Source organism: Lysinibacillus mangiferihumi (assembly GCF_003049665.1).
Lineage (GTDB): Bacteria > Bacillota > Bacilli > Bacillales_A > Planococcaceae > Lysinibacillus > Lysinibacillus mangiferihumi.
Genome location: NZ_PYWM01000021.1, coordinates 57,240 through 97,776, shown reverse-complemented (window position 1 = coordinate 97,776; position 40,537 = coordinate 57,240). Strand labels below are relative to the sequence as shown.

At 35.6% G+C, this 40,537-nt stretch carries 39 protein-coding genes and 1 pseudogene (1 of these 40 running past the window's edge); 3 read left to right on the top strand and 37 right to left on the bottom strand.

What is annotated here, in order from left to right; translation table 11 throughout:
* Together C9J37_RS18580 and C9J37_RS18575 are read right to left on the bottom strand one after the other, a co-directional pair.
* Positions 1-550 (bottom strand): annotated as a pseudogene (locus C9J37_RS18580) (hypothetical protein); the annotation flags it as partial.
* A gap of 75 nt (positions 551-625) precedes the next feature.
* Complete coding sequence (locus C9J37_RS18575) at positions 626-817, bottom strand: hypothetical protein (protein ID WP_107896553.1); 192 nt, start codon at positions 815-817, stop codon at positions 626-628.
* A gap of 345 nt (positions 818-1,162) precedes the next feature.
* On the opposite strand from C9J37_RS18575, the gene C9J37_RS29730 reads away from it, so the two are divergent.
* Entirely contained in the window at positions 1,163-1,381 is a 219-nt protein-coding gene (locus C9J37_RS29730) for a MerR family transcriptional regulator (protein WP_107896552.1), read from the top strand.
* A gap of 524 nt (positions 1,382-1,905) precedes the next feature.
* Here the strand turns inward: C9J37_RS29730 and C9J37_RS18565 are convergent.
* The 3 genes from C9J37_RS18565 to C9J37_RS18555 all read right to left on the bottom strand — a co-directional run bounded on the left by C9J37_RS18565 (position 1,906) and on the right by C9J37_RS18555 (position 5,309).
* Positions 1,906-2,265 carry a hypothetical protein gene (locus C9J37_RS18565; protein WP_107896551.1) on the bottom strand — a complete coding sequence of 120 codons (360 nt, stop codon included), beginning with the start codon at positions 2,263-2,265 and terminating at the stop codon, positions 1,906-1,908.
* A gap of 9 nt (positions 2,266-2,274) precedes the next feature.
* A complete protein-coding gene (locus tag C9J37_RS18560; RefSeq protein ID WP_107896550.1) occupies positions 2,275-3,501 on the bottom strand; it encodes an Alp7A family actin-like protein in 1,227 nt (408 codons plus the stop codon).
* A 257-nt stretch (positions 3,502-3,758) separates the two neighbouring features.
* Positions 3,759-5,309: a primase C-terminal domain-containing protein gene (locus C9J37_RS18555; protein ID WP_107896549.1), complete on the bottom strand. Its 1,551-nt coding sequence runs from the start codon at positions 5,307-5,309 to the stop codon at positions 3,759-3,761.
* Between the two features lie 851 nt (positions 5,310-6,160).
* Between C9J37_RS18555 and C9J37_RS18545 the strand changes: the two genes are divergently transcribed.
* Together C9J37_RS18545 and C9J37_RS18540 are read left to right on the top strand one after the other, a co-directional pair.
* Positions 6,161-7,900, top strand: coding sequence for a hypothetical protein (locus C9J37_RS18545; RefSeq protein WP_107896547.1), 1,740 nt, complete (start codon positions 6,161-6,163; stop codon positions 7,898-7,900).
* 405 nt (positions 7,901-8,305) lie between these two features.
* On the top strand, positions 8,306-8,932 hold the full coding sequence (locus C9J37_RS18540) for a hypothetical protein (protein ID WP_107896546.1): 627 nt from the start codon (positions 8,306-8,308) through the stop codon (positions 8,930-8,932).
* A 132-nt stretch (positions 8,933-9,064) separates the two neighbouring features.
* On the opposite strand, the gene C9J37_RS18535 is transcribed toward C9J37_RS18540, so the two are convergent.
* From C9J37_RS18535 to C9J37_RS18385, 32 genes are all read right to left on the bottom strand, one after another.
* The gene (locus C9J37_RS18535) at positions 9,065-9,682 is read right to left on the bottom strand and encodes a restriction endonuclease (protein WP_107896545.1); all 618 of its coding nucleotides are present in this window, start codon (positions 9,680-9,682) and stop codon (positions 9,065-9,067) included.
* Between the two features lie 119 nt (positions 9,683-9,801).
* The gene (locus tag C9J37_RS18530; protein ID WP_167397361.1) at positions 9,802-12,441 is read right to left on the bottom strand and encodes a type IA DNA topoisomerase; all 2,640 of its coding nucleotides are present in this window, start codon (positions 12,439-12,441) and stop codon (positions 9,802-9,804) included.
* Positions 12,442-12,528: 87 nt separating this feature from the next.
* Positions 12,529-13,134, bottom strand: a complete 606-nt coding sequence (locus C9J37_RS18525; RefSeq protein ID WP_107896543.1) for a hypothetical protein — start codon at positions 13,132-13,134, stop codon at positions 12,529-12,531.
* A gap of 211 nt (positions 13,135-13,345) precedes the next feature.
* Positions 13,346-14,320, bottom strand: a complete 975-nt coding sequence (locus C9J37_RS18520) for a DNA cytosine methyltransferase (protein WP_107896560.1) — start codon at positions 14,318-14,320, stop codon at positions 13,346-13,348.
* Between the two features lie 37 nt (positions 14,321-14,357).
* Entirely contained in the window at positions 14,358-15,617 is a 1,260-nt protein-coding gene (gene dcm / locus C9J37_RS18515; protein ID WP_107896542.1) for a DNA (cytosine-5-)-methyltransferase, read from the bottom strand.
* Positions 15,618-15,798: 181 nt separating this feature from the next.
* Positions 15,799-18,603 (bottom strand): LPD25 domain-containing protein, encoded by a 2,805-nt coding sequence (locus C9J37_RS18510; protein ID WP_107896541.1) that lies wholly within the window; start codon positions 18,601-18,603, stop codon positions 15,799-15,801.
* 22 nt (positions 18,604-18,625) lie between these two features.
* Positions 18,626-18,898 carry a hypothetical protein gene (locus tag C9J37_RS18505; RefSeq protein ID WP_107896540.1) on the bottom strand — a complete coding sequence of 91 codons (273 nt, stop codon included), beginning with the start codon at positions 18,896-18,898 and terminating at the stop codon, positions 18,626-18,628.
* Between the two features lie 2 nt (positions 18,899-18,900).
* Positions 18,901-19,296 carry a hypothetical protein gene (locus C9J37_RS18500; RefSeq protein ID WP_107896539.1) on the bottom strand — a complete coding sequence of 132 codons (396 nt, stop codon included), beginning with the start codon at positions 19,294-19,296 and terminating at the stop codon, positions 18,901-18,903.
* Between the two features lie 57 nt (positions 19,297-19,353).
* Positions 19,354-20,595 (bottom strand): MobP2 family relaxase, encoded by a 1,242-nt coding sequence (gene mobP2 / locus C9J37_RS18495; RefSeq protein ID WP_235617169.1) that lies wholly within the window; start codon positions 20,593-20,595, stop codon positions 19,354-19,356.
* Positions 20,596-20,694: 99 nt separating this feature from the next.
* Entirely contained in the window at positions 20,695-21,165 is a 471-nt protein-coding gene (locus tag C9J37_RS18490) for a hypothetical protein (protein WP_107896538.1), read from the bottom strand.
* Entirely contained in the window at positions 21,158-21,493 is a 336-nt protein-coding gene (locus C9J37_RS18485; RefSeq protein WP_107896537.1) for a hypothetical protein, read from the bottom strand. The genes C9J37_RS18490 and C9J37_RS18485 overlap by 8 nt, the downstream gene beginning before the upstream one ends.
* Positions 21,493-21,786: a hypothetical protein gene (locus C9J37_RS18480; protein WP_107896536.1), complete on the bottom strand. Its 294-nt coding sequence runs from the start codon at positions 21,784-21,786 to the stop codon at positions 21,493-21,495. The genes C9J37_RS18485 and C9J37_RS18480 overlap by 1 nt, the downstream gene beginning before the upstream one ends.
* Before the next feature lie 255 nt (positions 21,787-22,041).
* Entirely contained in the window at positions 22,042-22,965 is a 924-nt protein-coding gene (locus C9J37_RS18475) for a hypothetical protein (RefSeq protein ID WP_107896535.1), read from the bottom strand.
* Positions 22,966-22,981: 16 nt separating this feature from the next.
* Positions 22,982-24,031 (bottom strand): C40 family peptidase, encoded by a 1,050-nt coding sequence (locus C9J37_RS18470; RefSeq protein ID WP_107896534.1) that lies wholly within the window; start codon positions 24,029-24,031, stop codon positions 22,982-22,984.
* Positions 24,028-24,633 (bottom strand): hypothetical protein, encoded by a 606-nt coding sequence (locus C9J37_RS18465; RefSeq protein WP_107896533.1) that lies wholly within the window; start codon positions 24,631-24,633, stop codon positions 24,028-24,030. The genes C9J37_RS18470 and C9J37_RS18465 overlap by 4 nt, the downstream gene beginning before the upstream one ends.
* Position 24,634: 1 nt before the next feature.
* On the bottom strand, positions 24,635-26,590 hold the full coding sequence (locus tag C9J37_RS18460) for a VirB4 family type IV secretion system protein (protein WP_107896532.1): 1,956 nt from the start codon (positions 26,588-26,590) through the stop codon (positions 24,635-24,637).
* A 21-nt stretch (positions 26,591-26,611) separates the two neighbouring features.
* Positions 26,612-27,250, bottom strand: coding sequence for a TraC-like domain-containing protein (locus C9J37_RS18455; protein WP_107896531.1), 639 nt, complete (start codon positions 27,248-27,250; stop codon positions 26,612-26,614).
* A gap of 1 nt (position 27,251) precedes the next feature.
* Positions 27,252-27,566 (bottom strand): DUF5592 family protein, encoded by a 315-nt coding sequence (locus C9J37_RS18450; protein ID WP_107896530.1) that lies wholly within the window; start codon positions 27,564-27,566, stop codon positions 27,252-27,254.
* A complete protein-coding gene (locus tag C9J37_RS18445; RefSeq protein WP_107896529.1) occupies positions 27,566-30,253 on the bottom strand; it encodes a pLS20_p028 family conjugation system transmembrane protein in 2,688 nt (895 codons plus the stop codon). Before C9J37_RS18445 ends, C9J37_RS18450 begins: the two co-directional genes overlap by 1 nt.
* Positions 30,254-30,351: 98 nt before the next feature.
* Entirely contained in the window at positions 30,352-32,436 is a 2,085-nt protein-coding gene (locus tag C9J37_RS18440) for a hypothetical protein (protein WP_107896528.1), read from the bottom strand.
* A gap of 84 nt (positions 32,437-32,520) precedes the next feature.
* Positions 32,521-33,594, bottom strand: a complete 1,074-nt coding sequence (locus C9J37_RS18435; protein WP_107896527.1) for an S-layer homology domain-containing protein — start codon at positions 33,592-33,594, stop codon at positions 32,521-32,523.
* A gap of 167 nt (positions 33,595-33,761) precedes the next feature.
* Complete coding sequence (locus C9J37_RS18430) at positions 33,762-33,983, bottom strand: hypothetical protein (protein ID WP_107896526.1); 222 nt, start codon at positions 33,981-33,983, stop codon at positions 33,762-33,764.
* Positions 33,984-33,997: 14 nt separating this feature from the next.
* Positions 33,998-34,408 (bottom strand): putative type II toxin-antitoxin system PemK/MazF family toxin, encoded by a 411-nt coding sequence (locus C9J37_RS18425; RefSeq protein ID WP_107896525.1) that lies wholly within the window; start codon positions 34,406-34,408, stop codon positions 33,998-34,000.
* A gap of 6 nt (positions 34,409-34,414) precedes the next feature.
* On the bottom strand, positions 34,415-34,609 hold the full coding sequence (locus C9J37_RS18420) for a hypothetical protein (protein ID WP_107896524.1): 195 nt from the start codon (positions 34,607-34,609) through the stop codon (positions 34,415-34,417).
* A 201-nt stretch (positions 34,610-34,810) separates the two neighbouring features.
* On the bottom strand, positions 34,811-35,551 hold the full coding sequence (locus tag C9J37_RS18415; RefSeq protein WP_107896523.1) for a hypothetical protein: 741 nt from the start codon (positions 35,549-35,551) through the stop codon (positions 34,811-34,813).
* A complete protein-coding gene (locus C9J37_RS18410) occupies positions 35,548-35,769 on the bottom strand; it encodes a hypothetical protein (RefSeq protein WP_107896522.1) in 222 nt (73 codons plus the stop codon). The genes C9J37_RS18415 and C9J37_RS18410 overlap by 4 nt, the downstream gene beginning before the upstream one ends.
* 21 nt (positions 35,770-35,790) lie before the next feature.
* A complete protein-coding gene (locus C9J37_RS18405) occupies positions 35,791-36,894 on the bottom strand; it encodes an ATPase, T2SS/T4P/T4SS family (protein ID WP_107896521.1) in 1,104 nt (367 codons plus the stop codon).
* The gene (locus C9J37_RS28395; protein WP_167397360.1) at positions 36,891-37,058 is read right to left on the bottom strand and encodes a hypothetical protein; all 168 of its coding nucleotides are present in this window, start codon (positions 37,056-37,058) and stop codon (positions 36,891-36,893) included. The genes C9J37_RS18405 and C9J37_RS28395 overlap by 4 nt, the downstream gene beginning before the upstream one ends.
* A 21-nt stretch (positions 37,059-37,079) precedes the next feature.
* Positions 37,080-37,325, bottom strand: a complete 246-nt coding sequence (locus tag C9J37_RS18400; RefSeq protein ID WP_107896520.1) for a YdbC family protein — start codon at positions 37,323-37,325, stop codon at positions 37,080-37,082.
* Between the two features lie 31 nt (positions 37,326-37,356).
* Positions 37,357-38,064 carry a flagellar assembly protein FlaJ gene (locus C9J37_RS18395; protein WP_107896519.1) on the bottom strand — a complete coding sequence of 236 codons (708 nt, stop codon included), beginning with the start codon at positions 38,062-38,064 and terminating at the stop codon, positions 37,357-37,359.
* Between the two features lie 41 nt (positions 38,065-38,105).
* On the bottom strand, positions 38,106-39,017 hold the full coding sequence (locus C9J37_RS18390; RefSeq protein ID WP_107896518.1) for a type IV secretory system conjugative DNA transfer family protein: 912 nt from the start codon (positions 39,015-39,017) through the stop codon (positions 38,106-38,108).
* 5 nt (positions 39,018-39,022) lie between these two features.
* Positions 39,023-40,537 carry the 3' portion of a VirD4-like conjugal transfer protein, CD1115 family gene (locus C9J37_RS18385; RefSeq protein WP_107896517.1) on the bottom strand. The gene runs 696 nt beyond the window's last position, so 1,515 of the gene's 2,211 nt are visible here — the last part of the coding sequence; its start codon lies beyond the right edge, outside the window; its stop codon occupies positions 39,023-39,025.

Below are 40,537 nucleotides of genomic sequence, written 5' to 3'. Positions count from 1 at the left end.
TATTGCTGTTGAATAACTGCAAACCAAACCTTATCATCACTCGCTCACTATGCGAAAGCACTTCCATGTCCTTGAACAACCCATCCATATCCACTTTCTTATCTTCACCGATGTTTTTGATAAGACAATCAGCTTTATAAGTCGCTCCTACTACATACGCTAAACAGCCATAATACAAGTCACTTGAAATACTCAGTTGGTTGAATACATTTAATATCTTCAACGATTGTTCTTTATGCAGATCGCTTTTAAAATACAATTCTCCTGCTGGGGGTTCCTCATTGTCCAATGCTTTAACAATCGTTTGGCGTAAAAAAAGCGAACGATTCCCTTTTGCTTTCTCATCTAATGCTGTCCAATCATCTTCCGTCAGTGTGAGAGAGACCTTTTTAGTAATACCAATACTTGGACGACCCACAGGCTTTTTTTTAGTAAATAAAGCCCCTCTACAGTTTTTACAGTACGTCACAGGTACATCATTCACATAAATTAAGGCTACATCAATAGAACTCCCACAACGTTCACATACAAATAACTCTTTTTCACTCATAAGAACGCCCCTTTATTTTAAGTTACCTTTATAATACCACAAAAGGTTACCTAAAATAAATTAATAAAGTAACTTTTATTTTATTGACCACTTTCCATCACAGTCAGGACATTGCCAATACAAAATTCTATCGGCTGCTACTGTTGTCATAACGATTTTTCTTGTGAAGTGTGTGGCATTATAAGATTTTTGCTGTTCTTCCGGTATGGCATCTCCCTGTAAATTGGTATGACAGTGCGGGCAATACTCTAAGCTATCATTCAACAAATCCTGCTCTCCTCCTTCATGACTCTTATGGTCAGCTTAGCCGATCTCCCCTATGAGCGGGCTAAAGCCCTTCAAAAAACAAGTCCGTGTTGCAGTTGATCCATGCAAAAAACACGCACGGAACAACCGCAGCACTCATGACTTCGATGTTAATAGAAACAAGAAATTTTATCAGTTGGGGGTCCTACCAACAAAAAGCGCAAAACATACGCTAAGCAAATTCCGACATTAAAAAAGCCGAGTTTTCCTACGCTAAGGAAATTCGGTTTTCTTTTTGTACAAGCTAAGCTTTTTTAATTTGACATTAACGTTGCGTAATACTTTAACCTTGGAATATGGAGGTGAATTACGCTGTTTAAAACGGGGGAAGTTTATAAAAGGACGGGACTTACTGAACGTTCTATACGATACTATTCTAATTTAGATTTATTGAACGCAAAGAAGAATGACAATGGTCAGTTGGTTTTATGCAAGTCAGACTTAGAAAAAATTGTGCAAATCCTCGCTGCAAGTAAACCGCCCTTTCCCTCCAAGTTGAGTAGTGGTTTACTTTTTTTACGCTAATCGTCTTTAAAACACTTTTAATATATCAAAAACGAACATACGCGCTACTATTTTTCCTGATTTTGTATGTTTCCTACCATTGGTCGACTAAAACTATCTCTCCAATGCATATAAAAAAGCGTTTGGCTACGCCGAGAGGTTTCCCCAACAAAAGGGGGCGGGCTAAAGCCCTTCAAGCCCCCCAAAACATAAATAATCATTTCTTTTCTTCTTTATAAACGTTGAAATAAACATGTACAAAAATGCTTGTTTAACCAAGTACATTTTTGATTTCCTTTGTATATTACAACTTTACAGAGAGAGGCGAGCATGATAGCCTTGACCGATTAACCAGCCCTCGATATAGCTGGGTTCTAGGCTATCGAATCGTGCGAGTAGAGGCTCCGTGTCAAGTTGTAATTATTCACGCGCTTGTATAGAAAGGTAGTTAATCAGCAAAAATGTACATGCTTAGACTAGCAAACAAGACCGTAGTATAAGCTGCTCTTTTTGAGGGGCTTATTTTTTTATTTCACAAATACGCATTAAAAGTCCCTCTCCTCTATTTCTTCTTCAATACCGCCTTCAATTCGATTCGAAATTTCCAACTTGCCTTCACGTATATCATCTACAGGATTGACTAAGTTTTCTTTTGATTCTAAAACTGTTTGAATGGTTGTATTATTTAATTTCTGATTGATGTCAATAACAATTTTTTCGACAGTATCTAACTTGCTAGTCAAAATAGATAAAGTGCTAATCAGACTATCCATTTGTTGCTCTTTTTCGACCAAATTGCAAATGTAAGGTGTAAGTGTTCTTTCGATACCTAATTTTTCGAGTTTTGCGTAAACGTGATCAGGCATTTTATTACCTGTTAACGTCAATCGCTTTTTATCTGACATACTTTATCCCTACTTTTTAGTTTTGTCATTCAAGCTCAAAATTTCTAATGCTGTTAAATTGATTGTTCGAGCCGTTGGAGGGAAAACTTCATCCTTTGTATCTTCTAACAAATCACTTAAAAAGTAATGATTATTTTCCATAATCCCTTCATTAGTAATTTGTGTAATGGAATGTTTTATATAAGGCTCTAAAATAGGTGCCTCTCCACCAAAATAAATAAACTTTAAAGCTTCTCTTGTAGTCGTTTTAGACGACTCCATAACCTTATAAACTAATATATCAGAGTACTCTTGTAGCATTTGTACAATAGGCTCTGTTAATGTCACGCTAGAACCAGTATTCGGATTTTTATAAACATAACGCTGCGTCATATAATTATCGACTATAAATTGTTCCAAACTACGCAAATCCAAGAAGTGTTCAATAAGCTTTTCTCTAAATAACTTATCTAATCTACCCAAGTACGGCTCAACTTGTACCACTTGGAAGCTATCTGCATTAACAGGCGTATTTAATCCTTTAGCTAAAAGAACAGAATCAACAGAACCCCCACCAATATCAACTAGAACAACCTCATAAGCATCAAATTTACTAGCTTCAGGTCTTTTTTCAATAACGGTTACTTCATTATCTTCTTTTTTAACGATTTTATATTTTAACGCCCAACGACTAACTTCACTCTCTATATGACATTTTGCATTTTTAATATTTATCGTTAAATCTGTTTCCATACCTGGTGTCAATAATTTAACTGTATGTTCACCAATAAAACGATTTACCATTTTATTCTGTGCAATTGAAAATTTATTTTCTTTTTTCAAAAGCCACACTGGTAACATCATCTTCATATTATCTATTTCAATAGTTGATGTATCATTCTTATTATCACTATCATTTTCATTGATTTTATAGACATAAGTCATAGCTGCTAAAAACATTGCATAAGGAATATTACTATTTATTTTATCATGCATCTTTCCAACATGACTGTTAGCATAAGGACTAGCTTCTGCTAATTTACCAACCATAAAGAAATGCTCTTCACCGTTAATGATAGTAGAAATCACTAAACGTTTAAGTAAGTCTGCAGTATCCTCAACTTGATTAGTAAATAATCCTTCTGCTTGATCTTTAGAAATCTCTACTACACATGTAGGAATTTCAAAGTAGTAACTATCACATGAGAAGTTACCTGTTGAATTACCAAAGTCTGCATTTAATCTTTCGAAATTCATTTTATCCCACTCCTTCAATTAGTACACATCAGTGTGTACTTATAATCTAATTATAGCTAATTTTAGTAAAAGTGCAAGAGCTTTTCTACGTTAAGTACACATATAGTACACATTAAATGTTAAATAAATAAATTAAACCAAGAAAGAGTGCTGCACTTTCTGCCCCCATAATTTTAAAAGATACGGTCTTGCTACAAGCTGCCTAAACAAAACACAAACGTAAATGGAAATATGTAAAGGCACACTGGAGTATTAAATTAACCAGATTCAACAAAGGCAAATGTTTGATCGTTAGTAGGGCTATTGAATATAAGTTGTTGAAGGGAATGCATTAACTTTCCGTAACTAGCAAATTGTTCGATAACTTCAGTCCATTCCTGAACCACTTGAATAAGCTGCTTACGATATTGAGCTTTTGTTGCTTGTAGTAGCCCCATTGCATGCTGAATAAACAGGTCAACGGTTGTCCATCCAGTTTTTGAATAACGTCCTTTACCTGAAACAGTCTTTAGTATTTTTCTAGAAGATTTGATTACCTGGTTCAATGTGCTTTGTGAAATTCCAATGGCATCACAAATTTCTTTTTGTGTACGCCAAATAAACGGTTCAGAAGGGTTATTTTCTGCCGTGATATATGTAACTAAGTCTTGTTCCCACTCATTATAATGACTTCTTATACGATCTTTTCGGTCCTTTTTAAATTTGTACCAACCATTCCTTCCTGTATTCACTTTAATTGAATGGCCATTATATACATAAAGTTCTAATAATGCTTCAATGTACTCTTTACTTGCTCCCTTATATTTACCTGAATAAGCCGAGTTAATGATGCTGTTAATTGTTGAACCATTTAATGGATTAAGTAGGCGGTAATTATGCTCGTCAAGAAAGTCATAAGTACGTGATTTGTCCCATCCTTCGCTATAACAAACAAGAGCCAGTGTAAATAGCGCGTTATTACGTCCTATTTGCCCTTTTTGGCCTCTTATATCAACAGCTTTAATTAAAGCCTGGAACCATTCTGAATCTATCACAGAGGCTTTTGATAGCTTTGTAGGCACAACAAACAAAGGTCGTTCGTTGTTGTCATCGTAACGAGTAGACCAATTGATGAGTTCGGCCATGCTGTATGTATTAGTTAAAAGTGCAAATACAATATTAGAGACTTTTGGCAAACGAAAGAAACCAAAGTCGTTACAAAACACATCTGCATCTACATCTCTCAAACTTCTTTTTAGATTATCAGAGATCCGTTTGGCTACAGTTAAACCACGAAAATCGTTTTTATTTGAAATAAATAGTGGTTGCTTTAATACAAAGTACACTTGGTATCCTCGATCTGAAGCTACAATTAACGTTGGTAGTCCAATAGAGAAATCCATACATGTAAGTAAAATATCTTGTACCGTATGCTTTTTTGTATCAATATCAACTACAAATGTGTTAATTTGCAATAGGTTACGCTCTTCAAAACCATGAATCATACGTCTTGAATCATCAGAATATCCAAACTTGCGATACACGTTTGGTGTAAAATGTGTTAAATCTGTTGCATCTTCAAGTAATGTTTCTTTTGATGTGACAATATAACCCTTCACTTTGTTGGTTTGAAAGTCTTCTTTTGAACGCACGACAAAGACAGCACCTTTTTTTGATAGAGCATCAATTTTTGCTGCCTCTACTCGTTTAGGAAGTGGTGCATTTGAGTGTTTAGTTTTATATGTTGTTAACCCATTATGTAAGATCACATCATAGACCTCTTCAAGATTTACTGATACTGGTTCATATGTAACTGCTGCCTGTGCCATTGTTATACACCTCTTGCCCTTTAAAGTTCTATAGGACAAGTATAATAAATGCAGATTGCCAAAAATGGCCTTCTCTAAGAGGAAAACGCACCACTTTTTGGTACCCTCTGAACCTTACAGCCACAAGGGATTGCGAGTTTCATGAAAATTTGAATACTGTGACTGTTGGACGAGAAAACGCACCACTTTTTTGAAAACGCACCACTAGTTTATAAATTAATTAAGTGTCTTAAAAGCTGTTATACCAACGATTCTAGTTATATGAACAGTATTTTTTTGTATAGCTATTGGACGAACTACACATAGAAAAAAACAAATTTTACTATAGCTGTTGGACGGAATTTTCTACAAAACGCACCACTTTTGACTCCTTTTTTTCCCCAATACCAGTAAAATCAACGTTTATTGTATAGCTATTGGACGGAAAAAAATTTTACTATAGCTGTTGGACGGAAAACGCACCACTATTTTTTTTGTTTGTATAGCTGTTGGACAGAAAACGCACCACTATTTTGTTATTTAAATAGGTTATTGGACGGAATTCTATATAAAACGAACCGTTTGTATGATTAGTGGACATAATACGGTCATATCGATTAGTATATTTCCATTTCATTACAAAATTAATTAATAACGCACCACTTTGTATAGCTGTTGGACGGAAAACCACTAAAACGAACCAAAGTGGTTCGTTTTCTTTATTCAAACTTGGAGTTGGATTACACCACCAGGCATCAGCATCATAATAACAATGCAAAAACCAATTTAGTAGTTAAGTGGTTCGTTATTATTTGAAATACCGAACCATTTTGTTATAATAACTTAAAATGGATACAAAAGAGGTGTAATTTTTGAACCTAAAACAACTACCTGAACGCATGGTAATAAAAAAGGAATGGTTACCACTTGCACTTTATCAAGAAGCACAGTCTACATTTGCTCACTATGAAGCCGCCGGAAAATGGCAAAATGATGTTGAGATGATGGCTAAGGATATAAACTATGTGCCTTCTGATAGCTTCCAAGCTTTATATCAATGTGTGTATGAAACATTACTTCAAGGTAGACCTGCAACAAAGGTACTTTTACATGATGCCTTTATTAATTATATAGATTCTATTATGTATGAAGTTCAACCGTATCTTGAAAAGGAAAGACAAGAAGCTGAAGAAGAAAAATACCCGGAAAATACAAATGAGCCTTTAGTAGACGAACAAATGTCTTTTGACGTGATTGAAGATGCTATTGAGAATGACCGGATCTTTGCATCCCTAAATACAGACTACTTATTTATGCGTAATACCATTTCACAAAAGAAAAAGTTTGTTGAAACATCTGAAGGTACATATACTTCTGAAATTGTCGATACAAAAGGCGATTTAAGAGGGTTAGCCGAGCTAAGAGAAGATACAATTGAAATACCCGACCCTGAACAAGCTGAATTGTGGTTAAACCTTGTAGAATCAACTTTAAATGCTTTTGACGAGTTGACAGCAGATTTACTCGATATTATTTCGCATATGTGGTTGCTGCAATATAAGGATGAAGATGGTTATATTGAGTTTCATAGTGATGAAGTATTAAAGTTACGTCATGATGGGACTGAAGATAAACCATTAATTATTCGTGAACGTGATCGTTTCAAGATTATGAAACGAGTGGCAGCTCTTTCATCTATTTGGATTTCCATGCGTGATAATAATGTACGTGTTGTAAATAAAGAGAAAATTTCTGCCGAAGATGAATATGACTTTACTACATTCCATCGAATGTTTGAGATTAATAGCGTGAAAGTTGCCTACGATAAGATAACTGGTGAACCAAAAGGAATATATGCACTTAAAATAAAACCAGCCCCAATTTTACGTAAATACTTTGATAGCTCGCTCCAAACTTTCGTCTCACTTGATTTAAAGGTTATTCGATATAGCTATCACAATCAAAAAGAATTAAAACGACTAGGACGGTATTTAAGCTATCAGTGGAAAATACGTACACTCAGCAGAAATTTAAAACAGCCCTTTAAGGTAAAAACGCTCGTGGAAACGCTTGACTTCCCCACAAGTTACAATGGTGTCATTGTTCGAGAAAAATTAGAAAAGGTACTTGATGACTTAAAGGCAGACGGTATTGTTGATGAATGGTATTATTCCGAACCTGTTGATGAATCTAAGGTAGGGAAACGCGATTGGGTGAAAAAATATTGGGGGGAATTGAGCCTCATTATAATGCCACCCCAGGAGACAATTAATGAAAATCGCAAAAAAATTGGGCAGATGAACCTGATGATAGAAAAACAGCAACGTTTATCGAACGAAATGAAGTTACAAGCGAACCAATTACCTACACCACCTACAGAAAGAGCAGAAATGCCTAAAGGACCACTGTCACCACAGGCAATATCTGAAATCATAGAAGTGGAGAAATTAAGTGTACGAGCTGCAGCAGCTGAAATAGGCATAGCACATAGTACATTACTTCGTTATTTAAACAGCGAAATGAAACGCTATAATAAAAATAGTATGGCCAGGATGACGACTTGGTATGAAGCACATATAAATAAAACAAAGGGCAAATCTCCTATTGAGTAGATTTTGCCCTTTTTCTATGGATCGTTTGGAAAAATCGTATTTAAGGGTTTTAAATCATATGTTAGATTTTCTGAAAAATACAGATAGAGATTTCATATATTCAAACTATAAACAACAAAAGGGCTAAGAGTGTACATGTACCTCTCTTAACCCTTTTTAATAGTTTTCTTTTTCTTAGGAATAGTAGGGAATCCTGAACGTTCAGACGCTTTTTTAACACCTTCAAGAACCTTCTTCTTTTTATCTTCTGCACTCATTTTATAACCACCTTTCATTGTTAGTATGTCCAGCATTATAAAAATTTAAACAAACATATACAGATACCATTAACCATAAAATGAAATATGTCCTCAGTACAAAAAGACATTGTACTTAATCAATTTCGCTATTTGGGGGTGCGGGGGAGTGGAAAAAGAGAGTAGAGGGGAACGTATGTATCAAAAAAAACGGCCAGTTAAGCCGATTCTCAGTTCTGATTTAAAACATGTAATTTACAGTTTAAATTACATCACGGGTGTTCCAGTTCAGGATATTTGCCCGGAACTTTGTATGTTAGTCATGAAAGATCGAGAATCAATAGAAAGCTTGTCCAAGTATTTTAAGAGAGATTTTATATATGGCAACACTTTATTTCGAGGCAATTTAGAGAATGAGAGTATAGAAAAAAAAGTGAAAGGAAGCAAGGAAAGAGTATCAACTAAATTTACTCATGATGAGTATAAACCCATAGCATTACTTACATTTGCGCTAGAATGCAGTATATCTCGTACAGTGGCCGTTCTATTAGAAATAAGTATGAGTCATGTACGCTTCGTGAATAGGTATATAAAAAAATATTTACAAAATGAATTAGAAGAATGGCAAATTAGAGAATTCAAAGAGATATTGAGATATGTAAATAAGTATGGAGAATCACATTATTCCTGGGCTTCATTGCTAGAACATGTTGTGGAGCAAATTGGAACGCCATCAACTGCTTATAGGCTGAAAGAAATTTTCCGCGATTTTATCGACTTAAATTGGAGGGAATGAATAATCTAATCCTGGGTAATTTGTAGAGTAAAAAACACGCTCCTGGCATTTGATCAAACTACCTAAAATGAGCCTTATTCAACTAAACGCTCTTTATTGAATAAGGCTACTTGGTTTCAATAAGCATGTATCTTAATCTTTATTGATGTTTTCTGTATAAGTGCATTTTGGATAATTGGAGCAACCAAAAAATTTCCTTTCTCTTTTTTGGACAGAACGTACAAACATAGGACTCCCACATTTTTTGCATTCTCTGGGTGCAGGATTAACTGTTTCGTAGATTTCTCTAGGTGTTTGTGATGGATTAATTTTTAAAATCATTTGGCTTAACGCATTTCGATTAATCAATTTGACGCAGCAGGCACTTCCTAGAATTCCTGCTTGCTTGGTAAATTCTGAATTTGTAACAACCCAGGCTTCATCAGCTCCATAATAAGCACGTGCAGCATATATTTCTTGAACCGCCCCTAAACTAACGCGATTTCCATAACCATATCGTTTAGCTTGGACAACAATCTTTTTCGTTCCTTTAGTCAACACAAGATCAGCACCATAGTCACCACTTTTCGGTGTAACAGTTACGTGGTAACCACTTCTGGAAAACAACACTTTTAAATAGGCTTCAAATTGAAAACCATCCATCAAATCAATATCTCGAATACCTGAACGAGCTATATTTTGTTCAAGTTGCTTGCGTTTCAAAATAGTAAATAGAGGTTTACTACCAACCATTATCAAAATAACTATCATCAAAAAGAGGCTAGATTGAACCGACAATTATCTCATATCCTTTCTCAGCAATCCCTTAAATAAAAAAGGACTCACCAACATTGGCGAATCCTTTAAATGCTAATTAAACTAAATAGAACTTAACTAAAATCAAATTCAATCTTAAAATCTTTATTTAATATTAATTTAGCATCAAATTCTTTTCCTGATTTACCTCTAAACCCTTTTATTTTGCTAGTTTTTCCTTTTATAACTAAATCAGTTAAGTGCTTTTCTGTTAGTTCTTTGTTGCTGATTGTTTTAAAAATTGAGAAGTTGCAACCAGTTTTAGAATATTGAGTACAACCTACCACTTTTCCTTTATCAACAACCTCTCCCTTTTTACATTTTGGACACGTTGCATTTTGAGGGAATATAAAGCCGATTGAACCGTCAACATTTAGCTTTAATATAGCTGCAAATTCTTTGCCCTCTTTTGATTTAAAACCTTTAATAACACCTGTCTGCCCTTTTTCAATTAAATCAAGTATTTGTTTGTCAGAAAGGGCTTTATGAGCAATCGTTTTAAAAATAGAAAAATCGCAACCGGTATCATTAAATTGAGTACAACCAACTAATTTCCCTTTATCAACAACCTCTCCTTTCTTACATTTTGGACAAGTTGGGTTTTTGGGGAATATAAAGCCTACAGTACCGTCTGCATTCAGTTTTAATATAGCTGCGAACTCTTTGTCCTCTTTTGATTTAAAACCTTTAATAACGCTTGTTTGCCCTTTTACAATTAGATCAAGTACCTGTTTGTCAGTTATCGATTTCTTAGCAATTGTTTTAAAAATAGAGAAATTGCAACCTTCTTCTTTATATAGAGTACAACCATATACGGATCCTTTATTTATAACCTTGCCTTTTTTACACTTTGGACAGGTAGGGGCATCTGCATCCTTTGCTTTAAATTCAGTTGTTTTAAGGTTTTCAGTGATTTTTTCATTAATGTTTGTTACTTCTTTTTCGATGGTCATTATAAATTCCTCACCTTTCAAAGTCCCATTTTCAATGTCCTTTAAAGATTTTTCCCAATCCGCTGTAATCACAGGGCTTACAAGGCTTGTGCCCTCTACCAACTTGCAAATCGAAATTCCTATATCTGTTACAAACACAATATTTTTATCCGTTAAATCCAAGTAACCATTTTTGAAAAGCTTTTTAATTGTTTCATCACGAGTCGCTGCTGTTCCAATACCTTTTATTTCAGATAATATATCCCGTTCCTCACTATATTCTTCATTATCCAGAGTGCGTCCAGGATACTCCATTAACTCGATTAAATCACCTTTGTTGTATGCTTTTGGCGGTTTTGTACGTCCTTCAGTAGTTAAAGGAACACCATATACGTTTTGTCCTTCAGAAACATTGGGTAAAATTATATCTTTAGAATCTCCGTCTTGTAAGATCTCCTTCCAGCCACTTACTTTTTCGATACGGCCAGTTGTATAGAAGGACACTTCATTGATATTCGTTACAATTTTTGTTTCTTCATACTTGTAAGGAGCCATAAAAATAGCTGTGGCACTTTTAACAACCTCTAAATAAACATTACGCTCCTCCGTTGACAATTCGACTAAATCTGCGATTTTTCGGGTAGGCAGAAGTGCATAATGGTCTGTTAATTTACTAGCATCAACATGTTTTTTTAACGGTTTAAAAATTGGCTCAAATTCAATATTAAGTAGGGTTTTTAAATCACCGACTAAATCTTTTAAATACTCATATTCATTTTCACTTATATATTTTGAATCGGTACGTGGATATGATAAGACACGCTTCTCGTAGAGAGATTGCGCTATATTTTTTGTCATATCAGGATCGTACTTAAACTTTTTAAATGCTAGTTTTTGAAGTGATGATAAACTCAATAATGCAGGCGCATTTTGTGTCTTAGTTTCTTTTATGACACTAGAAACAATGGCCTCCAATTTTTTATCTGAAGCAAGCTCATTTTTTTCTAAGAAGCTTTTTAATTCTGCTTTAGTAGCAAATTTTAATCTAGATTTCCCTTTGTAATCGCCTTGCTCTAAAACAAAATTAGCATCCAACTCATAAAATGGCTTAGAAATAAAATTTTCAATTTCCGTTTGACGTTGATAAACCATTGATAAGACTACTTGCATATTTCGTCCAATTGCGATTTTTGGTAAATTGGGTGTTTTTTCATTTGCTTTTAAAGTGGCAAAGCGACTCGTATTCATACCTAAATACCAATCACTAATTGCTCTGGCTTTTCCACGCTCAAACCTTAGTAAATCTTTCTCTATTGGCTCTAAATTCCGGAAACCATGTAATACTTCACTTTTTTCTTCTGACGAAATCCACAGGCGTTTAAGCGTCTTATTTGATGTATCAATTTTTGCTGTTTCAAGAATTGCAAAGAAAATATGAGTACCCTCGATTCCAGCGTCTGTTGCGTTAATTATTATTTTCGCTGAAGCCAAATGTTCCTTCATAGTGTTAAAAAGATTCCTTTTGCCCTCGTCTACTTTGTACTCGTATTTCTCCGGCTTTATTGGTAAGTCATCCAATTTCCATATTTTATACTTAGGATCATAATCATCTGGCTCTTTTAAAGTTACTGAATGGCCAACTGACCAAACAAGAGTAGCACCATTAGGCAGTAATTCAGATTTTTTAATATCAAAGTAATGTTCATGTTGACGCTCTATTCCTAACGTGCTACCAATATTTCTCGCTTGTGACGGCTTTTCACATAAAATAACAACATTCATTTTAACAATCATCCTTTACTAATTAATTATGAGAAATAAAAAAAGAATCACCTGTTTGTGACTCCTTACAACGATTCTTCATTTTTTCTAAAATAAGTGCCAAATAGCAAAACTTATCCCACATCCTTCACATTTATGTGATGTTCGTCCCAACGTTTGCTTTTGTGCATATATTTTTTGTTCCCTTTCACACCATGGACACTCTACACTTATTGCTTCATATTCGTATGCAACAATATCCATTAAAAATAAGGCATAATTACTTCCCCAACCTATCTTTTCAAGACAACTAGAGAATTTCTTAGACTTGAACCAACCTTCTTTGTGGTTTGGCTTTAATGACTTATTTTCACACCAGCTGTAATATAATCTTTTAATCGCTTCATTTCGAACATATGGCAAATCATATGTCCAGTCGTTAGTATTATTTTTTTTATCGTAAAAAAGACAATAAATTATGTCTGTCCACGCTTCACCAACTATTAAGCCTGATTCTTTATCCTCAAAATAAATCTTTTTAGGATCAAAAATTATACCCTGATTTAAACAATCTGACTCGCTATCTTCTATTTTTTGTTCTTCACTTATGAAATATTTTTCTAGGAATAACACCCATTTTTCACCGTTCAAAATCTTTTCCCAATCTGATGACTCAATAGTAATAATATTCACTTGTTTAACAGCATTCTCCATTATTCCACCTCGTATTTTTTCAAATTGAATTGTCCTCAATAACTCCTTAATCATCCTAAAAGAACAGGGATTCTTTTATATACTTTTTAAGAGGCTTGGTAGGACAAGCCTCTCTTATTTTTTGCAATAAAAATAACGCTAGTCTTTTGACTGCGTTTACTGTGCTTTAATTAGCGTTCATATTCTTTAATGATGTTTAACATGCAAAACTTTATTTTTGTAGATTGAAATAATGGCCACTTAAAAGTAATTCAAAAATTGCTTCTAATACTTGAACTACTATACTATTTCCTGCTTGGTGATAAAGAGTACCATTTCGACAACCTTCTTTTGACGGATGCTCTTTCAAAGCTGCTTCGTAATCAGCATCATCAAATCCCATCAATCTCCAACACTCTCGTTCTGTTAAATACCTCCAACGACCATCTTTCGTTCTTACAACACCACTATTTGGATATCTCACTTGCTTAGTAGTAATTGTGTAAACAAATTCCTTTACTTCTTTCAACATTCCACCATAAGTGCCAGGAACAATAGGTTGGTTAGGAAGCTTTTTAAGCATACTAGGCTGTGTAACAATATACTTTTCATCGACATCATCTTCTAGGAATTCTTTGATAGATTGCATTGGTGTTTTCTTGAGCTTTGCAAAATCGAAATGTGCCCCATTTAAAATTGATATAGTGAAAAGCCTTTCCCTAGCTTGAGGTATGCCGAAATCACGAGCATCTAAAACTTGATATGAATTGGTATAACCTAAATTCTCCATATCCATTAGATATTGATTAAAAGATTGCACCATATTTTTCGAAAGTACATTTTTTACATTTTCCCAGATTACTACTTTCGGTTTCAACACTCCTAAACTTTTAATAATTTTAATAGTTTCAAACATAAGTGAACTTCTAGTGCCATCTTCCACGTTTCCACCGTACTGTTTACCAGCTATTGAAAAGTCTTGGCATGGACTACCATGTACTAAAATATCTGGTTTCAATGTATATCCAACAACATTTTCGGGTTTGTATCGATTGTCAAACATAGCGTTGTAAGTTAGCACTGCTTTTTCATCCCACTCAACATAATCAAGGGACTTGTGTTCTACACCTAAATTGATAAGTGCTTTTCTCGGTGCTCCTATACCACCAAATAATTCTAGAATTTTTAATTTTTCTTCATTTATCATTTTAATTATCCCTCGTCCTTCTCCATGCAATATATGTTCAGCAAAATTTTTTCGCAATTGCCTGTATTACATTAATGGTTACACTATTTCCTGCTTGCTTGTATAGTTGCGAGTCTGAGTTAACAGCTGCAGCTTTCTCAAATGCTTCATCTGGAAAGCCTTGTAATCTCCAACACTCTTTCGGTGTCAGCCTTCTAATTCGAAATTCTTCTGTTAACACTCCTTGTTGGCAAGTAGTATCTAATGTATTCGCAATCCCTTTTCCTACACGCCCTCTACGAGTTTTCGAGTTAGGTACACTGAAATTTACACTATCACCTGGATTAGCTATATCATATCCCTTTGTAGTAGCTTCCTTAATAGCTACCCCATGACGATCTTGTGCAGTGATTGTAAACATAGGTTCGTCTGGTCCTTTGATACGTCTACCATTTTGCCTTTTCTCTACCCGATCTGGTGTAAGGATAGGTAAACATATTTTTTGTACAGGTGGTTTGGTATTGATTGGACTAAACCCTTTAACGTGATACACACGATTGTTTTGCTCCTGTTTACCAGGTAGCTTACCTACTGTACGAATTACAATTTGTTTTGGGTTCTTTGCATCCGATGCTAATAAAGAACCTATTATTCCTTTAGAATCATATACTAATTCTCGTTGACTTTGAGATGCTTGATGATTCTTTTGTGTACTACCAAAGATTATTATTTTTGATTTGCTATCAGAGCCTTCACTTTCTCGTCCGATAGGAAATACTTTTCGGGTACTTGTTCCTCTAAGATGTGCGACAATGAAAATTCGTTCTCGATTTTGTGGCGTTGGGCGTTCTTTTGTTGAGAAGTCTTTAGTGTTAAGCACTTGCCATTCAACGTCATACCCAAGTTCATCCAACGTATCGAGGATAATTCCGAACGTTTTCCCTTTGTCGTGAGATAATAGCCCTTTAACGTTTTCAAGGAATAAATACCGTGGTTGGATTTGTTGAGCTGCCCTTGCAACTTCAAAGAACAATGTTCCTCGAGTATCTTTAAATCCTTGTCGCTTTCCAGCAACGCTGAATGCTTGGCATGGAAATCCTCCACAGATAATATCGACTTTTCCTCTAAATTTGCTGAATTCTTCATCTGAAACTGTTGTAATGTCATGTGCAGTCCACTCTCCTTCTGTGTTGTGTATAGCTTCGTAAGATTTTCGTGCAAACTTATCCCATTCGACATAACCGACACATTCATGTCCAACGGCTTCCATTCCTAGTCGGAAACCACCAATCCCCGAAAAAAAATCTAAAAATCGCATATCTTTTTCACTCCCGATGTACTATAATGAACAACGGGCAGGAACTCACGTTCTTATCCAGTGATTAAGAGGCTCGCTATTACGCAAGCCTCTTTTTTCGTTTGAGGTAAATTCCCAAACGCTTGGTATTTTAGACATAAAAAATAACGCTAGTCTTTTGACTGCGCTAACTATGCCTTTTTTAGCGTTCATATTCACTAGATATTTTACTTCTTCGACCTTTACCTTGTTCATAACAATGGCTAAAGGAAAGTAATTCATTTATCTCCATATCGCTAATGTTTTCATTTTGATAATGTTCAGCATGATGCAAAACTTTATTTTGTAGCTTGAAAGGAATGTTTAGTTGGTCAGCTTGTTCTAATTGGTATCGAATACTTTGATTGCTCTTTTCTACTTCAGCATGATCTTCTTCACGCTCTGCTACAAGTTGATTTCTTCGCCAGTAATGTAAACTTTTAAGCGTACTTAACTGCTCATTGATTAATTTTTCACACTCATTAGAATACAATGCTAGGTCCTTTAAAAGCTCTTGATGTTGTTGTTCAGTTAATTTGTTCTCTGCTAGTAATTGCTGGTAAGGACTACTATAATAACCATCCCCAATATCTAATCGATCTGGGTTAACTAAGTCAATCTTATCTCCATTCGGAATCAATACATGGTACCTTGTTTTGAGATAACCGTAGGCTTTTTCTTTATCATGAAACACATTCTCTTCAAGTTGGGCCATGCGATTATTCCCTTCAGCAAACCCCATTAATTCATTAGATTTCAATTCGCTTTCTGACCATTGAATCAAAATTTGTGGTGTTTTAGCCATTTGCTCATTTACAAGCGTGAATTGTGTTTGGAATGTATCATTGAACAATTGCACAAACTCTTCATTCACCTGCGAGAAAGCAAGCAATTTTTCATGTTCAATTTGGCCTCTTGTCAACATAGCAACTTCATTTAGCAAATCATCTTCAGGAATAATACGCAACTTGGCATTAGACAACGAGCCGTATTCGACCAGCAACCAGTTTGACCCAGATGTAGCTTCTTGTTCTTTGTGTTGCAATTTTTTCTCATCAGTCGGTTGTAAACATGCCATACTTTGCGCCACACGAACAGCATTATCCGTCAATTGCCGTTGCCAAGCACTGGCTTTAGGTGACCAGCGGAAGCCATGACTTTTCAGCTCGTTGCGTATTTGTTCACTGGGTCTTTCATCAAAGAAAATACGTAATCGATTTTCTTCTTTATTCGCTTCTACCTTCCCACCTTCAAATACCCATTCACCATAATCCTTTTCCTTGCTTGTTATCAATGTTTGGATCCGTTTCTTTAATCGACGAATCTCCGCATTATTGTTGGTAAGCTGGTATGATTCAAACGGTTTCGGCTCACTTCTCCAACTACTCGACATGTTCACTTTTAACTTTTCAACTTCTGATTTTGATAAATGAGGACAGTCATCTAAGGTCTTATATTTGCGATAAAAAGCATTGGTCGCTTTCATTTTTTCTTGCCACGCTTCCAATTTCACAATTTTCGCTTCTAGTTTTTGAACTACTTCAGGATCATCCGAACTGATTCCACCTCTACCTGTACTTTGAATTTTGTCGAGCAAACCTTGAATCGCTCGCCATTCTTCCATATTCTTATCCCTTGCAATATTCTGTTTTTCTTTTTTCTTGGTTGGAAAGTTTCCTCCCCCTGTAATCATCATAGAAGGGACACGTGCATTAATTTCAAAACTTTTATTCAGATTTTCTGCAAGTTTTCGTGCATACGTGTCAAGTAAACCATCAATCTTATCGTGAAAAGATGCATCAACTTGTAACTTTTGTCGTTCTGCGATTTTTATCGCTGCATCAATTGACTGCCGATAATTTTTGGTCGCACTTCCAGGCAGATAGTCAGAAAAACTGTTGGCTTCTTTTGCACGACGTGCTGCTTCTTCATCGATAGAATAATAGATACTTTCAGTTGGTTTTTCTTGTAATTCCTGTTCTTGCGCTGACTGCGTGGGTTCGTTTACCTCTTTGGAATGCTCTATTTCTTGAAAATGTGCATCAATAATTTCTATAAATTCACATGCTGCTGTTCTAACACCATTAAGTAGCATTTCTTTATCTTTTAATTCTTTACCTTGTTGTGTCCATCTGGCCAAATAGGAAAGGCTAAAATTCTCAGTATCGATGCCGTATCGACTAGCCACGACATAGGACACCATTTCTGCTTGAAATTCACGTTCTGCTTTAGTAAAACTATCTCGAACATCAGGTGTATGTAATCTTGCATGTGCTAATTCATGAAGTAACGTAGTGACATTCTCATATACTGTATTTCTTGGATTAAGAGCAATCTTTTTTTCATTTGGATATGCAACACCTTTCGCTGTTCCTAATTCACGTGGAGGTTCAGACAATATTTCAAATCCTAAGTTTTTAGAAACTTTATGCATAGCTGCTAACAACTCATCCTGATTCTCTATTACTCCATCCTGATAGTACTGTCCAAAAATTTCAGAGACGGGCATCCCTTTCTCCCTTGCATCCGTTTGAGTATATTCAAACACGTGCCCAATTTTGAAAAATAACTTTTGTTGAGTTTCTAGCGCTCCATTTTTAATTTGTATTTTTTCCCTTGGATCGGCGTATTGAACTTGTATCCACTCCCCACCTCGATTAAAGTAAGTCACAGGAGTGGGAACAAATATTTGAATCCCTTTTTCACCTTTTTTAACTGATGCGCCCTTGTCCTGCCAAAATTTAAACGAACCAACTGCACTGGCACCTCTGAATTGATTTTGAATCAAAGCCATGTTACGCAAGGAATAATTATAAAAAATAGACATAAAAACTAGATGCTCTTTTAGTGCATCCTCCGATACAAAATAGGAGCTTAGTTGATTGGTCATTTTATTTGATAATTCTTCAATCTCTTTTTGCTTTTCTTCTGCTGTTTTTGCTGTATATTTTTTTTGTTTAATAGCCATTCGATTTTTCTCCTATCATCATTTATTGCCAGTCTGCAGGTGTGATGTGTGCATCTTTGAATTCATCTAATTGTGTTTCTGGAAATTGCTTCAGAAGTTGAGCTTCGGTTATATTGGATACAATTTCTTGACGCTCCAAATCAAACAAAACAATAAAGGTTCCATGATCAACGGCCAGGTAAATTTGTTGGGCTTCTTCAGCTGTCAATTCAACTTCTACATCCGTTCCATTTACATGTAATAACAACATGTTTTCCTTTAGTTCCTTGATAAATGCCTGTGTAAAATTCTCCATTCCTAATTACCATCCTTTTTATTATTGGTGTCACTAAAAGATTTCCAAATGCTCTTAATTATTGATTTAGCCTCTTCCCTGGAAGACACACGAGCAATTGTTGAAAGATACTTTTGGGATTTATAAACGAAAATACGATCCTCTTCATATTTATCAATCTCACTTATGGCCAATTCGCGATGTATCAGAAATTGTAGTCCATTCAAATTTTCAATGAGATAGTTATGAGGAATGGTCCATTTATTTTCCATAGTAAAGAATCCAATTTCTTTAGGTGCAGTGACTACCTCTATATCTAGATTATTTTCAATGCATGCCATACATTCTACTTCTATATTCGGCTCTGTCACTTGATCAAGTAACTTATTGCATGTTTTACATTTAACTTGATAGATCATACATAACCTTCTTCTTTTTAAACGTTAAATTAAATTATTAGAATCAATTATTATTTACTATTCATATCCATCTAACATGCGGTCAAACTCTTCCATGTTACGTTCTTTTCTAAAGTCATGGTACGTTTTTCGTAACCGATAACTTAAATTATTTAGTGCTCGATTTAATTCTCTAGAAGCCTGTAAATTTTGACGATACATAGGAGCCTGGTACTTCCTTTTGGATTTAGATAATTCATATAAACGTTGATCGGCTTCTTTTTGATACTCACGCATTTCTGTTAAGACCGCATTACCCATGCGTTTTTTTAAATCATCTAATTTTGTCTGCTTGTAGTTTTGATACTTGCTGCCTTCACCGTACTTTTCCTTCATAACTTCGACTTCTTCATCAAGTAGTATATGAAGCTCTTTCATTTCACTTTTATAGTAACGATTTAAATAAATCTCTACGATTTGATCGATATATGGCCTAGCTTCATCAATAGATTGATAACCATATCGCCACTGTGACCGATCTGGCGGTAAACGTTGAAGTGCCTTTTGAAATAGCCTTTTAGATTGACGAAGTGTAGACAAATCAATGCCTTTTTCTTTTTTCATTTGCACACTACCTCGAATCAAATCAGTAATAAGATTTCGTTCGATTGTGCGATCCATAATAAGATTGGCTACTTTTGACTTCATTTTATCCAATGAACTTTGTTTACGTTTCGCTCGGACTTGTTCTTCCCACTTACCAGTTTCCTGATTCATTAGCCACTTTTTAGCCCTTGAAGGTATAGGTTCTACGGTAGCAATATGGACATGAATATTGTCAGTATTATAATGAATCGCTGCTGACCATACTGCACTATCCATCATGTTCTCTGCTTTTAACATTTCGTTCACTGCAGCACGTACGACATTTTTCATTTTAACTTCGTTGACTTGACCACTTTTTTCATCCATTAGTCCATACTTTTGTAGAAAGCTATTATCAAAACTAATGACATCTTGCCAAAGTGGTGATCCATTTTCTTGCGCTTGTTGAAACAAATCCTTTAATGAACTTTTTTGTTCCACATTGACAATATCTTCAGTACACGTAAACAAAGCGCCTTGTTTATTTTCGTCTCCCATATAGTCCATATACTGATAAAAAACAGAAAAAGAATCATTTTCATCAACAATAATGTTCTCTGTCACTTTCGCATCGTCACGATCAATATAATTAATAAAATCCTTATATTCATCGCTTGACGGCATAACAAATCGGCTTTTCAAAACTACTCCTGGAGAACCAACCAATTTCATCATGCTCCTTCTAAAGAAAAAAACTCACCTGTAAATAGAGAATCTTTTCTAATATTTTTGCTCAATAATCTTTGTGAGTTGATTAACTAAAATGTATCACCCCTATTTATCCTGATTATCTGAAGGTTTTCTTTTTGCTTCCCAATCTAATTTCTTTTGGCGATTATGTGCAATACGTTCTTTCACTAATGCCTCTGCCTCTTCAAAAGGTATAGTTTTATAACGTTGAGTTGAACCTAATTTTTTTGCATCTGTCATAATAAAATAGTGATTCCAAAATTCAAGCAACATTTGAGTATTACGATCAATAACATTACCTGTTACTCGTACTCGCTTTAAATCCTCTGTTAGTGGCTCAAAGACACGCTGCAAGTGTTGGAACACTATTGCATCTATTTCAGTTAGTAATGCTTGATTTTGAGAAGATTCATTTGCAAAATAAGAATCAACAAGATACTCAATAACAGCCCCGTGTGAGGATAATTTTCTATCAATCTTTAACTGTTCAATTTTTTTAATAGTGGACTCAGTTAAGAAGAGATTTTTTTGTTGTTTCTTATTTTCATTACTCATTTTGCTTCAATTCCCTTCCGACCACTTCAATTAATTGCTGCTGTATTTCTTCCTCATCACTGTCTAATAGTAAGTACAACATCGATTCAATTCGTGATACACGCTCATATAGTTCACTTTGTTGTAGTAGGTATTGTTCCATTTGTTTTTGAGAAGCCATTACAACCTTTTCAAAGCGATCTCGTTCTTCAATGAACACATCATAGTAGGCTATTCGTTCCAGCAATGATTTTAAATAAACCTGGCGTGACACCTTTGCTTTTTTTGCAGCCTTTTCAATTTTATCTATTGCTAATTCATCGACTTCTCGAACTAATATATCCCCCATTATTCGTTCACCTCTTGCTCAATAACTTTTTGAACTTCGCGATTTAAAACACCCTCGATTGAAATAAGCGTCTTCAGTAACTTATCATTCGATTTTGCAAATGTCGCAAACACCTCTATATGCATCCCCAGCATTTCTTCAAAGCGATTTTTTTCTTCTTGAAATAAATTTGGAGTCGTTATCCGTTCCAAATGAAGATTGATAAAAGCATTTTGTGTCATCTTCTTTTTTTTGGCCATGCTTGCTATTTTTTTCTTGATTGCTGGATCGACACGTGCTTTTATTTCAGCCAATGTAAGCACCTCCTTTACTGTAAAATCACCAGAGCAAAGAGCGTTTCGTCTCTAAAAGAGGCGAAACTGAAAATAGCCTGCAAACCGCAGGCTATTGTGAGAAAGAGCATAAGGGAAATCTGCTATCACTTGGGGTGATAGACTAGGCAGAGCCTAGTATTTCGGTGTCCCCATAAAAAAGTGCATTTCTATATATTTTCTATACAAACATTTATTCGTTTCTATATGTTTTCTACATACTATTCAACGAATAATCTATGCAGATTTGTCTTCAATTGCATTCTTTTTCTTGGCTCCAGAGCGAATTATTTCAATTTTTTCTATCAACTTCTCATGCTTATTTTGCAATTCCTGAATGCGTTCTTTGTAATGCTGTTGCTTCTCTTTTATTTTTTCAATAGAGGTTTCTTTTTGTGCAATTTGACGACGAACATCTTGCTTTTCGGCTTCCGTTTTGTAAACAAGCTCACTCTCTAATTGCTGTATCTCTCCTCGAATGTTTTTGATGATTTCATCTTGGAGTGGTAATTGGTCCTTCTCTAATGTCATAATTTGTTTCGCAATTTGCTTCATTTCCAGTTCGACAAATGCTATTTGATAATCTACATTGGATTGTTTTTTTAATGAGGGATTAACAGAGATTTTGCGATAATCACCCACTAAAATTTTCTCTTTCGGCTTAGGTATATCTAATTTATCTGTTGCAGTTTGACTTCCTTTTTCAGCAATCAACTTGTCCCTGGCTTCACTTTCAAGTAACTTTTGATCACGTATTTCTTTAACAAACAGACCAATAACCTTATATTTTTCCGGTACATTCTGAATATGCACGACATACTGATTATCCTGCTCGTAAACAATTTTCACCGGATAACTTTCTAACGACTTAGATGCTTTTGCTGCAAATGCAAATGTTGGTTTTACCGTATCTGTACCTGTATGATTTGTCTCAAACATCACTTCCATTAACTTCGTTTTTGGATTGTAACTCCATTTATTTAGGATGAGTGTTGTTTGATCTAAGCCGGTTATCTCTTTAAAAAATGGAGTTTGTTTTAATGGATTGTCATCATACATCCACCATTTAGATGTGAAGAAAAACAAAAAGCTGACGATCAAAAAGAGCATCAAGCTAAAATAAAATTTGTTTTCCATACCTTTATTTATTTTTAATTTCACCTGAATTGATACCCCCTTATTTGCTAGTATCAGAGAAATCTGCTACTCTCCCATAACCAACAATGACTGAACCCCAATAGCCAGTTAACGCATCGTCATAACGTACTCCTGCATTTTGTGAGTTAAACATTTTTCCGTTTCCTACATATATACCAACGTGAGTCACTGGTGCGTAATCGGCACTTTTAAAGAAAATTAAATCGCCTGGTTGTAATTGATCACGAGTAATTGGTTGAGCAAATTTATATTGTGTGTACGCTGTACGTGGCAATTTGATACCTGCTTTTGCGTATCCCCATTGCATTAATCCTGAACAATCAAAGCCCATATTTGGATTGTAACCACCCCAAACGTATGGCCAACCTTCGTACTTTAACATCTCATTTAATATCGTTTTGAATACTTCATTCCCTACAACTTGTGAGCCTACCGGAGAGCAATTCATTGTTAATCCACCAAGTTCACTTGCAAATTTCGTAACGGTAGGAACCCAATGTGCGTTCAAACCATTTGGGTCATTTGCAGCCCCTATAGGCGCATAGACTGCGCCCAAATCTTCAATTGTAGATAATCCATCATCAATGATTCGACGCTTTAAATTAGCCATTGTGTACGCCAAACCTTCTTCTAGCGTGGCGAAATGCATTAATCTTGACCATCCTGTACTTGGGTCCATAATGCCTCCAGGATTGTTTTTATTAACGACTGCATTTGAAGTTCCTCGACCAGTTTCATGAAATGCAATAGCAGCTGCAAGCACAGGATCGATGCCATTTTGTTGTGCAAGTTCAATAAATAAATCGCCTTTGCCAGTAAAAGCCCCTGCATTAGCAAAGGCTGCATTCCAACTAGCTTCATCAATTTCTCCTGTCACCGAACAAGCAGATAAACCATTTCCACCTATCGATGAATGATTCACTGAACCGCCAATGGCACCAATTATCATAATAATTGCCACCAAAATAACACCTACAACTACAAAGAAAGAAAGCCCTAATGAGCCTGTTATCCATACTAAAATTTTTTTACCAACCTGCTTGCCAAAATAATTTATTAGTTGCTTCATGCTCGATTCAACTCTTTTATTAACCACTTTCCAGATTCCGAAAGAGTTAATGTTAATTCGTACATGTTGGATTGTTCTTTTACTTTATTGCCATCCGATAGCAAATCCCACGTTACAAAAATCATCAATTTTATGTCACTATTACTTGAAGGTTTTGTTGCGGATACTTCCTGTGAATTCACCTTTCTTGTCAATTGATCCATTGGGGCAAGCAACTCATTTTTCGCTACAATAAAAAATGGAGCTGTAGAAATTTCCTCCCACATCTCCATGTCTGTATTATTTTCTAGCCAAGCACGCATCACTTTTTCAGCTAATTGCCTTGCTTCATTTATCTTTTGTTCTCCAAATTTTGTGGTGTATTCGGCCTCGTAATCTACTTCTGTATTCCCAACCGGTACATTCTGCTCTTTGTTCGTTTCTGCCTCCGATTGTGGCTTATCACCCTCTACAGGGCTTGTATAAATATAGTCTTTATCTCCTTCAAAACCAGGATCATCTTTATCCTTATCATCATGTAAGAACATTTTAATGATGAATGCTAACATGACCAAACCAACTAGTAGTAATAAAACAAATTTCGATTTTGTAGAACGCTGCATGCTACCTTCCTCCTCTAAACATGGCCACTTCTTCATCTGATGCTTCGACAGTAAACATTAAGTTGCCAACGCCATTAATAGATAATAAACAATCTCCTTGTTCAAATTGCGGAATCTCTGCCAATTCGCTTTCACTAATTTGTCCTTCAAAAATTGTTCTTAAAGCATCTAATGTATTAGCATCCTGTTGCATAATGAACTTGTATTGTGTCAACTCAAATAAAGTTCGAATTTTTGCAACTGTTTCTGTATCAGCATGCTCTGGAACATAATCTCGTATAGACTGACTTGCAAGTACAATACCACCAAAATATTTTCGTGCTTCACGTTCATACCTTGTAATAAAATCTACAGCTAATAAATTTTCAGAATTAATAAATGTATGAGATTCATCTAATACTAGGAAGAAATTTGATACATCATCTTCATCGAAATTCGGGTCTTCATAAATTGCTTTCATCTGTGGTGTTCCAATTTGAATTAAATTATCCCAAATTAATGTTAATGCACTATACATCTGAGCATTAAAAATATTCTTTTCTAGGCCAATGAGGTTACGTACAGAGAAAAAGATAACCTGCTCATCTGAGAATGATGGAATGGATGTATGACCATTAAAAAGATAGGCATAGCTGTTAACTAAGTTATCAATCACTAATTCAATTTTTTCTAAACGATTGGCCCTAGTCATGGAAAGTTCTGACCGAATAATACGTTTTTGAATATTTTCATACAATTCTTCTCGAATAAAATGTAAAAAATCACTGAAGATTGGATACTCCTCATTTGACAATTGTGTAACACCTGTCGTTTCCATTTTTTCTTCAAATCCTAATGATACATAAAATGAACGTAATACTTTTTTAAATTCTTCAAGGTCTTCACTAGATGGATAACCAGCTAAATATTGATAAAATATTGATACTTTTGAAAGATGTTGCATAAAACTTAGCTCTTCACTTTTTTGATCATCCCCATCCTTCACACGATAAATTTGCAATGGATTAATAATTCCTTGACTGCCATCCAAGCTAATGTAATGACCACTTAAAGCCTCATCCACTAATACTTTAAATTCACCAGTTACATCAAAGCCTCGAATATAATTAGCTCGACAAGCATTATCCATTGTGAGCTTTTTAAGTAATGTTGACTTCCCAGCCCCCATCGTTCCAGCAACTACTGCATTGTAAAAACGACGCTTTTTATCATGATGAAAAATGTCAAAAATCACATTTCCACCACTAAAAGTTGTCCCTAAATAACTACCTCTCGGATCATTTAGCTCAGAAAAATGAAACGGAAGGCCAGCTGCTAACGTCAGCGCTGGTATGCCTTTCCCTTCTCGCTTATTAGGAAACGTTTGTTGCTCCTCATAAGAAACAAAAAGGGATTGCCACTCCCAACTTGATTCGTTTAGGAAAAGGCCCCCTTTAAATCCATACGATATTAAATCTGTTTGAACTGTTTGTACTTTTTGATCCAGCTCATGAATGGTTTTTGCATGTACAAACAAACGAATGTCAACAAGCTTTACAACCTCGCCCATTTGTGAGATTTCTTGATAGAGTCTCTCTAACTCTTGATAACTATTTTTCGCATCCATTTTCTGTGATTGATGCTTACTACTTGAAAAACGTACAATCTGCTCTAACATACTCTTATTGATGGCACTCACTGTCTCATCTTTAGGCATTGTTCCAGTATCCATTATCACAATTACATCGCGCATGGAGAATATTTTTTCTAACCATAGCTTTGACACAGAAGTTGGGAAGTCCCAAATGTGGATACAAGCTTCATAGCCATCTCCTTTTTGGATGTATTTATCCTTGAACTGAATACCACCTTGAGGCTGTATAGCTGCTAAAAAGGCTGGATTAAAGTTTTTTTCTTGCTTATTGATTTTCAGCGTATCTGACTGTTTATCTCTCTTAATACGATCCAATAACTTCATTATCAAATTTCCTCCTCTCATTTATAATTTTGAATTTTGATTGGCCAATATAAATAAAATATCTTGTCTCTTCTCAATTGATAATTTTTCTAAGGGGAAGGATTGTCGTAGCCCTCTTATTACTTGTTTTTTCTCATCCTCTAAAATTTGCGGGGATTCAGCATAAATAAACAAGAAGAACTCACGATTCGCTCGTTCACGCTCCACAAATTCTAGTTCAAATATTTTTCGATTAATAAAGCGTAGACGCAGTGAATCTTTGGTTTTTTCCTTTCTCGTTATCCAATATCGTCTTTGCTTTTCTGTGTTCGATGGGAAATTTAATCCTACAATTTTATGCGCTGTAAAGTAGCTTCGATAAAAGCGAACTTTTTCTAAAACTAGACGCTGTAAATCTAAATCTGTTAAAGAATGTTCATCTTTTGGTGTGATTTTAAGAATGTCCATGACGCAGTTTTTTTGGACTATATAATCCTCTGTTATATCAATAAATGGCATAATCATAGGTGTTTTGCGTAAAACCTGTTCTTTTTTCACAGTTTTTTTCTTTGGTTTTTTCTTCTTTTGAAGAAAGGGTACTTTTCCTAAAAGGCTTTTTTCACTTTTTTTCTCCTCTGTATAGGAGGGCACAATAATAGGCTTAATCTCCTCTTTACTCACGTTATTCCTCCTCTCTATAGAAGTAATCATTGATTATCTTTTTGCTATCTATCGCATGATAGGTGTATTTGTTCTGTTTAAAATACAAATAAAGAGACATGTAATTTTTAAGGCGTGGATTATTCCTAGAGGGCATTACCATCCAAAACAATGCACTACCAGCGACCAGTAAATACGGAATTACTAAAATGCCATGCACTAAATCTCGTAATACCGTAAAAAAAAGAAAGAAGCTAACCAATAAAATGATTAACTCCTTTATTTCTAATCCAACAATTTGAGGTTTTGACTTTATCTCTTTTGGAATTTCATACATTATTTATGATCACTCCCTTGATTATTTCTTTTTTCTTTTTTATCAGAAGGTTTAACAGAGTTAGCCACACGTCTAATGTTTTGCCCAAGTGTAAAACCACTATTACCTGCTCTTGTGACTTGCTCTCTCAACCGCTGTACAGATGGATTTCCACCAACAATTGTATTTGGATGGACCGTTTGTTTATGTCCGTAACTAGCTCGTTCAATTTTTGGTGTTGAATTAACTTGTACGGCTCCTGCGTCAGTTGCTACTGGCACTCTCGCTTCGTGTTGGACTGTATTTGTGCCACTTGTTGGTCCACTAGAACTATTCAATCCAGATCCAGGACGTTGTGTAACACTTTCTTGACTTGCTGACGTCATTCCAGAAGTATTTGACGGAATGATTATACTGTCTTGCCGATTTGGAACTCCACTTGTTGGAACTGGTTCACTTACTTGGCGTTGTGACGTCCCTGTTTGACCATTTCCTATACTTGATGGCGCTGGTTCCGGTCCTTTTTGCTGAACACTTTCTGTATTTAATGGCGGCGTCACCCCTGGTGGAATTGGTTCACTTTCTTGGCGCGGTGCCAATCCTGTCTGAACATTTCCTGTACTTAATGGCGGTGGTACCGTTCCTTTTTGCTGAACACTTTCTGTATTTAATGGCGGTGTCACCCCTGGTGTACTTTCACGAGTTGGAACTCCACTTGTTGAAATTCGTTCGCTTTCTTGGCGCGGTGTCGGTCTTGTTTGACCATTTCCTGTACTTGATGGTGTTATCACTCCTGGTGTACTTGACTGAATAGGAGCACCACTAGCTGGAATTGACTCACTTTCTTGTCGTTGTATTGTTCCTTGTTGAACATTTCCACTTTGACTTGTTGATGAGCTGCTCAATGGACTAGGTTCACCATTTGCTGCTATAGGATTACTTTCTGGACGAGAAATTACTCCTGATTGAACATCTCCATGAGATTGTGTAGCACCTTTTTCAGATGGATTCATTTGAGACGATAAATCCCCCCTTTGAAGTTGGTTGCTATTTAGATTCGTTCCATGACTTCCTTGAATTGGAATACCTGTTTGTTGAGATTCTACTTGGTCTGCTCTTGTATTTATACCTTCTGAAGCAGCTTCACTAATGGTAGATGGGATTGGTTCAGAATCTTGCATTGTTGCAGCTACCTGATTCGAATATGCCTCATTGAAAGGCGGTAAAGGCTCTAATGATTCACCTAAATCACCAATTTGCCCCTGTGTTTCAGCTTTCTGAATATCATTTCCATTTGTATTACCAGGCATTTCTGGCACAGCAACTCGACTTCCTTGCTTATTCCTTAGCTCTTCCGGTGTTTCAGAACTCATTCCTTCGACAGCTCTCTTCATCATATTGGCACCTCCTACTGTGGCAGCTCCAACTGATTCTAAACCTTTTTTGACTGCCCCAGCGCCAGCACTCAATGCTTTGCCTCCTGCATAAGCTCCCATCATAGCTTGCCAGCCATTACGCAACCCTGCATCGATTCCAAGCATGCGCTGTACAATATCAGGGGCATCTATCAATGCCCAGGCTCCAGCAATCATTAATAGAATCACACCAAGCATCCCTATTTCAGCTTTCAAACCATTCGTCCAATTTACAAATAAGATAAATAGTTGGAGTAACATGGTCATAATAAATATCACAACAAAGGTATTAAGCATTTCCACTAAAACTTTCTTCGTTCGTTGCCCACCTGTGATGTCACTAGCAGCAATGAACATGCCAAAAATTTGATGAAAAGCTAAATCAAAAATAGCTCGTCCAATTTTAATCACTGTGATCCCTAAAGCAATCGAAGTAACCAACAATGACACAATTAAAGGCAGCCAATTTACATGATAACGATAGTAGGTTTCACGTCCAATTTTCGTCATTGGTACAGCATTCTTTTGTAGCTCCTCTACTTGATAGCCATCTCCAACGCCTGTTGGAACAGATTTTGTAGATAAAACTTCTTTTGCATCATCGCTTAATTGCTTCACCCAATCTTCTTTAAAGAGCCATCCGTCATCTTCATGTAGGTCAAGTTTTTGCATGAAAGGTACATGTAAAGCTGAAGTATTAGAAAAACGGTTTGCATAAGTATAATCGGTTGTTCCAATCGAGCTATCTTCTTTACTAGCAGGGCGTGGAGGGCTATTTTCATCTCCACGTGTACTACTCGAAAATTGAAAATCATGTTCAGCATAATAAAGAATATCTGCTACGTTACTTTTAACCATATTACTAGCAAGGGTTTGCTTTTCAGGATTCATTTGTTCAATTCCTACATCTATGATTTCATCCATATTGGACATTAAATCTGGAATCACAACAATAAAACAAACAGCCATAATAATATTCAGCAGTACTTCATTACGTTTCTCAATCTTATTCGTCATGAACTGGAAGCCCAATATAATTAAAGCAATAAAAAAAACGACCCATATCAATGGTCGCGCTTTATCCATAAATTCCCCCACTGCACCAGTAGAGTAAAAATCATTAAGTGTAATAATCTTCGTTACTATGTCTTCTAGTAACTGATTTAACCAACTCAGTGTAATGACGATGCCACTTCCTAAAGCTCTAAATATATCTTGCCAAAGAAAGCCGTCACTTTGATGCAGGATTGAATCAAGTATCTTATGTTTCTCAATAATTTCATTATCATCCATTATCGGCTCCTCCCTTCATTATTTCTAACCCTAGCTATGAAAATAAAAAGGACTCACCGTTTTTGGTGAATCCTTGTAAAAAATGATAAACTTTAAATTTATTGTGCTCCCCTAATTTCTTTCACTTTATCAGGGAAGGTACGATCTACAAATCGGAAATTATGCATTTTATTTTGAGGTCTTGTTCGGTCAGCTTCTTTTAATGCCTGAACCTGTTCATATGTTAATTCAACTGTCTCATATTGCTCGACAGGAAAACGTGATTCTGGCTGCTCAATAATCCAAGCATCATCATAGCCTGAACCAAATAAAAAGTGTTCAAAACTAAAAGATTGATCAAACATAAAACGCAAATCACTTAGTCCCATGTCTACCAGTTCCAATTTATTTTTGTATGTTTCTTTAGGTTGCAGTTCTGAATATGGTGAAATTGGTAATGCATAGCGCTGAAGTTTCTCTAGGTCCTCTTCAGACTCAGTAAAGACCCAATCATCTTTAAACGGTACCCCATTTGTAAAACTTGCGAAATCTGCTTCGCCTTTTGCGGAACCTTCTCTAACTACTTGTTCAAAACTTGGAAGAGATTGACCATTTACGATTGCTTCCTGTACTTGTTTCGCATATTTATAACCTGACATAAAGCCGGTTCCTGATGTCGTGAAAAATAGATCAGAGACAAATTCCCCTTCAAACTGGCGCTGCTCTCCTGATGTTCCTTTATCGTCCATTACCTTTTGCTGCAGCTGTACACCTTCTGCAAATTCATCCTGAAGGCTTTCATCTAATTCAGCTGCCTTAAACGTACCGGTACTTTGTTTTTTGAGTAATGGATAGAAATTTCCATCCTTATGGGCCTCAGACGGTAGCTCTACTGAATATAACAACTTACCTGGTGTCATTGGCAACGTAGTTTGTGTTTTTAACTTCACTTCGTTTTTCCACTCGTTCCCTTCAGCGCGACTATATTTTTCATGGTACACTTTTGATTTTTTTGAAGGACTATAAGTATCTTTACGACCTACAACCCACTTTTTCGCAAGTATTTCATCCATTGTGACTGCTTTCACAGTATCTTGTTGTGAGTGGTCCATTTTAATGGAATCTGAAAGTGTAAAGGTTTTGACTTTGCTCCAATCAGGAATACGTTCTACAAATGTCCACGAATAACAATGGCCATCTTTAGAATCTGTACATGTATAAATGTCTTTATAGAAATTAGTATATTCGTAACTAAATTCGTAACTTAAACTTTTCCCCTTCAAAGGCATTGCATCAGGAATTTCCATAGTTATCGATTCACTTTGCTCTACAGCTTTACCATCTACAGATACCTTATGCTTTGGTTTTCGAGTGGCATAATGATCCCCAGCAATTTTAAAATCACTTTCTATATAGATGCCACTTCTAGCTTTTTCATCATAACGTCTTAATTCCCAAAAGGCGTGTCCTTTTGCACTTCCTTCAGCATCTCGATTTGGAGCCTCGATGGAATCGGTTGGATCTGGTTCAGGAATTTGTACTCGACCTTCCATCAAAATATCATTGTTATTATAGAAGTATGATTGTGCTCCAGCTGAACATGGCCAAGTACGTGCATCCTCTTGATAAATTGAATAAAAGAAACCACTGCCCCATACAGTTCCTCTTGCTCCAGTGAAATCAATACCAGCAGTTTCAGGATGTCTTGAATTGTCCTGATAATGTTCTTTTATTTGATCGTTGTAAAGAGCTGCATCAAACTCTTTATTTTTATCATCTGTATTCAAATATGGTCCGTCTACCCATTCTGTCCAACGTACTTCATCATATTTAGGATTTCCATTTTTATCGTACCCTGCAAACTCCCACCTACTAAATTGTTCACAGCCATAGACCTTAGCACTCCATCCAGTATGTTCAACAGGGGGATTCATAATTAAGTTCATAGCATCGTTTGCTGAATTTGGATGTCTTGGTTCATCTAACATCTTAATTCCTAAATTATCTCGCAGCTTTAAATCCACCCATTTTCCCTCATACAATTCTTCAGGCTTTGGATCCGTTCCTTTATCATTGATTTCTTCTTTATTATTTGTATCTTTTACATATGATTTAGTTACTGCATTAGATTCATTCGGATACAGAAAACTAAAAAATAAAAAAGTTACCAAAACAAGAACTAAGCTTTTTTTTAGTAATTTCATTATTTACTTCCCTCTCCTTAATTAAAATTTAAATAATAAAAAAGATGAACGGATTATGTTTTCCGTTCATCTTTTAATATTTAACTATCTTGCAATGTAAAGTTGGCCTGTATTGTAATCAAAGTAAACTGCAAATGAGCCACCGTCATAAACTGTTCCTTTTTCAACAACATCATTAATCATTGACACAAACTGATCGTAAGTTATACCTACATTTTCACTCGTTACTAAACCTTGATGCATCATTTTCACATATTCTTCTGCGTTTTGAGATTTCATATTAATACCTGTTGTGGTAGGTACTCCTGGTACACTTGGATCATTATGTTTTTCTTTCTGAAAATCTGTTGCAATATTTTTACTTGTATCTAAACTCCACTCATTTGGAGGTTTTACTTTACTAATATCCGGTAAAGAATCATTAGGCTCTGAAGGATCTACTGGATTTGTTGGTTCTGTTGGTTTTGTTGGTTCTGCTGGTTCTGCTGGTTCTGCTGGCTTAACAGGGTCTGGGTTCAATGGCTTCTCAGGAACCGGTGCTTTATCAGGATTTAAAGCACGATATAAAAACACAGCATATTGTGCACGTGTTACGGTTTCGTTTCCGTTGAATTTGCCTTCACTACCTGTTGTAATACCACTTGCATACAATGTCGCAATATAATCCTTCGCCCAATGATCTGCTCCAACGTCTGTAAAAATGTAACCTGTTTTTGGCTCCAAATTAAAAGCTAAACATAAAATCTTAGCCATTTGAGCACGTGTTAATGACGCAGATGGATTAAAATTGCCGTTAGATCCATCGATAATGCCGGCACGATATAAACGTTGAATGTCATTATAGTACGGGTGAGACGTTGGTACATCTTTAAATGTCGTTGCTTCACGAATCGGTTCTAATGGTAACGCACGTGAAATTAATGCTGCTACGTGTTGACGTGTAATACCAACAAGAGGTTTAAATGTACCGTCATCATATCCATTAATAATACCAGCCTTTTTCATGGCCATAATTTCTGTATAAGCAAAGTGATTTTTCGGTACATCCTTAAAGTCCGTTATATTTGTTTGAGCCACCTCCATCGCTTGCACAGGTGCCACAATCACTGGAACAGCTATTGCAGCTGCTAAAGTCGCCATAAATAATTTATTTCGCATGTTCTTTTCCTCCTTCAAAAAATGGAAATTTTTTACCTGATTTATATTTCAAATGAATAACTATTAAATAGGAAGTTTCTCTATAAGAATATTATACCAAATATGGAAAAATAATCAATATATAATTAATGAAAAGACTCACCATTTTTGGCGAGTCCTTCACTAATTTACAGATCATTTTTCTCTCTTTTCTGTAAATCTTTTTCTACTACTTCTTTAAACCATTTATCGATGGTTTCTTTCTTCCAACCTTTAGTACTGCCAATACGGACATCGTGTTTTGGAAATTGATTTCTGGCTCTTAATACAGCTATTTTTCGCTGATCACCCCATCCAACTTTTTCAGTCATTTTCCCAATGTCCGTTTGACTCAAATACACCTTTTCCAAACAACGCCACTTCCTTAACGTTCTAAGCTGTTTTTCTTTTCTAATTCTTTTTTATATTCAAGTTTAGACATCTTAATACGTTTTACTAACATACCTTTAATGTCCCTATCTGTTAGTCGTCCCACATAGTCGTGTACATCAGTTTTCACTATTTCACGAATGTTCTCTTTATTACAGGCAACAATGGAGGGCTTTTTAAGCCCTGTCTCTTGCCAATCTTGAATGATATAACCATTTTTTCGTTCCAATGGTTTATCAATACGACTGGAAACCTTACATGCAAATAGCTGATTCTCTTCCGGATCTTGAAAAATAACAACTGGTCGAAGTTTACCTTTAGGATTAATGTCATTATCAATATCCTCTATATACCGAACAAAACCGATATACACTTCACCATTTTCTAATTCGTTTTCCTTCGTCATGCGAAATCACACCAAATCATAATCCTCATCATTCTCATACCACTCTCTATCATCTTTTTTTGTAGGATCCAGAAGGATTGTACCATTTTCATCAGTTTTCACTTTTTCTGCTTTAAATTTAGTTTGCTTATGCACTTTACTCAGTTCAGCTGTAAGTTCTTCAATAGACATATCCTCTAAAGCTTTTTTCTGTTTAGACATAACATACGCCCCCTGTTTAAGTTGTTATGTTAAACATAACACCTTTTGTTGATAATATCAACAAAACTAAGCACAATAATTTAAACTTACACCTATCAAAAAGGATTCGCCATATTTGGCGAATCCGCTGTTCCTAAAGTATCAATGAATTCCTCTTAATCTAATTCAGCACCAATCCATTTGTTTTTAAGCCCCCTTTCTTTAGAATCGCACTGATATATCCACGCTTCTTTTCTGTAAGAAATAGAGGTTTAAAAAGGCAAAAACTTGGGTTGCCAGCAGCACGCCTATACCTGGTATACCTACGCTTAAAAACGTATCCCACAGTTCACCGACAATAAAGCGTAGCATAATTGGAATACCCATGACCATGCCAAGTAATATATACACGGCCATCGCGAAACCTTTGCGTTTACGGTATAATTCATCCCGTTTCTTTAGCTCAAAAATCATATTTTTGTGTATTTGGCTAAATAAGTCATCTGGATTACCACCATGCTCATATTTAATCTTTAGATTTTGATGAAACTGATCTAAAGTTGGAAAATCGTACTTTTCAAACTGATTAGTTTTTAATTCTGCCTCTTTTTCTAGTTGTTCAATACTGACTTCTATCACTTTTTGCAAGTCAGGATGAACAGTCGCTTTCGTTGCTTTAAATGCATGAAGCACATTTTCACCTGTCTGAAGAAAGAAAATCATGTTTGTGACATACTTTAAAAGCTCACTTAAATGCATTTGATATTTCTTTAATTTACGATTTTGCAAAGTAAATACAATAAAGAAAAAAAGAGCACCTATGCAACCAACAATAATACTTAGGGTACGCTCTTTGGAGGCAAGATAGAAAAACTGATAGTTCGCACAGAACCATAAGAGTAAATAAAACACGATTTCCCAACCATAAAATAGAACCCGTGCTTCTTTTAAAAGTTGTTTCATGACTGTTTACTGCCTCCTTTTGGCAAAAATTCGTCTGGAACTAAATGGATCAACTCTTTGTCTTCTAGTTCTGCCAATATCGGAATCAAGCGAGATGGGATATTCATGGCATCTTTAGCGTGTATAGTAGTGATAATGGCATGATCGGTTTTAGCACTATCTAATACATCTTCCCAACCACAGAACTGAACACGAGCTTCTTTTAATACTTGTTTCATGATTGTTTACTGCCTCCTTTGCTATTTAAAAACATCAGGTACTAAGTGAATCAATTCTTTATCCTCTAATTCTGTCAATGTTTTCTCTGATAAAGGATGGAATCGTTGTTCTGTACGGTATTCTCCTGATTCTGAATCCCTTACTTTTACTTCTCGATATACATAATTCCCTGTTGCACCTTTTGAAGTAAAATCCGTATATTCTACTAACTCTTTGATTCTTCGAATTGTTTTCCCTTCTTTAGTCCTTGTTCCTTGTAGATAACAACCAAAACGTAAAAACTCCACAATCTCATTACCAATTAATTGGTCATCAATAATGGCGTAAGCTGGAGATTGACGAATCATTGGAATTAAGCGAGATGGAATATTCATAGCTCCCTTAGCATGAACAGTTGTAATAATGGCATGGTCGGTTTTAGCACTATCTAATACATCTGCTGATACCTTCCCGCGTGTTTCTGCAATAATCGTCCAATCTGGATTATTACGTAATCCTGCTTGTACACCATCTGACATTTCGAATAGTCCAGGTACCGTTTTCCAACTCGAAATATCTTTTTCGGGATAAAGTTCTTTTATGTGGCTATCACGTGTATCTTCTATCAGAACAATATTCGCATCATCAGCTGTATAACCTACTAATAGTTTTTGAAACTCTGTTTTTCCTGAACCTGTTCGTCCTGCTATGACTAAGTTATTTTCAGACAACATGAGTACCTTAAATAATTGTTCAATGTCTTTATAATCTCCTGAAATTATATTTCCAATAGATTCAATAGCAAGACGTGGACGAGAGATACGAACTGCTAATGTAGTACCATCTGGACTAATTCTTCTATGTGTAGCACTGATACGCAGGATACCAATTTCTGTATCAAGTTGTGGCTCTATATAAGTGAACGTGCTCTTTTGAACATCTGCGATTTGTTTAATTAGCGTCTTTACCATCTCTTCAGACGGTTGATCTGGTGCTAAATATCGTCCTTTTTCGTTGTCTTGTATCCGTAAATGTGTACCATTAAACTTAATATCTGTAATGCTTTCGATTTTTAGAAGTGGCCCTAGAAAGCTCTTATCTAATATTTCATTAATCCTTTTTTCTTGAAGTTCTTGATCATTCATTTTTTAAACCTCCCTAAAATAGATTCAAGACGCTTATTATTCCAAGTATTTGTATTAATCCTGAATGCACGATTTTCTTCGACGTTCTTTAATAATTCGAGATGCTTTAATGCAACTTCACCCCTGGCTTCGATTATGATTAACCCTTCCGTTTCGATGTTCATTTTCATTTCCCCTTTTTTTATTTATTGATTTTGAATCAAACATTTTTGTAATCCCTCAAACAATAGTTGGGCTTCTTCCATCGTGAGCGAAACGCCTTTTCCAGCTTTCTCTTTTTGAGGGGACCACCAGCGAATATCAATGGTTGTTGGCTTGTGATACCATCTTACTTTTGTCAATTCCCTTGTCCAACCTGTATCACTAGCAGTCCGTAAGAGTGCTACATTTTCAACAATTTCATATGTTTTTCCAACTGTTTCATTAGCCATTTCACCTTCCTCCTTTACTTTTTTATTAAAATCATTTAGGCATGACATTTAATGCGTCTGTTACATCTCTCATGTAGTGTAGGAAGATTACAGCAGCAAATCCGCCCACTAAAAAAAGCGATATAAGGATTGGAAATAAACCAAACTTATCGCTCGCATTCATCTTATATTGAATTAATTCATCTACCTTATTTTCTTGAAGGTTTTGGATATATCGTTCTAACTCCTGGATTGATTTCTTTTCTACGCCTTGTTCACTAAATTGGTAAATCATATTCATAACCATATAAGCCTCGCTGGAACCTATATATTCCGCAAATTCTAAATAGGCATTTCGATCATTACCTTGTTCAATTTTCTTTATTAGTTTGACCAGTTCTTTATCTAACGGATCGGGGGTATAATTCACTGTTGTTTTTAATGTTTGATAGACATTCCCCGAACTAGGCAATAAAGCAATGAAACTTTGTAGGAACTGTGGAAATAGAAATGAATTTTTTACATCAATATTGTTTTTTGTGTATAGCAATTTAAAATAAGCAAACTTCCATCCTAGATAAAAGGTAGCTGGAGTAGCAATTAACCATATCGGTGTTTTTAACACCATGATTATCATTGCAAAGAGCATAGATACAATGACACCATATAAAATTCGCTGAATAAAAAACTTTTTTTTCGGCTTTCTAAAGAAATCCAAATGAGCATCAAGTAAGCTTTCCTTTAGTAACTCATTAAACATCTTCCAATAACCCCCTCCAAGTGAATTTTTCTGTTTCAAGTTTAATAATTATTATCAAAGTCCTTTGTTAAATACTCAAAACGAAATTTTGCTGCAGTAATGCCTCTATTGTAAATTGGTTTAGTTCCAGTTGAATTTCCCTGGTGCATTTTGGCACGTGCCCGTACTACTATAGATTCACCAGTTTTCAAGTGCATTATTTCTCGATGTGGCAATCCCGCAATTGTTGCAATATCAGGACCGAGAAGATAAATCTGGTTTGAACAGTTGCCGACGATAGTGTCTGCATCATCACCATACAAATATTCTAACTGAGAAATTGTTTGAAAGATCAAATGAAATCTGAATCCTCTACTAGCTCCAATTTCAACCATCTTAGCCATGTCTTCAATAGGTGGCATATCACCTAAATCATCTAATAAATAATGGATTGTGCGTTTCGTTTTACCACTAGGATCGATTTGCGCCTTTTCCATATTGGCGCAAAACAGATGACTCATAAACTTACTGGCTAACATACTGATTGAATAATCATATTTTGATGAAATCAAGAAAATGGCGATTGGTTTATCTCCAAATCCTACACCGGTTAAGTCTATATCCATTTCTTTTTGGTGATTTAAGTTGATAATCTTAACATCATAACCACGAACAACTAACGTGTCATGACTTGCATTCGCCAGTTCTCCTCTCGGATCATTAATAACTAAGGAGGGCTTATTTTTTGCTCGGCTTTGTACATCAATCATAGGGAATACAAAGGCCTCACCTTTACCTGAACGTGTCGTTCCAGTAACTATCGTATGGCCTGGCCTAGTATCAATTAGTAGACGGTATGGCCGCAATTTTTCTTGCAGGGCTGAAATAATAACGCCACCATCACCATTAAATTCTTTTGATTTAGCCGGAATAATTTGATATTGTTTTTTCAATTCTTGTACCTGTTCAAACACTTTTCTTAGCTCCCTTCCGTAATCATTTTTTGAATGGCCATCACTGTATCATCTTGAATATTTTCTCGTTGTTCCTGATTTCGTTGTTCCTGAATAATCTCTTTCCATTCTTTTAGAACTTGATCAGGCAAGTATGTTTTCAAGATTGGATAAATACTATGCTCAACTATTTTTACAGGGATGGTCGTACCGTAAGCAAGATAACTAAAAAGTTGTAAAAATGACCATTGAGGAATCTCATCTAGGTAGTCACCAGTAGTTGATAAGGCCCGATACAGGCTTTTTGTCAATTTAGAAAAATCGGCTGTACTCATTGCTGAAGACATGCATACGTAAAGGTCTCTTTCACTTTTAGAAGTAAAGACCATATCAGACATTTTTAAATTGTGATACTGAGTAGACATAATTGGTAGTGATAATATTGAATTACTATTATCAAAGTTTTCAGCTAAATACTCCCAACGGAATTTAGCAGCTGTAATGCCTTTATTAAAAATTGGCTTAGGCTCAATTTTATTACGTTCATTATCCTGTCGTTTATTGGCTCGCACTACTACTGATTCGCCCTCTTTGAGTCGCATTAACTCATCTGGCATTAGTAACGCACGCTCTTTAACAGATTCGCTGTGTGACTTATCTGTAGAAAGTAATTGTCCACTTCGACTAATATCAGTAATTGTTTTTGTCCCAATTAATGCTGAGAATTGTTCAGCTGTTGCTTTATCTTTTGTTAAAATATAAATTTGGTTGGAACAGTTACCAATAATCGTATCCGCATCATCGCCATACAATGACTTTAATTGAGAATAGGCTTGAATAATTAAATGGATTCTAAACCCACGACCAGCGCCTACAGTCACCATTCCGTCCATTCCTTCCACTACTGGCATATTCCCAAATTCATCTAACAAAAGGTGAACGTTACGTTTCATTTTGCCACTTGGACTCATCGTAGCCTTTTCAGCATTTACTCGATATATTTGACTCACAAAGATACTTGCTAAAACGTGGTTTGATTTATCGAAGTCTGGCGTTACCATAAAGACTGCAATTGGTTTGTCGCCAAATCCGATTTCACTTAAATCTAAACTGTTGTAACTTGTTAGTTTCGCATTAGGTTCTAATGTGAAAATTTGCAATTTATCCATTGCAGACGAGAATATTCCTGCACGTGTATTTCCAGCAGCAAAGTTACTTGTTGCATACATCATTCGCGCTGGATTGATTTCATCTCTAGCTTGGAAGAATTGATCTAGTGCGTTTGTGCCCTCTTCATCATCATTGTCACTTCCAAGTGTAGAAAGGAAATTAGCCACAGAATATAAGTTAATCGTTTCCTCTTTACCTGTAGCAAGGGCATCTTCAGTCAATGCCAAAATGATTGCAGTCACCAATGATTGAGCTGAGTTTGACCAAAACTTATCCTTTGCTGATGGATCATTGTATAACATAAACGCTACGCTATTTGCATATTGTTGGGCTAAACTCGTATTTCCTGATTTCCACGCATCTACTACTAA

Coding starts and splice junctions, on each gene's coding strand:
- C9J37_RS18435 (WP_107896527.1), bottom strand. CDS start 33,594: ATGCGAAATAAATTATTTATGGCGACTTTAGCAGCTGCAATAGCTGTT.
- mobP2 (WP_235617169.1), bottom strand. CDS start 20,595: ATGATGAAATTGGTTGGTTCTCCAGGAGTAGTTTTGAAAAGCCGATTT.
- C9J37_RS18535 (WP_107896545.1), bottom strand. CDS start 9,682: ATGATAGTTATTTTGATAATGGTTGGTAGTAAACCTCTATTTACTATT.
- C9J37_RS18405 (WP_107896521.1), bottom strand. CDS start 36,894: ATGAATGATCAAGAACTTCAAGAAAAAAGGATTAATGAAATATTAGAT.
- C9J37_RS18420 (WP_107896524.1), bottom strand. CDS start 34,609: ATGTCTAAACAGAAAAAAGCTTTAGAGGATATGTCTATTGAAGAACTT.
- C9J37_RS18440 (WP_107896528.1), bottom strand. CDS start 32,436: ATGAAATTACTAAAAAAAAGCTTAGTTCTTGTTTTGGTAACTTTTTTA.
- C9J37_RS18525 (WP_107896543.1), bottom strand. CDS start 13,134: ATGGAGAATGCTGTTAAACAAGTGAATATTATTACTATTGAGTCATCA.
- C9J37_RS18470 (WP_107896534.1), bottom strand. CDS start 24,031: ATGAAGCAACTAATAAATTATTTTGGCAAGCAGGTTGGTAAAAAAATT.
- C9J37_RS18445 (WP_107896529.1), bottom strand. CDS start 30,253: ATGGATGATAATGAAATTATTGAGAAACATAAGATACTTGATTCAATC.
- C9J37_RS18560 (WP_107896550.1), bottom strand. CDS start 3,501: ATGAATTTCGAAAGATTAAATGCAGACTTTGGTAATTCAACAGGTAAC.
- C9J37_RS18485 (WP_107896537.1), bottom strand. CDS start 21,493: ATGGGGGATATATTAGTTCGAGAAGTCGATGAATTAGCAATAGATAAA.
- dcm (WP_107896542.1), bottom strand. CDS start 15,617: ATGCGATTTTTAGATTTTTTTTCGGGGATTGGTGGTTTCCGACTAGGA.
- C9J37_RS28395 (WP_167397360.1), bottom strand. CDS start 37,058: ATGAACATCGAAACGGAAGGGTTAATCATAATCGAAGCCAGGGGTGAA.
- C9J37_RS18490 (WP_107896538.1), bottom strand. CDS start 21,165: ATGAGTAATGAAAATAAGAAACAACAAAAAAATCTCTTCTTAACTGAG.
- C9J37_RS18555 (WP_107896549.1), bottom strand. CDS start 5,309: ATGGCACAGGCAGCAGTTACATATGAACCAGTATCAGTAAATCTTGAA.
- C9J37_RS18450 (WP_107896530.1), bottom strand. CDS start 27,566: ATGTATGAAATTCCAAAAGAGATAAAGTCAAAACCTCAAATTGTTGGA.
- C9J37_RS18400 (WP_107896520.1), bottom strand. CDS start 37,325: ATGGCTAATGAAACAGTTGGAAAAACATATGAAATTGTTGAAAATGTA.
- C9J37_RS18530 (WP_167397361.1), bottom strand. CDS start 12,441: ATGAATGTTGTTATTTTATGTGAAAAGCCGTCACAAGCGAGAAATATT.
- C9J37_RS18505 (WP_107896540.1), bottom strand. CDS start 18,898: ATGGAGAATTTTACACAGGCATTTATCAAGGAACTAAAGGAAAACATG.
- C9J37_RS18395 (WP_107896519.1), bottom strand. CDS start 38,064: ATGTTTAATGAGTTACTAAAGGAAAGCTTACTTGATGCTCATTTGGAT.
- C9J37_RS18425 (WP_107896525.1), bottom strand. CDS start 34,408: ATGACGAAGGAAAACGAATTAGAAAATGGTGAAGTGTATATCGGTTTT.
- C9J37_RS18460 (WP_107896532.1), bottom strand. CDS start 26,590: ATGAAGTTATTGGATCGTATTAAGAGAGATAAACAGTCAGATACGCTG.
- C9J37_RS18565 (WP_107896551.1), bottom strand. CDS start 2,265: ATGTCAGATAAAAAGCGATTGACGTTAACAGGTAATAAAATGCCTGAT.
- C9J37_RS18500 (WP_107896539.1), bottom strand. CDS start 19,296: ATGATCTATCAAGTTAAATGTAAAACATGCAATAAGTTACTTGATCAA.
- C9J37_RS18415 (WP_107896523.1), bottom strand. CDS start 35,551: ATGAAACAACTTTTAAAAGAAGCACGGGTTCTATTTTATGGTTGGGAA.
- C9J37_RS18520 (WP_107896560.1), bottom strand. CDS start 14,320: ATGATAAATGAAGAAAAATTAAAAATTCTAGAATTATTTGGTGGTATA.
- C9J37_RS18410 (WP_107896522.1), bottom strand. CDS start 35,769: ATGAAACAAGTATTAAAAGAAGCTCGTGTTCAGTTCTGTGGTTGGGAA.
- C9J37_RS18465 (WP_107896533.1), bottom strand. CDS start 24,633: ATGCAGCGTTCTACAAAATCGAAATTTGTTTTATTACTACTAGTTGGT.
- C9J37_RS18510 (WP_107896541.1), bottom strand. CDS start 18,603: ATGGCTATTAAACAAAAAAAATATACAGCAAAAACAGCAGAAGAAAAG.